This window comes from Streptomyces sp. NPDC018045 (assembly GCF_044327445.1).
Lineage (GTDB): Bacteria > Actinomycetota > Actinomycetes > Streptomycetales > Streptomycetaceae > Streptomyces.
Genome location: NZ_JBIRFL010000004.1, coordinates 336,816 through 393,580 on the forward strand (window position 1 = coordinate 336,816; position 56,765 = coordinate 393,580).

Below are 56,765 nucleotides of genomic sequence, written 5' to 3' on the forward strand. Positions count from 1 at the left end.
GCCGAGGTACCGGTGAGGGCGGGGGCGGACAGCACGTGGGGGCGCTGCTGCTCGTCGGAGCGCCACAGGGCGGTGGCCCGTTCCACGAATCCGGAGAGCGGCGTGTCCGGGGCGCGGCGCACTCCCGGCCGGCTCAGTCCGATGTCGTCGAGCCCCACGGCCCGGTGCAGCCGCTCGCTGAGGACTTCACAGATCAGGTCGGGTACCTGGCCCCGTGGCCGCTGCCCCTTCAACCACCGGGCCACGGCCGTGTGTTCGTAGCGCAGCGCGAGTCCGCGCTGCCGGCCGAGCTGGTTGACGTGGAGCGCCAGCCCGGCGTGCGAGATGCCTGCCTCGTCGAGAATCGCGTCGAGCAGGCTGTTGGGCTCCATGGTGCCCTCCTGACGGGGCCGTCCCGCCCCCGGCCGGGACGGCCACTCGTAGACTTGTCGACTCAACAACCCCTTGAGATCAGCGTAATGAAGCGGCCTTCACACGGGGTGTGAACCGGCCGCGCCCTCCTTCACTCCGCCCGGCCCGCCCGGACACGCCCGCGCGCCAGGGCCGCCGCGTCCGCCTGGGCGGGTACCCGCAGGCGGTCGTTGCACAGCACCAGCAGCGCCACGTCGTCGGACAGCCGTCCGCCGGAGTGCCGCAGCAGCGCGGCCCGTACACCTTCCACGACCGCGGAGGGGCGGCAGTCCCGGACCGACCGGACACTGTCGTCGAGCGCCCGCGGCAGCGGGAAGAACGTCCCGTCGGCGTCCCGCGCGTCCGTCGCCCCGTCCGTGTGCAGGAAGATGGCCTGGCCGGGCAGCAGCGGCGGGCAGTCCGTCACCGGCAGTTCGGCGGGCAGCGGGAAGAGGCCGAGCGGCGGCATCGGTTCACCGGGCGCGTCCGGCAGCGCGCCGCTGCGGCTGAGGCGGTACGGCCAGGGGTGCCCGCAGTTGAGGGTCCGTACGGCACCGTCCCGGTCGATCTCCACCAGCAGCAGCGTCACGAACTCCTCGGACAGCGGGCTCTCCGGCTCCCCGCCGCCCGCCGACGGGTGCTCCGCGCGCGCCCGCTCCCGCAGGTGCCGATGCAGGGCGCGCTCCAGCTTGCGGAGCACCCCGCCCAGCTCCGGCTCGTCGTGGACCGCCTCACGGAAGCTGCCGAGGACGGCGGCGACCGTGCCCATGGCGCCGAGGCCGTGGCCGCGCACATCGCCGATGACGACCCGTACGCCGTGCCGCGTCGCCACGACGTCGTACAGATCACCGCCGACCGTCGCCGCCTCGTCCGCCGCGAGATGGTCGGCGGCGACCACGATGCCGTCCACCCGCGCGGGCGGCGGGCGCAGCAGCACCCGCTGCGCGGCGGTGGCCACTTCCCTCGTACGCTCCAGCTCCCGCAGCAGGCGCAGCCGCCGGCCCGCGGTGAGGTAACTGGCGGCGACGACGACCAGGACGGCACAGCACGTGCCGACGCGGGTGAGGGCGTGGACACCCGGGCCCACCGGCAGCAGCGCGAGCAACGCGCACAGGCCGCCGAGCACCACACACTGCCGCCGGCCGGTGCCGGCGCAGGCTATGGCGGGGGCCGCGGCGAGGAGCTGGAGGAACTGACCGTCCGCGGTGCTGAACAGCTCCCAGATCACCACGGCGAGCACCCACAGACCGGGCAGTACCAAGAAGAAGGCGCGTCGGGCTCGCACGGCCCGCGGTCGGCGCGCTCCGCCCCGCCGCGCCCAGGTTCGGATCATGCCGATGCTCCCCCAGCAACCATCGAGGCGGTCGGCCCGGCTTCCTTGCCCCGCGGCAGACCCTCTGTCTGAGCACGCCGCATCGTCCGATGACGATTCTTGCGACCGCGTGTGGTCAAGCGGACACTTTGCGCTCTGATCTCACTCGAACGGGTGAAGGCGGGAGAACGCACCGGGGCCCGGCGACGAACCGAGGTTCATCACCGGGCCCCGCTGGGTCACCCATGGCGTACGGCGGCCGACGGCGCGTGGATCACGCGCCGCGCAGCACCGCGCCCGTCTTCTCGACCGCGGCCGCGACCGCCGTGTCACGGGCGGCGGAGGCCTCGTCGGCGGTCAGCGTGCGGTCGGGCGCCCGGAAGCGCAGCGCGTAGGCCAGGGACTTCTTGCCCTCGCCCACCTGCTCGCCGGTGAACACGTCGAACAGCCGCAGCGATTCGAGGAGGTCGCCCGCGCCGGAGCGCAGCGCCGCCGCCACGTCCGCCGCCGGGACCGACGCGTCCACGATCAGCGCGACGTCCTGGGTGGCCACCGGGAAGGTGGAGATGCGCGGTGCCTGGACGACACCCTGGCCGGCCCGCTCCAGGCGGTCCAGGTCGATCTCCATCGCGCCGGTGCGCTCCGGCAGGCCGAGCGCCTTGGTGACGCGCGGGTGCAGCTCACCGGCGTTGCCGACGAGCACCTCCTCGCCGTCGATCACGGCCAGCAGCGCCGCGCAGCGGCCCGGGTGGAACGGCGCGTGCTGGTCCTGGCGCACGATCAGCTCCACACCCGCCTCGCGTGCCACGGTGCGGCCCGCCTCGACGGCGTCCGCCCAGGTGGCCGGGCGGCCCTTGCCCCACCAGCCGTCCTGCTCGCGGGCGCCGGCGAACACCACCGCGACCCGGCGCGGCTGCTCGGGCAGCGCGGCGTCGAGCGCGGCGATCTCCTCGTCGCTCGGGCGGCGGTCGACGGGCAGCCGCACGGACGGCTTCTCGTCGCCGGTCGGCCGGAAGACCAGGCCGGTCTCGAAGAGCGCGAGGTCGTGCGAGCCGCGGCCGTCGTTGCGGCGCAGCGCGGTGAGCAGGCCCGGGATCAGCGTCGTACGGAGCAGCGGCTCCTGATCCGAGAGCGGGTTGACCAGCCGCACGGTCCGGCGGCGGGGGTCGTCGTCCTCGATGCCGAGCTGATCGAGCACCGCCTCGCCGATGAACGGGTAGTTCAGCGCCTCGACGTAACCGGCGCCGGCCAGCGCGCGGCCGACCCGGCGGTGCAGCCGCTGACGCTCGGTCAGGCCCCGCCCGGCGGGCGGCTTCGGCAGCGTGGCGGGCAGGTTCTCGTAGCCCTCCAGGCGGATGACCTCTTCGGCCAGGTCGTTCGGGTCGGTCAGGTCGGGCCGCCAGGACGGCACCGTCACGACCAGCTCGTCCTGGCCGTACACATCGCAGCCCACCTGCTGAAGACGGCGGACGACGGTCTCGCGGCCGTACGCGACGCCCGCGACGCGGTCCGGGTGGTCCGCGCGCACGGTGATCGTGCGCGGCCCGCTCGGCGAGACGACCTCGGTGACGCCGGCCTCGGCGGTGCCGCCCGCGAGCAGCACCAGCAGGTCGACGGTGCGCTGCGCCGCGGCGGACGCGGCCTGCGGGTCCACGCCGCGCTCGAAGCGCTTGGACGCCTCGGAGGTCAGCCGGTGACGGCGGGCCGTACGGGCGATGGAGACCGCGTCGAAGTGCGCGGCCTCGATCACGACCTCGGTGGTGCCGTTGACCACGCCGGTCTCCGGGTCGATGGGGGCACCTCCCACGCCTGAAGCAGTGGGGGACGCGTCGGCGATCTCGGTGTTGGCGCCGCCCATGACGCCCGCGAGGCCGATGGGGCCGCGGTTGTCGGTGATGACGAGGTCGCCGGCGTCCAGGACGCGCTCGACGCCGTCCAGGGTCGTCAGCTTCTCGCCGGGCTCCGCGCGGCGCACGCCGATGGTGCCGTCCACGCGGGTGCGGTCGTAGGCGTGCAGCGGCTGGCCGAGCTCCAGCATCACGTAGTTGGTGACGTCCACGGCGAGCGAGATCGGGCGCATGCCGGCCTTCTGCAGACGGCGCTGGAGCCAGATCGGGGAGCGCGCCTCCGGGTCGAGGCCGACGACCGTACGGGCCGTGAAGCGGTCGCAGCCCATCGGGTCGGCGACCTTGACCGGGTAGCCGTAGGAGTTCGGCGGCGGCACGTCCAGCAGCGCGGGGTCTCGCAGCGGCAGGCCGTAGGCGATGGCGGCCTCGCGGGCGATGCCGCGCAGGGACAGGCAGTCACCGCGGTTGGCGGTGACGGCGATGTCCAGGACCTCGTCGACGAGCTGGAGCAGCTCGATGGCGTCGGTGCCGGGCTCGTACTCCGGCGGCAGCACGATGATGCCGCCGCTCCCGTCATCACCCATGCCCAGCTCGTCGCCCGAGCAGATCATGCCGTGCGAGACCTTGCCGTACGTCTTGCGTGCGGCGATCTTGAAGTCGCCGGGCAGGGTGGCGCCGGGGAGCACCACGACGACCTTGTCGCCGACCGCGAAGTTACGGGCGCCGCAGACGATCTCCTGCGGCTCGCCGGTACCGTTGGCCTGGCCGACGTCGACCGTGCAGAAGCGGATCGGCTTCTTGAAGCCCTCCAGCTCCTCGATGGTCAGGACCTTGCCGACGACCAAGGGGCCCTTGAGGCCGGCGCCGAGCTGCTCGACGGTCTCGACCTCAAGACCGGTGGCGACGAGTTTGGCCTGTACGTCACGGCCGGACTCACCGGCCGGCAGGTCGACGTATTCCCGCAGCCAAGAAAGCGGGACCCGCATCAGATCTCCATCCCGAAAGGCCGGGTGAACCGGACGTCACCCTCGACCATGTCTCGCATGTCCTCGACGTTGTGGCGGAACATCAGCATCCGTTCGATGCCGAACCCGAAGGCGAATCCGCTGTACTTCTCCGGGTCGACGCCGCAGGCCACCAGCACCCGCGGGTTGACCATGCCGCAGCCGCCCAGCTCGATCCAGCCCTCGCTGGAGCAGGTGCGGCACGGGCGCTCCGGGTCGCCGACGGAGGCCCCGCGGCAGACGTAGCACACCATGTCCATCTCGGCGGACGGCTCGGTGAACGGGAAGTAGTTCGGCCGCAGCCGGGTCTGCATCCCCTCGCCGAAGAGCGCCACGACCATGTGGTCCAGGGTGCCCTTGAGGTCCGCCATGGTCAGGCCCTCATCGATGGCGAGCAGCTCGACCTGCGAGAACACCGGGGTGTGAGTGGCGTCCAGCTCGTCGGTGCGGTAGACGCGGCCGGGGCAGACCACATAGAGCGGCGGCTCCCGGTCGAGCATCGACCGGATCTGCACGGGCGAGGTGTGGGTGCGCAGCACCACACCGGTCTGGTCGGTCCCCGTCGCGGTGTTCTCGACGAAGAACGTGTCGTGGGTCGTGCGGGCCGGGTGGTCCGGCGAGAGGTTCAGGGCGTCGAAGTTCAGCCACTCCGACTCGACCTCGGGGCCCTCGGCGACCTCGTAGCCCATGGCCACGAAGACGTCCTCGATCCGCTCGGACAGGGTGGTGAGCGGGTGCCGGGCGCCCGGCCGGCCGCGGTCGTACGGCAGCGTGACGTCCACCGCCTCCTCGACCAGCACCCGGGCGTCGCGCTCCGCCTCCAGCTCCTCCTGGCGCTTCTTGAGCGCCTGGCCGACCTGGCCGCGGGCCTGGCCGACGCGCTTGCCGGCCTCGGCCTTGGCCTGCGGCGGCAGCGCGCCGATCTCGCGGTTGGCCAGCGCCAGCGGCGAGGTGCCGCCGGTCTGCGCGACCTTCACCTCGTGCAGCTCCTGGAGGTCACCGGCGGCGGCGATGGCGGCGAGCGCCTCGTCCCGCATGCGGGCGATCTCTTCCGGTTTCAGGGCCTCGACCTCGACAGGGTCGTACGACTTATTGGGTGCGGACATCTCTTCCCGTGCTTCCGATGGGCTTGGCGCGCGGCTTGCCCCCGACGTGTGCAGTGCCAAAGGTGCCAAAGGTGCAGTCTACGGGGCAGGGCGGCCGCGCCTCATCCGAGCCCCGGCGGGGGTGGGCCCGCCGGACGCCGCTCAGGCCATGAAGGCCGGGGCCCCGACGGGCAGGGTAAATCGGAACAGGGCGCCGCCGGCGGGCGCGCGGCCGACCGTGATCGTGCCGCCGTGGGCCTCGACGATGCCCTTGACGATGTAGAGGCCCAGGCCGGTGCCGCCGCGCTTGCTGCCCCGCCAGAAGCGGGTGAAGACGCGGCTCATCGACTCCTCGGGGATACCGGGGCCCTCGTCGCTCACGGTGACGCTCGTCCCTTCCGCTCCAAAGCCGCCCGGTGCCGGCCCCACCTCGATGGTGACGGTTCCCTCACCGTGGCGCACCGCGTTTTCCAGCAGGTTGCCCAGCACCTGGTCGACCTTGTCCGGGTCCGCCCACAGATCGGGCAGCGGCCCGACCATCCTGATCAGGAAGCGGTCGGGGAGCTGCCCCGCCGTGGTCTGCGCCTGGACGTGCCGACGGACGGCGGAGACCATGTCCACCCGCTGGCGGCGCACCTCCAGGCGGCCCGAGTCGATGCGGGAGATGTCCAGCAGCTCGGCGATGAGCCGGGTGACGCGGTTGGCGTCCGCGTCCACGGTCTCCAGCATCAGGCGCTTCTGGTCGTCGGTGAAGCGCTCCCACTTCTGCAGCAGGGTGGCGGTGAAGCCCTTCACCGAGGTGAGCGGCGAGCGCAGCTCGTGGGCGACGGTGGCGATCAGCTCGGCGTGGCTCAGCTCGGTGCGGCGCCGGGCCTCCGTGCCGCGCAGCGCGACGACCAGCCGCCGGACGGGGCCGGTGGGGTGGCTGCGTACGTACCGCGCGGAGACCAGTACCTCGCGGCCGCCGAGCAGCAGGTTGCGCTCCGGCTGGCCGCTGCGGATCGCCAGGCCCCCGTACGGGTCGGTGAGCTGCCACCAGCGGCGGCCCTCGATGTCCTGGAGCGGCAGCGCCTTCTCCAGCGGGCGGCCCAGCGCGTCGTGCGGGTCGATGGCGGTGATCCGGGCCGCGGCGGCGTTGAAGCAGACGACCCGGCCCGTCTCGTCGGCGACGACCAGACCGTCGGGCAGATCGTCCGGTTCGAGCCCGGCCCCGAGGAGGCCGGGGGCCATCGGGCCGCGCGCGGAACCGGCGTCCGGACAGGTGTCGGCGGCGACAGTCGTACCGGTTGCCCTCGTACTCATCCCCGCAACCCCCTTCCCGGTCCCCCGGGCACGCAACCCTACTAGCCGCGGGAGCCGGAGCGGCACCCTCCGGTGGTGCGCTGGGCGCGGGCCGAGGCGTAGAGGCAGACGGCGGCGGCGGTGGCCAGGTTGAGGCTCTCGGCCTTGCCGTGGATGGGGACGCGCACCACGGCGTCCGCCAGGGCGCGGGTCTCCTCCGGCAGGCCCCACGCCTCGTTGCCGAACACCCAGGCCGTCGGGCCGCTCATGGTGCCCGCGTCCAGCTCGGCGTCGAGGTCGTCGGCGCCCGCGCCGTCGGCCGCCACGATGCGTACGCCGGCCTCCCGCAGCCCGCCGACGACCTGGTCGACCGGTACGCCCACGGCCACCGGGAGGTGGAAGAGCGAACCGACCGAGGCGCGTACCGACTTGGGGTTGTACAGGTCCACGGAGGCGTCGGTCAGCACGACCGCGTCGGCACCCGCGGCGTCCGCGCAGCGCAGCACCGTACCGGCGTTGCCGGGGTCGCGGACGTTGGCGAGCACCGCGACCAGCTTCGGCCGGGCGGCCAGGATCTCCTCGAAGGGCGAGTCCAGGAACCGGCAGACGCCGATCAGGCCCTGCGGGGTGACCGTCTGGGAGAGTTCGGCGATGGTCGCGTCGTCGGTGAGGCGGACCGGCACGTCGGCAGCCCGTACCGCGGCGACGATGTCCGCGTGCCGCTCGGCGGCCTCCGGGGTGGCGAACAGCTCGACGAGCGTGCGCTCGCCGCCGGAGCGGTGCTCGACGGCTTCGCGTACGGCCTGCGGGCCCTCGGCGATGAACCGGCGCTCCTTGCCGCGGAAGTTGCGGCGGGCCAGCCGCCGGGCGGCGGCGACGCGTGCGGAACGCGGGGAGATCAACTCGGGGGTGCCCATGGGCGGCGGCTCACTTCTTCGGATGGGTGGGGCGTGCGGAAGAGCGACGGACCCGCAGGCCGGGGCCTGCGGGTCCGTGACAAACGTGCCTCAGGCCGTGGTTCAGGCGGCCTTCGGGGCGTTGACGTCGCTCGGCAGCGCCTTCTGGGCCACCTCGACCAGCGCGGCGAACGCGTTGGAGTCGTTGACCGCGAGCTCGGCCAGCATCTTGCGGTCCACCTCGATGTTGGCGGCCTTCAGACCCTGGATGAGGCGGTTGTACGTCATGCCGTTGGCGCGGGCAGCGGCGTTGATGCGCTGGATCCAGAGCTGCCGGAAGTCGCCCTTGCGCTTCTTGCGGTCGTTGTAGTTGTAGACGAGGGAGTGGGTGACCTGCTCCTTCGCCTTGCGGTAGAGGCGGGAACGCTGGCCGCGGTAGCCGCTGGCCTGCTCGAGGATCGCCCGGCGCTTCTTGTGGGCGTTGACTGCCCGCTTGACGCGTGCCACTTGTTAACTCCTTGTAGCGGGGCCGTGGTTGTCGTCACACGGCCCGAATCGATTGGGTCCCGGTCCAGGTCCTGTGCCGCGCCGTACGGCGGGCGGGCAGGACTTACTTGCCGAGAAGCTTCTTGATCTTCGCGGCGTCGCCCGGGGCCATCTCGGCGTTGCCAGTGAGGCGACGCGTCACGCGGGACGACTTGTGCTCGAGCAGGTGGCGCTTGCCGGCGCGCTCCCGCATCACCTTGCCGGAGCCGGTGATCTTGAAGCGCTTGCTGGCACCGCTGTGCGTCTTGTTCTTCGGCATGCGCCGTTCTCTCCTCTTGGATGGCGCCCCCACCGGTCCGGGGACCGGCGCCCGGGGGCGTCAGATGTATCGGTTGCTGTCCGGGGCGACCCCCGGCGCAATCCGGGGCTCGCGCCCTGGATCACGCCTCGGCGGGCTCCTCGACGTCCTGCTCCGGGGCAGGACCCTGGCGCTCCGCCTTGCGGGCGGCCTGCGCCTCGCGGGCCTCGGCCATCGCCTCGGTCTTCTTCTTGTGCGGACCGAGGACCATGATCATGTTTCGGCCGTCCTGCTTGGGGTTCGACTCGATGAACCCGAGGTCCTGGACGTCCTCCGCGAGCCGCTGGAGCAGTCGGAAGCCCAGCTCGGGGCGGGACTGCTCGCGACCACGGAACATGATCGTGATCTTGACCTTGTCACCCTGCTTGAGGAACCGGACGACGTGACCCTTTTTGGTGTCGTAGTCGTGCGGGTCGATCTTCGGCCGGAGCTTCATCTCCTTGATGACCGTGTGCGCCTGGTTCTTGCGCGCCTCACGGGCCTTCATGGCCGACTCGTACTTGAACTTTCCGTAGTCCATGAGCTTGCAGACCGGCGGACGGGCGTTCGCCGCCACCTCGACCAGGTCGAGGTCGTACTCCTGCGCAAGCTCCAGGGCCTTGGCAAGCGGCACAATGCCGACCTGCTCGCCACTGGGACCGACGAGTCGCACCTCAGGGACGCGAATCCGGTCGTTGATGCGGGGCTCGGCGCTGATGGATCCTCCTCGGTAGCACCACGCGACGGCCTGGCGGACTGCCGCGTAACGTCTGTTTCGATGTGACCAACCGCGCCGGAACACGAAAAACGCCCCGGACGGGACACAGGCGGGGCTCCTCAATGGATCGGGAGCACCGCCGCGATGTCATCGCGGGGCGCAGCCAGACCGTTGACCCGCCGACCGTGAGGTCGGTTCGGGTGGGAGATCGGAGCCTCCACTTGTGGGTCGGGTACATGAGTACTCGACCGGTCGGACTCCCAGAGTACACGAGCCGAGGGGCGGGCCCCACCCGTGGGCGGGGCGGCCATAAGGTTGAGCCGACCCCTGAGCAGGAAGTGAAGCACGCAACCATGAGTGACCAGACCCCGCAGCAGCCCGGACCGGCGGACCCGGCCGCCCCCGCCGCCCCCGCGAACCCGGACTTCGACGCCATGACCCGCGACATCGCGGACGTACCGGCGGTCGAGGTGATCACCACGGTCGCCGTGCACCTGATGTCCTCGGCGGCGGTCAACCTCGGGCTCGCCGAGGAAGGCGCCCAGCACAAGGACCTGGACGAGGCGCGCAAGCTCATCCAGGCGCTGGCCGGGCTGGTCACGGCCAGCGCGACCGAGATCGGCTCGTACCACGCCGCGCCGCTGCGGGACGGGCTGAAGTCCCTCCAGCTCGCCTTCCGCGAGGCGTCGCTGGTGCCGGACGAGCCGGGGCAGGGGCCCGGGGAGAAGTTCACGGGGCCGGTGTACGGGTAGCCCGTACCCCGCCCGGCGGACCACGGTGACCGTGGCCGGCCGGGCGGGTGCGCCCACGGCGCGCGCGAGGGGCCGCTCCCGGCTGGTGTGCCGGGAGCGGCCCCCTCTGTACGCAGGGCCGGGTGTACCAGGGGCCGGGCGGCGCCGTCACGCGGCGGAGCGCTCGTCCGCGACCAGCGTGGGTTCGTTCGGCGGGTGGGTGACCTGGTGGACCAGCGCGGCCAGCGCACCGCCGATCAGCGGCGCCACGATGAACAGCCACAGTTGTGACAGCGCGCCGCCACCCGCGAACAGGGCCGGGCCGATGCTGCGGGCCGGGTTCACCGACGTACCGGTCAGCGGGATGCCGATCAGATGCACGGTCGCCAGCGCCAGGCCGATCGGCAGGCCGTCGAAGCCGACCACCGCCACCCGGTGCGTGACGGCGAGCACCACGAACACCAGCAGGAACGTCAGCACGATCTCGGCCACGAAGGCGCCGCCGAGGTTGATGTGCACGGCCGAGCGGTCGCCCCACCCGTTGGACCCGAAGGCCTCGTCGGTCTTCAGCCCCGGCACCTGTTTGGCGACCAGCAACAGCAGCGCCGCGCCGATGATGCCGCCCAGGAGCTGGGCGATCCAGTACTCGATCGCCGTACGGGGGGTGATGCGGCGGGCCAGCAACATGCCGAGGGTCACCGCGGGGTTGACGTGACTGCCCGAGATCGGGCCGATCGCGTACGCCAGGGCCAACAGGGTGAAGCCGAATGCCAGGGCGATGCCGAAGGTTCCGATGTACTCGCCGGCCAGCACCGCGGAGCCGACGGCGAAGAACACCAGGAGCAGCGTCCCGAGGAACTCGGATACGACCGTGCGGGTCTCCGTTGTCGTCTCCATGGGGCCTCCTCGTGCGGATCTTGCTCTCTCCTTCGCATTGTGAGGCCCGTCACGGGGATCCGCCTGTTGACGGGGGCGGGCGCGTGGTGGCGCGCGCGGGGGTGGCCCGTTTACGGGCCGAGGGGCGGGGCCGGTCGCGGGCCCAGGGGGCGGCGGCCGGTCGCGGGCGTCGGATCGGCGGGGCCGGTGGCCCCGGGCCGGAGCCGTCAGCGGGTGAAGAAGGCGCCCGCGGTGTCCCCGCCCGGCGGCAGCAGGGCCAGGTCGAGGCCACGTACGAGCCGGGAGCGCAGGGTCTCGTCGGCGGCCAGCGCCTCGGCCAGGCGCCGCGCGACGGCGGCGGGCGCGGCCTCCGGGGCGAGCCCGAGGGCCAGGGTCGCGTCGGCCTCCGCCGAGGGGTCCAGCCGGGCGGTCAGGACGTCCGGCTCGGCGGTCAGCAGGGCGCGCAGCGCGTCGGTGACGGCCGGGTCGTCGCGCGGGTCGCCGCTCTCCCGGCCCTCCGCGAGGGCGCGCAGCGCGGCGCCGGTGAGCTGGTACGTCGCCGGGCCCGCCAGGTCGATGACGATCGTGTCCGCCTTCTCGTGCGCGGCGGCGAGCAGGGCCTGCCGCATCGGCACGGCCACCGGGCGGGCGTCCGGTCGCCAGCGGTGCAGCGTCTCCAGGGACGTGAAGGCGGGCAGCGCGCGACGGCCGTCGGGGGCCTGCAACGTCGGCACCGCCATGTCGCTGGTCTTCTCCCGCTTCAGACCGTCCGGGCCGGTCTCCACCTCGCCGAGCACGGCGACGACCGGAACGAGGAGCCGTGCCCGGCTCAGCAGCGGCAGGAGACGGGCCCCGGCCTCGCGGCGGGCGGCGTAGGCCGCCAGGGCGGCCGACAGTTCCGGGTCGGCGGTGCCGTCGTCGTCGGAGAATTCCGAGGTGGGGATGTTCTTGAGCACGCTCCTGAGCCTAGCGGTGGGCCCTTCGGGCCCGGGGAGCGGGCCGGTCGGCACCGGTCGCTTTCGGGTGCCGGGATGCGCCTGCGAGGGGCCCGGCCGGAGTGTCGGTGCTGGCTGCGTGGCCGGGTGCGGCGGCGAGGCGCCTGCGGCGGGCCCCGCTGCATTGTCGGGGCCGGGCCGTTCCCAGGTGCGGCTGCGCGGCGCCTGCGGCCCCGCCGGATCGTCGGTCCGGGCCGTACCCGGGTGCGGCGCCATCGTGCCTGCGGCGGGTGGGGGCCGCTGCGCGGGGCGGTCGGGTTCGGGGACGGGCCTGCGCGGCAGGCCGCTCCGGCCCGCCCCCTTCCGTGGGAGGGGGATGAAGAAGTTCGTGGTGCGGGCGGTGGGTGGCCCGGTGCGGCGGCATGGGGGCCGGGACCGGTTCGGTCAGGGGTGGCGTTTGCGCCAGAGGATGGCCGAGGTGGTGATGAGGGTCAGGCCGGCGAGCGTGGCGGTCCAGGGGAGCCACGCGGTGTCGGCGGTGGCCGTGCCGGCGGTCGGGCCGGGGCCGAAGTACCGCTTGGCGTAGGCGGCCGCTTCGGGCCGCTGCGGGGCCGGCTTGAGGGCGTCGCCCTTTTCGATGGCCGCGGCCGGGTCGACCATGCCGGCGCCCAGCTCGTCGTTGCGGCCGCCTTCCGGGGCGTTCTGGGCGGTGTCGGTGAGCAGCTTCTTGATCTGGGCGGGGCTGAGGTCCGGGTGCGCGGCGCGGATGAGCGCCACCGCGCCGGAGACGAAGGCGGACGCGGCGCTGGTGCCCCAGCCCTCGTAGTACTTGCGGTCCGGGTTGGCGATGACGACGCCGACGCCGGGCGCGCAGACCGTGGCGTACCAGCGGCGGGTGGAGAAGGCGGCGCGGGAGCCCCACTGGTCGACGGCGGCCACCGCGATCACGCCGGGGTAGGCGGCGGGGTAGGAGACGTGGTCGCCGTCCTTGCCGCCGTTGCCGGCCGAGGCGATGACGGGGACGCCCTTGCTCAGGGCGTACTGGATGGCGGCGTCCTCGCGGGGTTCGGGGTGCGCGGAGCGGCTGTCGTCGCCGAGGGACAGGTTGATCACGTCGGCGCCGTGGTCGGTGGCCCAGCGGATGCCGTCGGCGAGCGCGCCGGCCCGTTCGGCGCGGGCCCGCTGCCGCTGCGGGTCGCTGTCCTCCAGGATCACGCGGACCGGCAGGATCTTGGCTTCGGGGGCGACGCCGATGACGCCGTCCTCCCGGTCGGCGCCGTGACCGTGGCCCGCGATGATGCCGGACATGGCGGTGCCGTGCTCGGCCCAGGAGCTGTCGCCGGGACGCGCCCCGAAGCCGACCAGGTCGTTGGCGGGCAGGACCTGGCCCTGGAGGTCCGGGTGGTCCGCGTCGACGCCGGTGTCCAGGACGGCGACGGTGATGCCGTCACCCTTGGTGGTCTCCCAGGCCCGCTCGGCGTGCAGGGCGTTCAGGGCCCATTCCTGGGCGCGTATGCCGTCGGCGTGGGCGGGCAGGGCGGGCAGCACCGTCAGCGCGGCGGCGGACAGCGCGACGCCCGCGGCGCGCAGCAGCGGCCTGGTCATGGCGACTCCGTGGTGGCCCGGGTGGCCTGCTTGCGGAAGGTCTGCTCGATCCGCTCGGTGACGGCCTTGGCGTCGTGGCCCAGCCCGGCTTCGGCGGGGGCGGTGGTGGCGCCCTTACGGGTGGCCTCGGCGGCGGGCTGCGGGGCGTCGACGGTGCGGCCGTCGGCGAAGCCGGAGACGGCGTAGACGACGACGGGCAGGTCGTCGAGGACGCGGAGGGTCCAGCTCGCGCGCTGTTCCGGTCCGAAGCCCGCCGCGGGGGTGCCCTTGGCCGCGTACGGGCGGGGCATCAGGTCCGTACGGGTGTCCAGGAGCTCCGTGGCGAAGCGCCGGCGCAGGTCCTTCATCGCGGTGCGGTCGGCCTTGGTGGAGACGGCGCCGACGGTGACGAGGTTGGTGTGGGTGGCGTCGACGTAGGTGGCGCGCACGAGGCGGCCGCAGCCCACCGGCGCGAGCGCCTTGGCCAGCAGCGGGTCGAACGCGCCCGCGCAGCCGCTGTCGGGGGCGACGGCGGCGCGGACCCAGGTGCGGTCGGCGCCGCCGGGGCCGGTGCTCAGGCCGTTCAGGGTGCGGGGGAAGAGCGTGTCGACGGGAGCGCTGTGCCAGGCCTCGCGGCCGTGCGCGAAGACCGCTTCGGCGGCGGGGCTGCCGTCCGGGTCGTCGGCGAGCCAGGTGCCGGTGGTCGCGCCCACGACGAGGCCGAGGCCGAGCACGAGTCCGGCGGCCGCGAGCGCGGTGCGCCGGGAGGTCTTGGCGGCGTACGGCGGGGCCGTGGGGGCCGGTGGCACGGGCGGGCCGGAAAGCGGGTGCCCGGTGGGGGGCGGCGCGCTCTCGGCCCGTGGCTGGGCGGGGCGCGGCGGAGCGGCCGGGACCTGCGGGCGCGCCTCTGCGCCGCCGGGGGCGTTCCAGAACGCCTCGCTGTTGGCGAGGTGGAAGGCGGCGGTGTCGCGGGGGGCTGCGGCGGCGTCGCGGGGGGCGGCGGAACGGTCCGCCGGGGCCTGCGGGGGGACGGACACGGGCACGGCGCCCGCAGGGGGCGGGACCGGAGCCTGGGCGGGGCGCGGCGGGACGTCCGTGCACGCCGGAACCTGGTCGGATACGGGCGCGGCGCCCGCAGGGGGCAGGACCGGAGCAGGAATCGGCACGGCGCCCGCACGAGGCGGGGCCGGGGCCTGGGCGGGGCGCGGCGGGATGTGGTCCGGGGGCGGGCCGGCTGCCGCGGCGGGCGGCGCCGCCGGGCCGGCGGGCCGGGGCGGCGTCGCGGCGGTGGGGGCGGCGGGCGGCATCGGGCCGGGGCCGGTGGTGGCGGGCCGTTCCGGCGGTGCGGGGCGCGGGACGGCGGTCCGCGGATCCTCGGCGGGGGGCGCCGGCGTGGCCCGGGGCGGGGTGCGGGGAAGCCGATGCGCGTCGGCGAAGTCGGCTTCGGTGCTCACCCGCGCTCCCCCTCGCGCCTGTGTTCCCCGGCCCGGCCAGCAATCGGGGCAGGATGGTTCGTATCCGGACATCACACCGCTGACCTGCTGGTTGCGGCGTCCGCCACTCTACGGGCTGGCGCCGCCGGTGCTCCAACTCGTCCCCCGTGCCCGGGCGTCGGTGCCCGGTCTGTCGTGTTCTCTCCCCCTACCCACCCGTAGTCCGTTCTGGCAGGCTGCGGCCATGTCCCGGTACTCGTGCGACGCAGTTGGTGACAGGGCCCGCCTCGACCGGGCCACCGCCCATCTCGACGCGCCGCTGGCCGTCGTGGACCTCGCCGCCTTCGACGCGAACGCGGCCGATCTGGTGCGGCGGGCGCAGGGCAAGCCGGTGCGGGTAGCGAGCAAGTCGGTGCGCTGCCGCGCCCTGCTGGAGCGGGCGCTGGCGCGGGACGGCTTCGCGGGGATCATGAGCTTCACGCTGGCCGAGTCGCTGTGGCTGGCCCGGTCGGGCTTCGACGACGTGCTGCTGGCGTATCCGTCGGCGGACCGGGCGGGTTTCGCGGAGCTGACCGCCGACCCGAAGCCGGCGGCAGCGGTGACCGTGCTGGTCGATGACGTGGCGCAGTTGGAGCTGATCGACGCCGCCCGGCCCGCGGGAGGCGGCGCGGAGGTCCGGGTGTGTCTGGAGTGGGACACCGCCTTCCGGCCGCTGGGCGGCCGGGCGCGGATCGGTGCGCGGCGGTCGCCGCTGAGCCGGCCGGAGCAGGTGGCCGCGCTCGCCCGTCTGGTGACGCGCCGTCCGGGGTTCCGGGTGGTGGGCCTGATGGCGTACGAGGGGCATGTGGCCGGTGTGGGCGACGCGGTCGCCGGGCGTCCGGTGCGCTCGCGGGCCGTGCGGGCGATGCAGGCGGCGGCGCGCCGGGATCTCGCGCGGCGGCGCTGGGAGGTGGTGCGCGCGGTGCGGGCCGAGGCGCCGGACCTGGAGTTCGTCAACGGCGGCGGTACGGGCAGTGTGCAGTACACGGTCGCGGAGGCGGCGGTGACGGAGGTGGCGGCGGGGTCGGGACTGTACGTCCCGCGGCTGTTCGACAACTACCGTTCGTTCACGGGCCGTCCGGCGGCGGTGTTCGCGCAGCCGGTGGTGCGGCGGCCGGGTGCGGGGGTGGTGACGGTGCTGGGCGGGGGATATCCGGCGTCCGGGGTGGCGGGGCGGGACCGTTCGCCGGTGCCGTATCTGCCCGGGGGGCTGCGCTACGACCCGCGGGAGGAGGCCGGGGAGGTGCAGACGCCGCTGCTGGGGCCGGCCGCGGACGGGCTGCGGCTCGGCGACAAGGTGTGGTTCCGGCACGCGAAGGCCGGTGAGCTGTGCGAGCGGTTCGCGGCCCTGCACCTGGTCGAGGGGGACCGGGTGGTGGAGACGGTGCCGACGTACCGCGGGGAGGGCCGCACCTTCCTGTAGGCGCGGCCCTCGGTCCGGGTCAGGCGTGGAGGCGGTCCCGCTGGTCGGGGACGACCGTGCCGTCGGGCCGGCGGACGGGGCCGGGGCCGCCGTCGGTGTTGGTGTAGCCCGTGGTCGCGCAGGGGTACGTGCCGGACTTGCGGGGCAGCGGCTCGATGAACATGGGGTTGACCACCCAGCGGCCGTCGGCGTTGTCGTAGCCGCGGCACATCAGTTCCGGCTGGTTGCGGTTGATGGCCAGGTGAATGCCGGTGGCGTCGTTGACGAAGGTGACGTCGGTGTTGGCGTCGCCGCCGCCGAGCGCGATGCGGTGCGCGGGGTCCTGGAACCGCCACGCCTCGGCGCCCTTGATCTTGAAGATCTCCTGGTTGATCAGGCAGCGCTTGCCGTCCATGTACGGCAGCACCTCACCGTGGCCGTCCTTGACGTCGCCGCAGCCACGGATGCCGGTGGTGAACCTGCCGCCCTCGGTGAGGCTGCGCACGCCGATGGTGTGCGCGCGGTCGACGCCGACGCCGCCGGACCACGCCTCGGCGATGGTCTCCGAGGACGCGGAGACGATGTAGACCCGGAAGCCGGCCGCCTTGAGGGTGCGGATCAGGTCCTTCTGCTGGTCGTAGTAGCGGATGTAGCCGGCCAGCTCGTGGGTGCCGACGGTCTGCTTGGTGCCGATGGGCGCGGCGAGGTTCTCGGCGCGGGCCTGCTTGGCGTACGAGGTGACCTGGGCCGGGGTCAGGCCGGCGAAGAGCTGCGGGATCCAGGCGTACTCGGGCTTGGTGCGGCGGTGGTTCCACTCGCCCGCGAAGGCGGCCTTGCCGTTCATGGTGCGGGCCTTGCCGCGGATCTCCATGATCTCGTCGGCGCAGGCGGTGTTCTTCGAGGTGCGCAGCGGGCGGCCGACGGGTACGGCGGTGCCGCACGCCTTGGTCAGGGCGCGGTCGGCGGTCGTGGTCATCCAGGGGCTGGTGGCCCGCCAGCTCTTGGGCCGCAGGATCTTGTCGTGCCGCAGGGCCCAGGCGAGGGTGGCGTCGGAGATGTCGTTCTTGACGACGGTGTTGTCCCAGTCGAAGGCGGCGACGGGGCGGCCTCCGGGGCCGGGCTCCGGGTGCGAGCAGATGCCGCGCTCGTCGATCATGCGCTGGATCTTGGCGCGGTTGTTCCCGTACCACTTGATGTTCTTGGAGAGCTGCGGGCAGCTCGTACGCTCCGGGGCCTTCGCGGGGTGCGCGGGCGTCGCGGCGACCGCGGGCCCGGTGGCCGCGAGAGTGGTGACGGTCGCGGCGGCGGCGAGCCCCAGGGCGAGGGCGTGTCTGGTGCGCATGGTTCTCCGGTGCTAGGGGCGGAAGGTCGGCAGTGACGTTCCTGCGGGCAGCGATGCCACCGGGACCGGCGCGCCGGGGCGCCGGTCCCGGTGGTGATCTTCGGACTGTATCCGCGAAGCAGCCCGCGGCCTATACGGGTGTGACGTACGCCCCTGCGATTCCGCCGTCCACCAGGAACTCCGCGGCGTTCACGAAGGACGCGTCGTCGCTGGCGAGGAAGGCGACCGCGGCCGCGATCTCCTCCGGCTCGGCGAACCGGCCGACGGGGACGTGCACCAGGCGGCGCGCGGCCCGCTCCGGGTCCTTGGCGAACAGTTCCTTCAGCAGCGGCGTGTTCACCGGCCCCGGGCACAGCGCGTTCACCCGGATGCCCTCGCGGGCGAACTGCACGCCCAGCTCGCGGGACATCGACAGCACGCCGCCCTTGGACGCGGTGTAGCTGATCTGCGAGGTGGCGGCCCCCATGACGGCCACGAAGGACGCGGTGTTGATGATGGAGCCCCTGCCCTGGCGCTGCATGTAGGGCAGCGCGTGCTTGCAGCACAGGTAGACGGAGGTGAGGTTGACCTCCTGGACGCGCTTCCAGGCGTCCAGCCCGGTGGTGAGGATCGAGTCGTCGTCGGCGGGCGAGATGCCGGCGTTGTTGAACGCCACGTCCACCGAGCCGTACGTGTCGTACGCGGTCTTGAACAGCGCCTCGACCTGGTCGGAGTCGGTCACGTCGACCTGGACGAAGGTGCCGCCGACCGCCTCGGCGGCGGCCTTTCCGGCCGTCTCGTCGATGTCGGCGCAGACCACGTTCGCGCCTTCGGAGGCCAGGCGGCGGGCGGTGGCCAGGCCGATGCCGCTGCCGGCGCCGGTGATGACGGCGGTGCGGCCGACGAGCCGGCGGCACACGGGGGTCGCGCCGCCTTCGGTGGCCGCGGTGGTCTGGTCGGTCACTGCTGCTCCTCGGTGCTGATGAAGATGTTCTTGGTCTCGGTGAAGGCGGCGAGCGCGCCGGGGCCCAGCTCCCGGCCGAGGCCGGACTGCTTGTAGCCGCCGAACGGGGTCCAGTAGCGGACGCTGCTGTGCGAGTTGACGGAGAGGTTGCCGGCCGCGACCGCGCCGGACACCCGCAGCGCGCGGCCCACGTCGCGGGTCCAGATGGAGCCGGACAGGCCGTAGTCGGTGGCGTTGGCGAGCCGGATCGCGTCGGCCTCGTCCTCGAAGGGGAGGACGACGGCGACCGGGCCGAAGATCTCCTCGACGGCGGTGCGGTCGTCCGGCCTGCCCTCCAGGACGGTCGCCGGGTACCAGAAGCCCTTGCCCTGGGGCACCTCGCCGCGGATGGCCGCCGGGGCGTCCTCGGGGACGTAGGACCGTACGCGGGCGAGCTGGGCGGCCGAGATCAGCGGGCCCATCTGCGTCGCCGGGTCGGTGGGGTCGCCCGCGACGAAGGACTTCACGGCGGGCTCCAGCAGCTCCATGAAGCGGTCGTGGACCGAGCGCTGCACGAGGATGCGGCTGCGGGCGCAGCAGTCCTGGCCGGTGACGTCGAGGAAGGAGCCGGGCGCCGCGGCCGCCGCCCGCTCGATGTCGGCGTCGGCGAAGACGATGTTGGGACTCTTGCCGCCGAGTTCGAGGGTGAGCCGCTTGGTCCGCGCGGCGCACTTGGCGGCGATGTGCCGGCCGGTGGCGGTGGAGCCGGTGAAGACGATTTTGGCGACGCCGGGGTGTTCGACGAGGGCGTCGCCGGTCACCGCGCCCTCGCCCGGCAGGACCTGGAACAGGCCCTCGGGCACGCCCGCCTCCCGCGCGTGCTCGGCCAGCCGCAGCGCGGTGAGCGGGGTGGTCTCGGCGGGCTTGAGGAGGACGGCGTTGCCGGCCGCGAGCGCGGGAGCCATGCCCCAGGCGGCGGTCGGCATCGGGAAGTTCCACGGCGCGATGACGGCGACGACGCCGAGCGGCTCCTGGACGGTGATGTTCAGGCCGCCGGCGACCGGGATCTGGGAGCCGGTCAGCCGCTCCACTCCCCCGGCGGCGTAGTTCAGCAGGTCGACGACGTTGTTCGCCTCCCACCGGGCGTTGCCCATGGGGTGGCCGGTCTCGGTCAGCTCCAGCCGGGCCAGCGACTCGGTGTCCCGGCCGACGACCGTGGCGAACCGCCGCAGCACGCGGGCGCGGTCGCCGGGCGGCAGCGCGGCCCACTTCTCCTGCGCCGCGGCGGCCCGCCGGACCGCGGCGTCCACCTCCGCGGGGGTCGTGACGGGGACGACCTGTACCAGTTCCTCGGTCGCCGGGTTGATGATGCGCAGCTCTTGCAACACGTCGCAGCTTTCCTTACATGCGCTCGAAGGAGCGGAAGCGCTCCCAGTCCGTGACGGCGGCGTCGTACGCGTCCTGTTCGACGCGGGCCATGTGGAGGTAGTGCTCGACGACCTCGTCGCCGAAGGCCGCGCGGGCGATGGGGCTGGCCTCCCACAGGGCGGCGGCCTCGCGCAGGGTGGCGGGCACGTGGTCGGCGCCGCCGGTGTAGGCGTTGCCGGTACACGCCTCGGGCAGCTCCAGCTCGTGCTCGATGCCGTACAGGCCCGCGGCGACCATGGCGGCGACCGCGAGATACGGGTTCACGTCGCCGCCGGGCAGGCGGTTCTCCAGGCGGTGGCCGGGGCCGTGGCCGATGACGCGCAGGGCGCAGGTGCGGTTGTCCGGGCCCCAGGCGACGGCGGTGGGGGCGAAGGAGCCGGGGCGAAAGCGCTTGTAGGAGTTGATGTTGGGGGCGTAGAAGAGCGTGAAGTCGCGGAGCGCGGCGAGCTGTCCGGCCAGAAAGTGCCGCATGACGCGCGACATGCCGTACGGGCCGGAGTCGTCGGCCAGGACGGGCTGCCCGGCCTCGTCGCGCAGCGAGAGGTGGATGTGGCAGGAGTTGCCCTCGCGCTCGTCGTACTTGGCCATGAAGGTGAGCGCCATGCCCTCCTGGGCGGCGATCTCCTTGGCGCCGGTCTTGTAGACGGAGTGCTGGTCGCAGGTGGTCAGCGCCTCGTCGTAGCGGAAGGCGATCTCGTGCTGGCCGAGGTTGCACTCGCCCTTGGCGGACTCCACGGTCATCCCGGCGGCACCCATCTCGTTGCGGATGCGGCGCAGCAGGGGCTCGACGCGTCCGGTGCCGAGGACGGAGTAGTCGGTGTTGTACTGGTTGGCGGGGGTCATGCCGCGGTAGCCGCGGCTCCAGGCGTCCTCGTAGGTGTCCCGGAAGACGATGAACTCCAGCTCGGTGCCCGCGTAGGCGCTCCAGCCGCGCTCGGCGAGCCGGTCGAGCTGGCGGCGCAGGATCTGCCGCGGGGAGGCGACGACCGGCGAGCCGTCGTGCCAGGCGAGGTCGGCGGTGAGCAGGGCGGTGCCGGGGTGCCACGGGGTGCGGCGCAGGGTGGCGGCGTCGCCGTGCATGGCGAAGTCGCCGTAGCCGCGCTCCCAGGAGGACATCGCGTAGCCCTGCACGGTGTTGACGTCGACGTCCACGGCCAGGAGGTAGTTGCAGCCCTCGGTGCCGTGCTCCAGCACCTCGTCGAGGAAGTGACGGGCGGCGAACCGCTTGCCGGTCAGTCTGCCCTGCATGTCGGTGAAGGCCAGGACGACCGTGTCGATCTCCCCGGTGTCGACGAGCCGTCTCAGCTCCTCGACGGAGAGCGGGGGCGTGCGGTCTGCCACGGTGGGGCCTCCTGTCGCTGCGTCCGGAGGTCATAAGGTAGGCCTGCGAACCATTGGTTGGGAAGGGGTTCCGGTGGATGGTGCGGGCAACGGCGCGGCACACGGCCCGGGCGGGCGCCCGGCGGACCGGCTGGCGCCGGTGCTGCGTCCCGTGCGGGCGGGCAACGGCTTCGAGGAGGCGCTGGAGCAGATACTCCAGATCGTCCGGCTGGGCCTGGTGCCCGGCGGCGGCCGCCTGCCCGCGGAGCGGGAGTTGGCGCAACGGCTCCGGATCAGCCGGGTGACGCTGCGCGAGGTGCTCAAGGTCCTCCAGGACGAAGGCCTGGTGGAGAGCCGGCGCGGCCGTTACGGCGGTACGTTCGTCCGGCCGCGCCGGGAGACCGCGGGCGAGGACGAGCTGCGGCGCCGCGTCGAGAAGGTGGACGTCGAGGACACGCTGCGGTTCCGGGAGGTGCTGGAGGTGGGCGCCGCCGGACTGTGCGCCGCGCACGGTCTGGACGGCGTGCGGGCGCGGCGGCTGCGGGAGGCGCTGGCGGCCACCCACGACGCGCCGCTGGCGGACTACCGGCGGCGCGACACGCTGCTGCACCTGACGCTGGCCGAGCTGGCCGGTTCGCCGTCACTGGCGGCCCGGTACGCCGCGGTGCGGGCGGACGTGAACGAGCTGCTGGACTGCATCCCGCTGCTGGTACGCAATCTGGAGCACTCCCAGGCGCAGCACACCGCCCTGGTCGAGGCCGTGCTGGAGGGGGACGCGGACGGGGCGCGGGAAGTGATGCGCGAGCACTGTGCAGGCACGGCGGCGCTGCTGCGGGGGTTCTTGACGGGGCCGTCGTCGTAACCAGTCTTTTACGCAGGGGCCTTGCGCTCGGCCGCACCGTGAAGCAAAGGTGTACGGCTATACCTTTGGCGTACTTCCCCCTCACGCACCCCCTCGGCGAGGCAGGAGCGGCTCATGGCCGACAGCACGGACCCCCGTACCGCACCGCACCCCGCCACCGCGGCCGGCGACCCGGCACCGCAGGACGCCTACCTCCGGAAGCGCACCCTGCGGCGCGGCAGCGCGGGCCCGGTCCTGCTCACCGGGCTGGGTGTCGCCTACGTCGTCTCCGGGGACTTCTCCGGCTGGAACAACGGCCTGGCGCAGGGCGGCTTCGGCGGCCTGGCCATCGCCGCGGTCCTGATGGGCACCATGTACACCTGCCTGGTCTTCGCGCTGGCCGAACTGGCCTCCATCCTGCCGACGGCGGGCGGCGGCTACGGCTTCGCGCGGCGCGCGCTGGGCACCTGGGGCGGCTTCCTGACCGGCACGGCCATCCTCATCGAGTACGTGCTCGCGCCCGCCGCGATCTCCATCTTCATCGGCGACTACGTCGAATCGCTCGGCCTGTTCGGCCTGACCTCCAGTTGGCCCGTCCACCTGGCCTGCTTCGTCGTCTTCATCGGCATCCACCTGTGGGGCGTGGGTGAGGCGCTGCGCTTCAGCCTGGCCGTCACCGCCGTCGCGGTCGCCGCCATCGTCGTCTTCGCGTGCGGCGCGCTCAGCGACTTCCACGTCAGCGCCCTGGACGACATCCCCGTCGACGCCGGCGCCTTCGGCGCCAACTCCTGGCTCCCTTTCGGGATCCTCGGCATCTGGGCCGCGTTCCCGTTCGCCATGTGGTTCTTCCTCGGCGTCGAGGGCGTACCACTGGCCGCCGAGGAGACCAGGGACCCGGTCCGTACGCTGCCGAAGGCGATGGCCGCCGCGATGGGCATCCTGCTGCTGCTCGCGCTGGTCACCTTCGTCGCCGCGACCGGCGCCCGGGGCTCCGCGGCCATCCAGTCGGCGGGCGACCCGCTGGTGCGGGCGCTCCAGCCGCACGGTACGCCCACCACCGTCTCCCGCATCGTCAACTACGCGGGCCTGGCGGGCCTGGTGGCCTCCTTCTTCTCCCTGATCTTCGCCGGGTCGCGGCAGCTCTTCGCGCTCTCCCGGGCCGGCTACCTGCCCCGCTTCCTGTCCCTCACCAGCCGCCGCAAGGCCCCCTACCTGGCGCTGCTGGTGCCCGGCGCGCTGGGCTTCGCGCTGGCCGCCGCGACCGGCGACGGCGCCCGGATGCTCAACATCGCCGTCTTCGGGGCCACCATCTCCTACGCCCTGATGTCGCTCTCGCACATCGTGCTGCGCCGCCGCGAGCCGCGGCTGCCCCGCCCGTACCGCACCCCCGGCGGCATCCTCACCTCGTCCACCGCCTTCGTCCTGGCCTGCGCCGCGCTGGTGGCGACCTTCCTCGTCGACCAGCAGGCCGCCCTCATGGCCCTCGGCTTCTACGGCGTCGCCCTGGCGTACTTCGCCCTCTACTCCCGGCACCGGCTGGTCGCGGCGGCCCCCGAGGAGGAGTTCGCGGCGCTCGCGGCGGCCGAGGCCGAGCTGGAACGCGACTGACCCGACGCCCCACGCGCACCCTTCGGAGGCCCCGTGTCCCCCTCACCACCCCTCATCGGTGTCACCACCTACGTCGCCGACGACGCCCGCTGGGGCGTCTGGGCCCTGCCCGCCGCCCTGCTCCCGGCCGGCTACCACCGTCTCGTCCAGCGCTGCGGCGGCCTCGCCGCGCTGCTGCCGCCCGGCGACCCGGGCACCGCGGCCGCGGCCGTCTCCCGGCTGGACGGCCTGGTGATCGCGGGCGGCCCGGACGTCGAACCCGTACGCTACGGAGCCGACCCCGAGCCGCGCACCGGCCCCCCGGCGCGCGACCGGGACACCTGGGAGCTGGCGCTGATCGACGCGGCCCTGGACGCGCGGGTCCCCCTGCTCGGCGTCTGCCGGGGCATGCAACTGCTGAACGTCGCCCTCGGCGGCACCCTCGTCCAGCACCTCGACGGCCACGCGGGCCCGGCCGGCGTCTTCGACCGGCACGAGGTCAAGCCGGAGCCGGGCACCCTGCTCGGCGCGATCCTGCCCGAGGCGGTGTCCGTACCGACCTACCACCACCAGGCCGTGGACCGGCTCGGCAGCGGCCTGCGCCCCTCCGCCCACGCGGCGGACGGCACGGTCGAGGCCCTGGAACTGCCCGGCGCCGACCACTTCGTGCTGTCCGTGCAGTGGCATCCGGAGGCCGGGGACGACACCCGCGTGATGGACGCCCTGATGCGGGCGGCGGGCGGTGCGTGAGGGAGTGACAGGCGGTGCGTGAGGGGATGGCCGCCCCTGGATGACCGCTGCCGCGCGCACTGCGGTGTCACGGCCGGGCCCTGGTCAGGCCCAGCAGGTGGCGCGCCGGGCCCGCCGGGCGTTGGCCGGAGGGCCAGACGGCGCGCAGGTCACGGCCGAAGCGGGTGGCGTGTACGGGGATCTCGACCAGCCGTCGCGCCGCCAGCTCCTCCCCCACGGCCAGTTCGCTCAGCACCGACGGGCCGGCGCCGCTCACCGCGGCGGCCTTGACCGCCGTCGTGGACGCCAGCTCCAGCAGGGGCGCCGCGAGTCCGCCGTGCCCGGCCAGCGCCGCGTCCAGGACCTGCCGGGTGCCGGAGCCGCGTTCGCGCAGGATCAGCGGGGTGGCGGCCAGTTCGGCGACGGTCAGCTCCGTACGGCGCCGGGCCCACGGGTGCGCGGGCGCGGCGACCACCATCAGCCGGTCGTGGCCGATGACCGCGCCGTCCAGCCCGGCGGGCACGTCCAGCCCTTCCACGAACCCGAGGTCGGCCTCGCCCGCGAGGAGCCGCTCGGCGACGGCGGCGGAGTTCCCGGCCAGCAGGGACACCGCGGTGTCCGGGCGCTGCGCGCGCAGCGCGATGAGCCAGCCGGGCAGCAGGTACTCGGCGATGGTCATGCTGGCGGCCACCCGCAGCCGCGAGTCCCGGCGCCCCCGCAGCGCCTGCGCGCCCGCGTCGAACGCCTCGGCGGCCTCCACCACCCGCCGCGCCCAGTCCGTGACCAGCGCCCCCGCGTCCGTCAGGCGCGAGCCGCGCGGCGAGCGTTCGACGAGGGCGACGCCGAGCTGCTGTTCCATCGAGCGGATGCGGCTGCTGGCGGCGGGCTGGCTGATGCCCCGTTCGCGGGCCGCCCGCCCGAGGCTGCCGAGCCGGGCGACGGCGAGCAGCAGTTCCAGTGCGCCGAGGTCCGGTACGCGGTGCGAGAGCGGGACCACGGGCCCCGTCCCCGGCTGCTCTTCCTTCACACTGGTCATAACCCCACCTTATGCCCTCATAGACGCGAGGTCCCTGGTGGGAGAGGGTGCGCGGGCCGACCCTGGAAGCATGGCAACCCTGACGCACCCCTCCGCGCGCACCGGCCCCCGTACTCCCGCCCGCTCCCCCGGCACGCTGCCGGCCCTGCGTCATCTCGGCCCCAACTGGTACGCCGCCGTCATGGGCACCGCCATCGTCGCCAACGCCGGCGCGGCCCTGTCGCCGCCCCTCCCCGGCCCGCGCGGCGCGTACGTCGTGGTGTGGGCGCTCTCCGCCGTACTGCTGCTGGTCCTGCTCGCCGCCCGGAGCGTGCACTGGCTGCGCCACACCGACCAGGCCCGGCGCCATCTGCTCGACCCGGCGGTGGCGCCGTTCTACGGCTGTCTGGCGATGGCCCTGCTGGCGGTCGGTGGCGGGACGCTCGCCGTCGGCCCGGACGTGCTCGGTGAACGGACCGCCGTCGCCGCCGACGCGGTCCTGTGGTGCGCCGGTACGGCGACCGGGCTCGCGGCGGCCGCGGCGGTGCCGTACCTGATGGTGGCCCGGCACCGCATCGAGACCGGGACCGCCTCCCCGGTGTGGATCCTGCCGCTGGTCGCGCCGATGGTCTCGGCCGCGCTCGGCCCGGGCCTGGTGCCGCACCTGCCCGCCGGGCAGTGGCGGGCGGCGATGCTGCTCGCCTGTCACGCGATGTTCGGGATGTCGCTGCTGGCCACCCTGCTGGTGCTGCCGCTGGTCCTGGCCCGGCTGATCCACCACGGGCCGCTGCCGCTCGCCCTGACCCCGACGCTCTTCCTCGTCCTGGGACCGCTCGGCCAGTCCGCGACGGCGGTCAACAACCTCGCCGACGCCGCGCCCGGCACGGTCGGCGCCGGGTACGCGCAGGCGATGAGCGGCTTCGCGCTGCTGTACGGCGTGCCGGTCATGGGCTTCGCGCTGCTGTGGCTGGCGTTGGCGACGGCGCTGGTCGTCCGCGCCTTCCGCGCCGGGATGACGTTCTCGATGACCTGGTGGGCGTTCACCTTCCCGGTCGGTACGTGTGTGACGGGCGCGGCGGGCCTGGCGCGGCACACGGGGCTCACGGCCTTCACCTGGCTCGCGGTGGGGCTGTTCGCCGTGCTGGTGGCGGCCTGGCTGGTGGCCGGCGCCCGTACCGCGCTGGGGCTGGCACGCGGTCAGCTCCTCGTCCCGCCGGCCCGGCCCGCGGCTCCGACGGTGCCGGCGCAGCCGGTCAGCGCGCCTGCTCCAGCGCGGCCCTGAGCACCGCCGGCGCCTCCGCCAACGACGGCCCGTACCAGGTGAGATGACGCCCGCTGACCAGCGCGGCGGGCAGCCCGGGGAACGCCTCGGGGCCGTCGTCGGGCGTGAAGCGGTACGGCTCGTCCGGGAGCACCACCAGGTCGGCGCCGCGCGCGGTCAACTCCCCGACGGGGACGCGCGGATACCGTTCGGGGTGGTCCGCGTACAGGTTCACCACGCCCAGCCGGGCGAGCAGGTCGCCCGCGAAGGTGTCCCGGCCCAGGACCATCCAGGGCCGCCGCCAGACGGGCACCACGGCACCGCGCGCGTCCACCGCGCCGGCCCGCAGATCCCGCCAGGCGTCCGCCGCGTCGTCCAGCCAGCCGGGCCGGGGCAGCCGGCAGCCGCGCACCAGAACCCGTTCCAGTTCGCGCAGCGCCTGGTCCAGGTCGCGGACCTCGGTGACCAGGACGTCCAGTCCGGCGGCGCGCAGCGCGCCGAGGTCCGGTGCCCGGTTCTCCTCCTCGTTGGCCAGTACGAGGTCCGGTGCGAGGGCGGCGATCCGGGCGGTGTCCGGGTTCTTGGTGCCGCCGACCCGCGGCACGTCCAGATCGGCGGGGTGGCTGCACCAGTCGGTGGCACCGACGAGCAGTTCGGGCGCGGTGGCGGCCACGGCCTCGGTGAGCGAGGGCACGAGGGAGACCACGCGCGGGGTGCGGCGGCGACCGGTCGTCATGGCCCCACCGTACGCGGACGGGGCCCGGCCCGAAGCACAACGGCCCCGCCCCCGGTGGTACGGCCGGGGGCGGGGCGCGCGCGGCGCGTTCAGCGCCTCACTTGACCGGCGCCATCTTGTCGACGATGCCCGGGTGGGCGTCGATCCACTTCTCGACGCCGTCGTTCTCGTGGCCCTTGCCGGCGTCCTGGATCTCCTTCTCCAGGCTGCCCAGCTCCTCGGGCGACATCTTCCAGTTCTTCAGCCAGCCGTTGAACTCCGGGAACTTCTCCGGGAAGCTCTTGTGGCCGAGCGTCTTGATCTGGTTGTTGTCGCCCCAGGTGTGCTTCGGGTCCGCAAGCTTGGTCAGGTCGTACTTGCTGTACGCCCAGTGCGGCGACCAGAGCACGACCGCGATCGGCTCCTTCTTGGCGTAGGCGCGGTCCAGCTCGGCGAGCATGGAGCTGGTGCCGGCCTCGGTGACCTGGAAGTCCTCCAGGCCGTACGCGGGGGCGACGGTGTCCTTCAGGCGCTTCATCTCACCGGTGCCCGGCTCGATGCCGATGATCTTGCCCTGGAACTCGTCCCGGTGCTCGCGCAGGTCGTCCAGCGTCTTGACGTCCTTGACGTAGGACGGGACGGCGATCTCCAGTGACGTCTTGTCGTACCAGGCGCCGACGTCGACGAGATCGTTCTTGTACTGGTCCCAGTACTGTTTCTGCGCGACCGGAAGCCAGGCGTCGAACTCCACGTCGATCTGCCCGCTGGACAGTCCGGTCCACATCGGGCCGACGTCCAGGTTGCGGATATTCGGCTGGTAGCCCCGCTTCTCCAAGACGTTCTTCCACAGGTACGTGGTGGCGATGCCCTCGTCCCACGCCGGGTAGCCGATGTTCGGCGCGGCGCCGGCGTCCCTGCCCTTGGCGTACGTGGTGTTCGCCGACGGGGCGATCTTGTCCACCAGGCCCGGGTTCTTCTTCAGCCAGGTGCGCACACCGTCCTGCTCGTGGCCCTCGCCGGCGCCCTTGACCTCGTTCTCCAGGCTGGTGAGCTGCTGCTCGTCCAGGTGGAAGTTCTTCATCCACTTGGTGACCTCGGGCTCGTCCTGGGCGAAGCCCTTGCGGCCGAGCAGGTGCAGGCTGTCACCGGAGCCGAAGGAGCCCTTGGGGTCCGCCAGCTTGGTCAGGTCGTACTTGTCGTACGCCCAGTGCGGCGACCACAGCGTGACGGCGATCGGCTTCTTCGCCGCGTAGGCGCGGTCCAGCTCGGTGAGCATGGACGCGGTGCTGGACTCGGCGACCTTGTACTCGTCCTGAAGGCCGTAGTCCTTGAGGACCTTGTCCTTGAGGATCTTCATCTCGCCGGCGCCCGGCTCGATGCCGGTGATCTTGCCGCCGAACTCGCCCGCCTTCCCCTTGAGGTCGTCGAGGGACTTGACGTCCTTCATGTACGACGGGACCGCGATCTCCAGCGAGGTCTTGTCGTACCAGGCACCGAGGTCTTCGAGCTTGTCCCGGTACTTCTTGTAGTACTCGGCGTGCGTGGTGGGCAGCCAGGCGTTGGTCTGCACGTCGATGTCGCCGCGCGCCTGCCCGGTGAACAGCGCGCCGGCTTCCAGCGCCTGCGCCTTCGGCTTGAAGCCGCGCTGTTCGAGGATCTCCTTCCACAGGTACGTGGTGGCCTTGCCCTCGTCCCAGTTGACGTACCCGAGCGTGATCGGCCGGCCGCCGCCGTCGCTCTTCGCGCCTTCCTTGCCGAAGACGTTCAGACCGCCCGCGACCAGCGCGAGGACGACCACGCCGACCATCGCGACGGAGGTGGCGGGCTTCCAGTACAGGAACTTCGCGCCGCCCAGCGCGGCCTGCGCCTTGGCCAGCGCGCGGCGGCCCAGCGGTGAGACCCGCTCGTTGAGGGCGCCGGTCATCCGGTCCAGGTACATGGCGAGGATGACGACGGCGAGGCCCGCCTCGAAGCCGAGGGCCACGTTCACGGAGCTGACCGCGTTGTAGACCGACGAGCCCAGGCCCTCCGCGCCGACCATGCCGGCGATGACGACCATGGACAGCGCCAGCATGATGACCTGGTTGATGCCGGCCATGATGGTGGGCAGTGCCAGCGGGAGCTGCACCCGGAAGAGGGTGCGGCGCGGGTGGGTACCGAACGCCTCCGCCGCCTCGACGAGTTCACCGTCGACCTGGCGGATGCCCAGCTCGGTCATCCGGACGGCGGGCGGCATCGAGAAGATGATGGTCGCGACCATGCCGGGCATCACGCCGATGCCGAAGAAGAGGATGCCGGGGATCAGGTAGACCATCGCGGGCATCGTCTGCATCAGGTCCAGGACCGGGCGCAGCGCGCCGCCGACGACGCGGTTGCGGGCCGCCCAGATACCGAGCGGAACCGCCACGACGATGGTGATGATGCAGGCCACCAGCACCAGCGCCAGGGACTGCATGGTGGCGTCCCACTGCTCGATCGAGTCGATGAGCGCGAACCCGGCGAAGGTGAGCACCGCGGCCGGCAGGCCGCGCAGCCACCAGGCGAGCACCGCGAAGATGCCCATCAGCAGGAACGGCTGCGGGGCGGAGAGGACCGCCTCGATGCCGTTGTACATGTCCGTCAGGACGCGTGAGACGAAGTCGAAGAGCCACGTGAGGTGGTGGCGCAGCCATTCGACACAGGTGTTGGCCCAGGAGCCGACGTCGATCCTAGGCACGGGCGGTCACCTTGCCCCCGGGCTTGCCGCCCGTCATGCCGTCGGGCTGGACGGCGGCCTTGCCGTCGCGCCCGGTGGGCTTGCCGTCGGACCCGGTGGTCCGGCCGGCGGCGGGGGCGGCGCCCTCGGGGGCCTTGGCGGCCGGGGCCTGCGGGCCCTTCCCGGCGGGTTCGTCCTGCTGTCCGCCCTCGCCGAGCGCGGCCAGCAGCCGCCGCATCGGCACCGCGCCGACCAGCTCGCCGTCCGCGTCGACGACGGCGACCGGTACGTTCCCGGCCGCGCAGGGGCCGAACAGCTCGGCGACCGGCGTGTCCCGGTGGACCCTGGCGGGCGCGGCGGCGAGGAAGTCCGCGACCGTACGGATCTCCGCGCCGTCCTCCGCGGTGGAGCCCAGCACCTCGTCGGCACCGACCATGACGGCTCCGGCGGTGAGCACCCGGGAGCGGTCGACGTCCTGGATGAAGGACGCGACGTAGTCGTTGGCGGGGGTGAGGAGGATGTCCTCGGCGCTGCCGGTCTGCACGATGCGGCCGTCGCGCATGACGGCGATCCGGTCGCCGAGGCGCATGGCCTCGTTCAGGTCGTGGGTGATGAAGACGATGGTCTTCTTCAGCGTCTTCTGGAGCTCCAGGAGCTGGTCCTGCATGTCGCGGCGGATCAGCGGGTCCAGCGCGCTGAAGGACTCGTCCATCAGCAGCAGGTCGGCGTCGGTGGCCAGCGCGCGGGCCAGGCCCACTCGCTGCTGCATGCCGCCGGACAGCTCGTCCGGCCAGGACTTCTCCCAGCCCTTGAGGCCGGCGAGGTGCAGTGCCTCGGTGGCGCGCCGGTCGCGCTCGGCACGCGGTACGCCCTGGACCTCCAGCCCGTACGCGGCGTTCTCCAGCACACTGCGGTGCGGGAAGAGCGCGAAGTGCTGGAAGACCATGGAGATCTTCTCGGAGCGGACCTTGCGCAGTTCCCTGGCGCTGAGCGAGGTCAGGTCCTGACCGTCGAACCGGACGCTTCCGGCGGTCGGCTCCAGCAGCCCGTTGAGAGTCCGCAGAAGGGTGGACTTACCGGATCCGGACAGACCCATGACGACGAAGATCTGGCCCTCGTCCACGGAGAACGACGCGTCGATCACCGCGGCGGTCGTGCCGTCGGCCCGCAGCTCCTCGCGGCTCGCACCGTCTTCGAGCCGTCGTACGGCGTCCTCGGGTCGTCTCCCGAACACTTTGTACACGTGCTCGGCTTGCAGCCTGGCCACATACACCTCTCGAATTAGCTGAGAACGGCCCGCCTCCCCCGTGAGCAGGTCGTGGCGCGGCACGGGTCGGGCCCGTCTTAACCGGTGGAAATGTTGAAAATCCACCGGCTCCGCTCCGGCCGCGCGCCTGCCCCCTTTCGAAAATGACAAACACATTAGTGACCTAGTTCACAGCCGATCGCTTTCCGCCACCCGCATCACACCCGCCGCCGCCCCGCGCAGCGCACGGGGCAAGCCGCCGGGACACGACGGGGGTACGGCATCATGCGGGGTGTGACTCGACGCCTGATGCTCCTCGACACCGCCTCCCTCTACTTCCGGGCCTATTTCGGCGTACCGGAGTCGGTCCGGGCCCCGGACGGCACCCCGGTCAACGCGGTGCGCGGGCTGCTGGACTTCATCGCCCGGCTCGTCCAGGACCACCAGCCCGACGACCTGGTGGCCTGCATGGACTTCGACTGGCGGCCCCAGTGGCGGGTCGACCTCATCCCCTCGTACAAGGCGCACCGCGTCGCCGAGGAGGCACCGGCCGACTCCCCGGAGCCGGACGCCGAGGAGATTCCGGACACCCTCTCCCCGCAGGTCCCGGTGATCGAGGAGGTGCTCGACGCGCTCGGCATCGCCCGGGCGGGCGCCGCGGGGTACGAGGCGGACGACGTCATCGGCACCCTGACCGCCCGTGCCACCGGGCCGGTCGACATCGTCACCGGCGACCGCGACCTGTTCCAGCTCGCCGACGACGGGCGCGGCATCCGCATCCTGTATCCGCTCAAGGGGGTCGGCACCCTCCAGATGACCGACGAGGCACTGCTGCGCGAGAAGTACGGCGTGGACGGCCGGGGTTACGCCGACCTGGCGCTGCTGCGCGGCGACCCCAGCGACGGCCTGCCCGGCGTGCCGGGCATCGGCGAGAAGACCGCCGCCAAACTGCTGGCCGCGTACGGGGACCTGGCGGGGATCATGGCCGCGGTCGACGACCCGGCGTCCGGGCTCACCCCTTCACAGCGCAAGCGGCTGTCCGAGTCCCGTCCGTACGTCGCGGTCGCGCCGAAGGTCGTACGGGTGGCCACCGATGCGCCGGTGCCGGAGTTCGACGCCGCGCTGCCCGCCGAACCGGCCGACCCGGAACGGCTGGAATCGCTCGCCGGGCAGTGGGGCCTGGGCGGCTCCCTGCAGAGGCTCCTCGCGACGCTACGCCCCTGAACTGTTAGGTTAGGTATACCTAATAAAACCGTGGCAGGGGAGATCGTCGTGGCAGCAGAGCGTCCGGCCCGCAAGAAGCCCAAGCTCATTCACGCGCAGGTGCTGCGCACCGAGCAGCTCACGCCGCACATGGTGCGGGTGGTGCTGGGCGGTGCCGGCCTGGCGGAGTTCTCGGCGGGCGAGTACACCGACCACTACGTCAAGCTGGTCTTCCCGATTCCCGGCGTGGCCTACCCGCAGCCGCTGGACATCGCGGAGATCCGCGCCTCCTTCCCCCGCCACCAGTGGCCCAAGACGCGGACGTACACCGTGCGCACCTGGGACCCGGACGCCCGGGAGCTGGCCGTCGACTTCGTGGTGCACGGCGATGCGGGCCTCGCGGGGCCGTGGGCGGCACACGCCCGCCCGGGTGACGAGGCGCTCCTCCTCGGCCCCGGCGGCGCGTACGCCCCCGACGCCGACGCCGACTGGCACCTGCTCGCCGGTGACGAGAGCGCCCTGCCGGCCATCGCCGCCTCCCTGGCCCGGATGCCGGAGGACGTTCCCGTGCACGCCTTCATCGAGGTCGCCGGGCCCGAGGAGGAGCAGAAGCTCGAAGCACCGGTCGGCGCGCGGATCACCTGGCTGCACCGCGGCGGCGCGCCGGTCGGCGAGCGCCTGGTCGAGGCAGTCCGCGCGCTGGACTTCCCGGCGGGCCGGGTGCACGCGTTCGTGCACGGCGAGGCCGGCTTCGTGAAGGAGCTGCGCAAGTTGCTGCGGGTCGAGCGGGAGGTGCCGCGCGAGGCCCTGTCGATCTCCGGCTACTGGCGCAACGGCCACGACGAGGACGGCTGGCAGGCGTCCAAGCAGGTGTGGAACCAGCAGGTCGAGGCCGAGCAGGAGACCAGCCTCCCGACCGCTTCCTGACCGCTTCCTGACCGCTTCCTGACCGCCGCGCACGCTGCGGGAGTTCGGCGGCCGGGTGGCACGGGTAGACGAACTGCGGGCGTCGGCCGAGAGGTTGGCGTGCGCCGCCGGACGTCGGCCGAGAGGTTGGCGTGCGCCGCGGGCGGACCGTGCTGACCGGTCCGCTCCGCCGACACCCGCGCCACGCCGAAGCCGCCGTCGACGAAGGGGTTGCGACACGCCGTCACCGCCGACACCCGGTGGTGCACCCACAGCGCCGCGCTCGGGCCCCACGTCCCCGCCGACCGTGGCCTGGACCGTGCAGGTGATGACGAGGCGGCGCGCCTCCTTGTGGAACGGTGGCCTCCGCCCCGTACGGCCTGGCATTCCCAGAGCGGAAGAGGGTCACTGAGAGCGCCCGGCTGCCGGGCGCCCACCCGGCCCGGCAGTGCTCCGCCACGTCGTCGCTGCATGGCCACCACGGAACGGAAACACAGACGGCGTGTCGGACGGGTGTACGCACCGCGTGCGACACGCCGCACGGGCCCGGCGCACCGGCCGCAGACGGACGCGCCCCGCCCGGACGTACGGCTCTTCGCACCCGCGCGGGCACCGCGCACGCACGCTGGCACACAGGGCGGCACGCTCCCGAGCACGATGCTCCGGGGGCGGCCGGCACCTCGTCCGGCAGTACGACACCTCGTCCGGTCCGGTCGAGACGCCATGGCCACAGAGCGCCCTCCGCGCCGAAGGCGTTCGCGCCGGGCCCTACGGTGAACATCGCGCCCGGCAACGGCCCTTCGGCCGGACACGCGGGCGCCGGTGCCGTCGCCGGGACGGGCGGGGCGACGACGGCCGTGCCGCCCCGGCGCTACGCCCTCACCCCACCGAGGAGTACGCCACCACGCCCCGCAGCACCGCGTCCACGGCCTTGCGGGCGTTGCGTGCCACCTCCGGGGGCGCGGCCGCCGCGAGCTGGCCGAGGATGTCGATGAGCTGCTTGCACCAGCGCACGAAGTCACCGGCGGGCATCTCCGCCTCGCGCAGCACCTCGTCCAGGCCGAACCCGGATGCCCACCGATAGGCCGCCCAGGCGAAGCCGAGGTCCGGCTCGCGCTGGCCGACGCCCTCCGCCTGGTTGATCTTGTGGTCCTCCTCCAGGGCGTCCAGCCGGCCCCAGATCCGCACCATCTCGCCGAGCGCGTCCTGCGCCTTGCCCGACGGCAGCTTCGGCGCCATCGCGTCGTCCGCCTGCCGGGCCTCGTAGACCAGCGCCGAGGCGCAGGCGGCCAGTTCGGCGGGGCCCAGCCCGGTCCAGACGCCGGCCCGCAGGCACTCGCTCGCCAGCAGGTCCAGCTCGCCGTAGAGGCGCGCCAGCCGTCGGCCCTCGTCGGTGACCGTGTCACCTTCCAGGTAGTCGAGCTCGGTCAGCAGACCGCAGATCCGGTCGAAGGTGCGCGCGATCGTGTTCGTACGGCCCTCGATGCGGCGCTCCAACTGCCGGGTGTCCCGCAGCAGCCGGTGGTACCGCTCGGCCCACCGCGCGTGGTCCTCGCGCTCGTCGCAGCCGTGGCAGGGATGCGCCCGCAGCTCCGTGCGCAGCCGCGCGATCTCCCGGTCGTCGACCGCCGCCGACCGCTGCTTGCGGTGCCGGTCCGGCACGATGTGACCGGCCTTCGTGCGCAGCGCGGACGCCAGGTCGCGGCGCGACTGCGGGCTGCGCGCGTTGAAGGACTTCGGGATGCGCATCCGCTCCAGCGGCGCCACCGGCACCGGGAAGTCCATCGAGGCCAGCCGCTTGACCTGCCGCTCGGCGGTCAGCACCAGCGGCCGGGGGCCGTCGTACGTGTCATGACCGCGATGGCCGTTGGTCCGCCCCGACGGCATGCCCGGATCCAGCACCAGCGCCAGCCCCGCGTACTTGCCCGTCGGCACGTGGATCACGTCGCCCGGCCGGAGCTTCTCCAGCGCCGCGGCGGCCGCGGCCCGGCGCTGCGCCGCGCCCTGCTTGGCCAGCTCCGTCTCCCGGTCCTTCAGCTCCCGGCGCAGCCGGGAGTACTCCTCGAAGTCGCCGAGGTGGCAGGTCATGGACTCCTTGTAGCCGTCCAGGCCCTCCTCGTTCTTCTGCACCTGCCGCGAGATGCCGACCACCGACTTGTCCGCCTGGAACTGCGCGAACGACATCTCCAGCAGCTCCCGCGAACGGTGCCGCCCGAACTGCGAGACCAGGTTGACCGCCATGTTGTACGACGGCTTGAAGGACGAGCGCAGCGGATACGTACGCGTCCCGGCCAGGCCCGCCAGGGCGCCCGGGTCCATGCCGCGCTGCCAGAGCACCACCGCATGGCCCTCGACGTCGATACCGCGGCGCCCGGCACGGCCGGTGAGCTGGGTGTACTCGCCGGGGGTGATGTCGGCGTGCTGCTCGCCGTTCCACTTGACCAGCTTCTCCAGGACGACGGAACGGGCCGGCATGTTGATGCCCAGCGCCAGCGTCTCCGTCGCGAAGACCGCCTTGACCAGCCCCTTGAGGAACAGCTCCTCCACGACCTCCTTGAAGGTCGGCAGCATGCCGGCGTGGTGCGCGGCGATGCCCCGCTCCAGGCCCTCCAGCCATTCGTAGTAGCCGAGGACGTGCAGATCCTCGTCCGGGATGCCGGCCGTGCGCTCCTCCACGATGGCGCGGACCTCGGCCCGCCCTTCCTGGTCGTTCAGCCGTAGCCCCGAATACAGGCACTGCTGCACGGCGGACTCGCAGCCGGCCCGGCTGAAGATGAACGTGATCGCCGGCAACAGGCCCTCGTTGTCCAGCCGGTCGATCACCTCGGCACGGCCGGGCGTCCAGATCCGGCTGCGCTGGCGCCGCTCGCGCTCGCGGTCCGCCTCCCGCTGGTTGCGGCCGCGGCGCTTGTCCCGGCCGAACGTCGGGCGGCTGTTCTCCATCCGCGCCAGCCGCTCCAGGTCCGGGTTGACCTCCCGGCGCCCGGCCTTGCCCTTGCCCTCGCGCTCCTCGAAGAGGTCGTACATCCGGCGCCCGGCGAGCACGTGCTGCCACAGTGGCACCGGGCGGTGCTCGGAGACGATCACTTCCGTGTCACCGCGCACCGTGTCCAGCCAGGCGCCGAACTCCTCCGCGTTGGAGACCGTCGCGGACAGCGAGATCAGTGTGACGGACTCCGGCAGGTGGATGATCACCTCTTCCCAGACGGCGCCACGGAAGCGGTCGGAGAGGTAGTGCACCTCGTCCATCACCACATAGCCGAGGCCGGACAGCGACTGGGAGCCCGCGTACAGCATGTTCCGCAGCACCTCGGTGGTCATCACGACCACCGGTGCCTCGGAGTTGACGCTGTTGTCACCGGTCAGCAGGCCGACCTTGTCCGCGCCGTAGCGCCGCACCAGGTCCTGGTACTTCTGGTTCGACAGTGCCTTGATCGGCGTGGTGTAAAAGCATTTGCGGCCCTGCTCCAGGGCCAGGTGGACGGCGAACTCGCCCACGATCGTCTTGCCGGATCCGGTCGGGGCCGCGACCAGCACGCCCTTCCCGGCCTCCAGGGCCTGGCACGCCTCGATCTGGAACGGGTCCAGCGCGAAGTCGTACATCTCACGGAAAGGGGCGAGTGCGGTGGCCTGCTCGGCCGCCCGCAGCTTGGCGGCGGCATAGCGCTCAGCAGGGGACATGTCCTCGGTCATCGTGCTTACGAGCCTACCGGCCACCTCTGACAACGAGCCGATCATTATGGACGCCCTTTACCGGCCCTCCCCCGCACCCACCACTCCCCCACGCACATCGGGTGGGGGCTCGGGGGTGGAGAGGGGTTGAGCGGGGGCGCGCCGGGCGAGGAGCGAGGCGCCCTGGCGGGGGGCACCCGGCGGGGGGGGGGGACGCCCGGCGGGCCGGGCCGGGGGGGGCCGGGCCGGGGGGGCGCCCGGCGAGGTTCCCGTCCGCCGTCCCCGGGTATTCCCCCGCCGGGGGGACGATCACGTTCGATTCGCCCCGTAGGGCCGCCACCCGGCCCAGCCGCACTGCCGCACCCACCGCACCCACCGAGGAAACCCGGGCCAGGCACACCGGATTCGGGAAGCCCCGGGCAAGGCAGCAGCGGACCGAACAGGCCCGAGCAAGGCCGAGGGGCGGCGTACGCTCACGCGCCACCGCCCCCGTTACGCCGCGTCGCAACCCCCGCTACGTCACGTCGTCGTGCCTCGTCCCCGTCACGTAGCGTCGTCGTACCCGTTGCGCCGCGGCAGACGGTCACCCTCGGTGCCGCCTGCCGCCTGTTCCGGGAGCATCCGGTGGCCGGCGATCGGTTCGGCCTCGCCGATGTCCTCGGGCGTCAGGTCCAGCGTGGACGCCTCGTCGTCGGCGGGCCCCGCCGCCAGCCGGCGCTGCCTGCGGGTGTCGTTCATGGTGGCGATCAGCACGGCGGTGAAGTAAAGGAGGCTGATCGGCGCGGCCAGCGCGATCATCGTCAGCGGGTCGGTGCTCGGGGTGGCGATGGCCGAGAAGACCGTGATGCCCATCACCATGCCGCGCCACCAGCCACGCATGCGGGCGGCGGAGAGGACGCCGCCGAGGTTGAGCATGACCAGCACCAGCGGCAGCTCGAAGGAGAGCCCGAAGACCACGAACATGCGGGTGACCAGGTCGAGCAGTTTGTCCAGCGGCAGCAGGTTGTCCACACCGACCGGCGTGAATTCCAGCAGCACCTTCGCGGTGGTCGGCAGCACCGAGTAGGCGAAGTACGCGCCGACGAGGAAGAGCGGGAAGCCGGTGGCGACGAAGCTGAGCGAGTACTTCTTCTCGTGGCGGTGCAGGCCGGGCGCGAGGAAGGCCCAGAGCTGGTACAGCCAGACCGGGCTGGCCAGGATCACGCCACTCATCAGGGAGACCTTCAGGGCCAGCGCGAACGGCCCGAGCAGGTCCAGCATGACGATGCGGGCACAGGTGCCCTTCTGCTGCTTGGCGAGATCGGTGAACAGCGCATCACAGCCGACGGTCTGCAGGACCGGCTTGGTGATGAAGTTGATGATCTCGCCGTAGAAGAACGCACAGATGATCGTGGCGACCAGGATGGCCACGACCGACTTGGCGAGCCGGTTACGCAGCTCGCGCAGATGTTCCACGAGCGGCATGCGCCCCTCGGGATCCTTCTCTTTGCGGTCCTTCTGAAGGGCGGACTTGAGCACCCCACGTCCTCATCTCGTGCGAGAGGCAGTGGCCGACACCCCTGCCCCGTCCGGACCCTCGGTCAGCGCTTGGTGGTCGTGTCGGACGGCTGGGCGACCGGCCGTCCGCTGTTGACGTCGCCGGGAGCGGCCTGGATCGTCCGGGGGGCTTCGTGCTGACCGTTCGGGTTCGGCGGGTCGGACGGCGCCGACTGCGAGTCCGTGCCCTCCGACTTCATGGCCTTGGCCTCGCTCTTGAGGATGCGTGCGGACTTGCCGAGCGAACGCGCCATGTCGGGGAGCTTCTTCGCGCCGAACAGCAGGAGCACGACGACGAGGATGAGGAGGATCTCGGGAACGCCGATCTTTCCACCGAACATAACTGTGTACCTTCTCACCGAGGCGGCTGGGGGTTGGGGCTGCTCGACAGATCGGACATATGTCCATCCGCCGCGCCAGCAGCGATCGTAACGCGCGGCGGCGAACGCTGGACAATCTCCGCGCATACTCCCGGTTGCGAGCCGGTGCCTCGCTCTTCGGCCCGCTTCAGCAGCGTACCGGTCGCGCGTGCGACTGAGCAGAGCGCGTCATCCCTTTGCTCTTCCGCCCCGGGCGGCCAGCGGCGCCGCCGCGCGCTCCAGGTCCTCGGCGGCCCGCTGGATGCGCTCGGAGGTCTGCCCGACCTGGCGGGCCAGCCGCCGTACCTCCACGAAGACGCGGACGGCGAGGACGCCGAGCACGGCGAGGCCGAGGAAGCCGAGGGCGACAGCGATCATGGGCCAGAGCATGGGACGAGCCTATCGGGACGGGTGCGGCGCACGCGGCGGGTGGGGTACGGACCGGGGCGCGCGTCAGCCCGTGTGCAGCCGCAGGGTGCGGACCCCGCCGCCGGTGAGCAGCTCGATGATCCGCTCCCCCGCCGGCTTGCGGACCGCGTTGCCGCAGTCCGGGCAGGTGAAGGAGTAGAAGGTGGTACGGCTGCTGGCGCCGATGGCCAGGCGCAGCGCGTCCGACGCCAGCTCGAAGCGGCCGCGGCAGTCGGGGCAGGCCGCCTTGAACAGCACCGGGCCGGTCAGGGCCGAGGTCATCGCGCCCGCAGTGGTCGTCGTCATCGTTGCCGCCCGCCCTTTCGCGCGCTACCCGCCGTACGCGGCGAGGGCCTGCTGGGACGCCAGCCGCGCGCTGTCGGCGAGCGCCTGCGGCGAGACGATCCGGCCGTCCCGGCCCAGGCGCAGCGCCAGCCGCCGCAGCGAGGCGGGCTCGGGGGTGCGCAGGGTGATGCGCAGTCCGCCGTCCGGCAGCTCCTCGGCGCTGTCGTGCGGGTAGTACTCGGCCACCCAGCGCCCGCCGGGCGCCACCTCGATGACCACCTCGGGGTCCTCGGCGGCGGGCTGCACCAGCCCCTCGGACAGGTCGCGCAGTTCGATGGGCGGCGGGTCGGCGGGGGCGTCCAGCAGTTTGATCTCGGCGACCCGGTCGAGCCGGAAAGTACGGCGGGCCTCCGAGAGCCGGCACCAGGCCTCGACGTAGGTGTGGCCGACCGCGAACAGCCGGATCGGGTCCACCTCGCGCTCGGTCAGCTCGTCGCGCGCGGGCGAGTAGTAGCGCAGCCACAGCCGACGCCGTTCGGCGATCGCCCGGTCGACGTCGGCGAAGACGCCGCCCTCCGACTCGAAGGTGACCGACACCCGGGAGCTGGCGCCGGCCGCCTCGCCCGCCGCGGCCTCCAGCTTGGCGGTGGCGCGCAGCAGCGCCTGCCGGTCGCCTTCGCGCAGGCCGGGCAGGGTGGCCACGGCGCGGGCCGCGACCAGCAGGGCGGTCGCCTCGTCGGCGGCCAGCCGCAGCGGCTCGGCGACGTCGTCGGGGTTGTGCCACCAGATGCGGTCGCCGTCGGTGTCGATGTCGAGCAGGTCGCCGCCGCGGAAGCTCGTCCCGCACATCGGCAGGACGTCGAGGTCGGCGATCAGCTCGTCCTCGGAGATGCCGAAGGCGCGGGCGACGTCGGAGACCCGGGCGCCGGGGCGCTCGCGCAGGTAGGTGACCAGCGACAGCATCCGCCGGGTCTGGTCGATGGCGTTGGTGGCCATGGAGTGTGTGTTCCGTCCCTCTCAGCCCTTGGCCACGGCGCGCAGCCGGTCCACGACATCGGCCCGCAGGTCGGCGGGTTCCAGTACGACCACGTCGGGGCCGAACTCGACCAGCCAGGCGTCGAGTCCGTGCCCGTACGGGATCTCCAGCTCGTCCCAGCCGTCGCCCAGCTCACGGATGCTCAGCGCGCGGGCGCGCAGCGGGTAGCCGTGGTCGGTGCGCAGTCTGATGCGGGCGGTGCCGGTGGCGGTCTCGCCCGCCCAGCTCTCCACCGTCTCGCGGACCGTGACGTGGTCGGGCACCTCGGCGGTGAACTTCCCCTGCCGGGAGCGGACCTTGCCGGTGATGCGGGAGAGCCGGAAGACCCGTTCGGCCTGCCGCTCGCGGTCCCAGCCGGCGAGGTACCAGTGACCGCGCCAGCACTCCAGTATCCACGGTTCCACCTGCCGCTGCTCGGGGCGGGCGGCGTTGGACTTGCGGTAGTCGAAGACGACGGGCCGGCGGTCGCGGCAGGCGAGCATCAGCGGCTCGAAGGCGGCTTCGTGGGCGGGGATGCGGGGTTCGAGGGCGCTGTGCGGCTGCTGCGCCTCGAAGGAGTCGTCGTCCTGGAAGGGCACACCGGCCGCACGCAGTTTCTGCAGGGCGCCGCTGGCGGCGCCGGCCAGCCGGGCCTGCTGCCAGATCTTGGCGGCCAGGCCCAGGGCGGCGGCCTCGGCGGCGTCCAGGGTGATCGGGGGGAGGCGGTTGCTGTCCCGGCGTGCGAGGTAGCCGGTCTCGCCGTCCAGTCCTTCGACGGTCTCGATGACCAGGCCCAGTTCGCGCAGGTCGTCCTTGTCGCGCTCGAACATCCGGTTGAAGGAGTCGTCGCTGCCCGGGCCGGCGTCCCCGGTGCCGAACGTCTCCACGTACGCCTCGATGGAGGACCGCAGTTCACGTTTGGTCAGCGGGCGACGGGTACCCAGCAGGCACAGCGCCAGATTCATCAGCCGCTCGGCCTTGGCAATGGCCATCGACGCCCTTTCTTGTCGGACTCCCGACCGATGACCGTACCGCTCCGGGGACCTGCGGCAAAGCCGAGGGTCCGGACCGCGACGGGCGGGTGCCCGGGCGGCGGGGCCGCGGGCGCCGGGCGGAGAAGGGCGAGGGCCCGCGCCACCCGGCGCGGGCCCTCGGTGCGCGCCGGCCGCCGCTGTGCCGCGGCCGGCTGCCGTCGTCGTCAGACGGAGATCAGGTCACAGACGAAGATCAGCGTCTCGCCCGGCGCGATACGGCCGCCACCGGCGCCCTGGTCGCCGTACGCCAGGTGCGGGGGGATGGTCAGCCGGCGGCGGCCGCCGACCTTCATGCCCTGTACGCCCCGGTCCCAGCCGGGGATGACCTGGCCGGCACCGAGCTGGAACTCCAGCGGCTTGCCGCGGTTCCAGCTCGCGTCGAACTCCTCGCCGGAGCTGTAGGCGACCCCGACATAGTGGACCTTGACGAAGTCCCCGGCCTTGGCGACCGGCCCGTCTCCCTCCCACAGGTCCACGATCTCCAGATCGGCGGGGACCGGGCCCTCGGGGAAGTCGATCTCGGGCTTGTCGATGTTCACGAGAGTGCTCCTACGAAAGAATCTGTACTGCTACGTGCACAGTCTGGCAGATCATGCTCAGACGGTGCCGACGATGTCGACGCTGAACACGAGGGTGTTCTTCGCCAGCTCGCTCTGCGGGTTCGCGCCGTAGCCCAGCTTCGGCGGGATCACGATCTCCACCCGGTCACCGACGTTCTTGCCGACCAGTGCCTGGTCCCAGCCCTTGACGACGGCACCGGTGCCGATCTGGAAGGCGGTGGCCCCGCCGTGGTCCCAGGAGGAGTCGAACTTCTTGCCGTCCTCCCACTTCACGCCCGTGTACTGCGCGACCAGCCCGTCACCGGCCTTGACCTTCGGGCCCTTGCCCTTGATCAGCACCTGCTCCTTGAGGTCGGTGGGCGCCTTCTCCCCCTTGGGGATGGTGATCGACGCGGCCTTCTCGCCCTCCGCCTTCACCTCGGGCATGCCGTCCTCCGGCGCCGCCTGCTCGCCCTCGGACTTGCCCTTCTTGTCCGCCTTGCCCGCTCCGACCACGTCCACGACCCACACCAGGCCGTCCTCCGGCTTGACGCCGGACCGCGGGTTGAGGTTGTCGCCGATGAGCTGCTTGGCGGTGCCGTCGACCTCGAAGCGGCTGCCGACCTTCTGGCCCGCCACCGCCTCCATCACCTTCTGCGGCAACTGCTGCTGGGTCGGCTGGTCGCTGACCTCGCCGACGACCTGCAGCCGCGGCGCCTTCGCGTCCGCGCCGGGCTGCTTGGTCCAGGTGCTGCCGAGATTCTGGCCGGTCTTCATGGTCTGCGCCGCGAAGTCCAGGCGGACGTAGTCGCCCTTCTTGACCGTCGCGCCCTTGCCCTCGGTCAGCGTCGTGGTGACCATCTCGCCGGGCGCCTTGGCGTCCTTCGGTACGGTGATCTTGGGCTGCTCCCCGGGCTTCCCCTCCACCTTGGCGACCGCGGCGGCCGACGAACCCTTGCCGTCATCGGACCCACAGGCGGCGGTGAACAGCAGGAGAGGCACGGTCAGCGCCGCGGCGGCGGCGCGGCGGGTGTTCTTCGTGAGGTTCATGAAGTCCAACTCGGGGTCGTGGGGTGGGTGGGCAGTGCCGCCACTCTACGACCTGAACCCGACTGAATTTCCATGAGCAACGCAACGCCGAATACAGCGAAGTGCCGGGAGCGGGGGCGCTCCCGGCACTGCCACGTCCGGCCGTCACCGAATCCGGTGACCCACCGGAAACGGTGACGAACCGGACTCACATCCCGGCGATCAGCTTTTCCACCCGGTCGTCCACGGACCGGAACGGGTCCTTGCACAGCACGGTGCGCTGCGCCTGGTCGTTGAGCTTCAGGTGCACCCAGTCGACGGTGAAATCGCGGCGCTGCTCCTGCGCCCGGCGGATGAAGTCACCGCGCAGCCGCGCCCGGGTGGTCTGCGGCGGCACCGACTTACCCTCGAAGATCTTCAGGTCGTTGCAGATACGGGCCGCCTGCCCCTTGCGCTCCAGGAGGTAGTAAAGCCCCCGGCGGCGGTGGATGTCGTGATACGCGAGGTCTATCTGCGCCACCCGCGGATGCGACATGGTGATGTTGTTCTTGGCCCGGTAGCGCTCGATGAGCTTGTACTTCATCACCCAGTCGATCTCGGTGTCGATCCGGTCGAGATCCTGTTCACGTACGGCTTCGAGCGTACGGCCCCACAATTCCAGGACCCGCTCGACCATGCCCGTGCGGATACCGCGCCGCTCGCAGAAGTCCACCGCCTTCTCGTAGTACTCCTGCTGGACCTCCAGGGCCGACGCCTCCCGGCCGCTGGCCAGCCGCACCTTGCGCTGGCCGGTGATGTCGTGGCTGACTTCGCGGATGGCCCGGATCGGGTTCTCCAGCGTCAGGTCGCGCATGACCGTGCCGGCCTCGATCATGCGCAGTACGAGATCGGTGGCGCCGACCTTCAGCAGCATGGTCGTCTCGGACATGTTGGAGTCGCCGACGATGACGTGGAGCCGGCGGTAGCGCTCCGCGTCGGCGTGCGGCTCGTCACGGGTGTTGATGATCGGGCGGGAGCGGGTCGTCGCCGAGGAGACGCCCTCCCAGATGTGCTCGGCGCGCTGGCTCACGCAGTAGACGGCCCCGCGCGGGGTCTGCAGGACCTTGCCCGCGCCGCACAGGAGCTGACGGGTCACCAGGAACGGAATGAGAATGTCCGCGAGCCGGGAGAACTCCCCGTGCCGGGCCACGAGATAGTTTTCGTGGCAACCATAGGAGTTTCCGGCGGAATCGGTGTTGTTCTTGAAGAGATAGACGTCGCCCGCGATTCCCTCCTCGTGCAGGCGGCGCTCGGCGTCGACCAGCAGACCTTCGAGAATGCGCTCACCGGCCTTGTCGTGGGTGACCAGTTCGGTCACGTTGTCGCACTCGGGGGTTGCGTATTCCGGGTGCGATCCCACGTCCAGGTACAGGCGGGCGCCGTTCCGCAGGAAGACATTGCTGCTGCGGCCCCATGACACGACACGGCGGAAGAGGTACCGCGCCACCTCGTCAGGAGACAGTCGGCGCTGTCCCCTGAACGTGCACGTGACGCCGTACTCGTTCTCCAGCCCGAAAATGCGGCGGTCCATGACTGAACATTACGCCTGATGGCCTGCTCTGAAACCGGGTTGGGCGGCCTCGTTTCGATCATTTTCCGCCGTGGCCCGCACAGCACCGCACACGGCATCGCGCCCACCAGGGGAAAGAAAGCGCTTTGTCGACACCAATACGAGCAGCGCGGCCACCCCGCCCGCACCGGCCACGGCGAACCCGGCGGCCGGACCGCCCCGCTCCACCGCGGGCCCGACCACCGTCATCCCCAGCGCGGACCCGACCCCGAACGTCGTCACCAGCCAGGAGAACGCCTCGGTGACCGTCCCCCTGGGCGCGTGCCCGTCCACGACCACGAACGCGCACGCCAGCGAGGGTGCCAGGAACACCCCGGCCACGCCCGTCAGTACAGTCATCCCCACCACACCCGGCGTCAGCACCAGCGGCAGGTACCCCAGCGCGAGCAGCGCCACCAGCAGCCGCAGCCGGTTCTCCGGGTGCCCCGGCCACTGCCGCGCCCCGTACACCACCCCGCCCAGGAGCGCGCCGACCCCGAGGGCGGACAGCAGGTAACTGGAGACCATGCCGCCGCCGTGCTCGTCGGCGTACGCGACCGCCGCCACCGCGATCGAGCCCAGCGCCAGCCCGACGAAGAAGAACGCGGCGATCAGCACCAGCATCCCGGACGACCGCAGGGCCCCGAGCCAGTGCGCCTCGCGCGGCGCGCTGCGCCACCGGCGCGAGGGCGGGGAGGCGACCACGGAGAGCGCGCCGAGCACGCCGAGCACGTTGATCACCAGCAGCGCCCACCGCTCCGACCAGAGCGCCACACACGTCGTCACCAGCAACGGGCCCACCGCGAACAGCACTTCCTGCGCCACCGCGTCCAGCGCGTACGCGGCGTGCACCCGGTCCGCGCGCTTGAGCACCCCCGGCCACAGCGCCCGCAGCCCGCCCTCCAGCGGCGGTGTGAAGAATCCGGCGATCACCATGGCCGCGTACGCCACGGGCAGCGGGTCGAGGCCGACGACCGCCAGCAGCGCCATGCCCAGGGCGGAGACCACGGCCGAGGGCAGCATCACGCGCGGCTGCCCGTACACGTCCACCGCCCGCCCCAGGAGCGGCTGGCCGATCGCGTTGCACACGCCGTACACGGCGGAGAGCGCGCCCGCGAGGACGTAGCCGCCGCCCTCGGCGCGGGTGAAGAGCACGACGGCGAGCGGTCCGGTCGCGTTCGGCAACCGGCCGACCAGCGTTCCGGCCAGCAGCCGGGCCGCGTGGCGCGTCCCCAGCAGCTCCGCGTATCCAGCGGCCATGCCCGCCCCTTTTCCCCTGGCTCGACCAGGAAGTGTTACGTATAACGTAGGGCGTCATACGTACCATGGGCACAACCCGCGGGTCCATACCGCGACGTACGACGCGAGGAGCCCGGCCCCGGTGACCGCCCACGAGCACCCGACAGCAGCACGCCCCGGCACGGCCGCCGCACCCCGCGTCACCAGCCGCGACGTCGCCCGCGCCGCCGGGGTCTCGCAGGCCGCCGTCTCCCTGGTCCTCGGAGACAAGTGGCGCGGCCGTGTCTCACCGCACAAGGCCGACGCGGTACGCACCGCCGCCCGCGACCTCGGCTACCGCCCCAACCTCGCCGCACGCAGCCTGCGGACGGGCCACACCCGTACCGCCCTGCTCGTCGTTCCCGCCCTGACCAGCGAGTACTTCGCCCGCGTCTACACCGGCGCGGCCCGCGTCGCCGCCGACCACGGCTTCGGGGTCGTGCTGTACCCCTCGCCCGAGGGGATCGGCCCGGCCCGCGACCCCTTCGGCTCGGCGCGCGCGGCGCTGGACGGCGTCATCGCCTCCTCCATGGCCACCGACGCCCTGACCGCCATGCGCGGCGAGGAGCTGCCGCTGGTCATGCTCGACAGCGACCCGGACGACGCCCAGGCCACCGCGACGGTCAATCCCGACATCGCCGACGGGGTCCGGCGGCTCGCCGCGCACCTGCTCGCCCTGGGCCACCGCCGCATCACCCACCTCGCCGCGGCCATCGACTCCTGGACCTTTCACGTACGGTCCGACGCGCTCGCCGAGACGCTGCGCGGCGTCCCGGACATCGACGTGCGCACCGAGCCCGCCGCGCTCAGCGTGGAAGCCGGTCTGCACGCGGCCCACGCCGCCCTGACCCGGCCGGGCTCCCGCCCGACCGCCCTCCTGTGCGACGACGACCTCCTGGCGGCCGGCGCCTGCAAGGCCGCGCGCCGGCTGGGGCTGCGGGTGCCCGAGGACGTCTCCGTCACCGGTATCGACGACCTGGCGCTGGCCAGGGCCGTGGAGCCGGAACTGACGACCGTACGGCTGCCTGCCGAGGAGGTCGGTGCGGCCGGCATGCGCGCCCTGATGGCGGCCCTGGACGGCCGGGTGCCGGCGCCCGTCACCCTGCCCGTCGACCTGCTCGTCCGCGGCTCGACGGCGCCGCCGCCGTAGCCGACCGCGGCCGCGCCGGACGCGCGGCCCGGAACGCGGCGCGCCCCGGCGGGTGAGTACCCACCGGGGCGCGTCGAGGCCCGTGTCCGCGCGGACCGGCGCGTCCGCCACGGGGGCGACTACGGCACCGCGTACGCCGCCCGCGTCGCGTCACGACGTGGCGGAACCGCCCTCGGGACCGGACGTGTCCTCGGAGTCCGACGCCTCGTCCGTGTCTCCCTCGGAGGCGGCGGCGCCGTTCTCCTCCAGCAGCCGGGAGAGTTGACGGCCCAGGATCCGCTTGAACTTCCGCTGCTGCGGACGCGTACGGTCCAGGGTCGCGACCTCCAACTGATCGGCGACCAGGGGGCGTTCACCGCCGTTGTTGTCGCGCGAGAGCGACTCGACGGCCAGCTTCAGCGCCTCGCCCAGCGTCATGCCGTCGCGGTGCCGCTGATCGAGGTAACTGCTGATCTGATCGGCGTTGCCGCCCACCGCGACCGATCCGTGCTCATCCACGATCGAACCGTCATGCGGCAGCCGGTAGATCTGGTCGTCCTCGGGGGCGTTGCCGACCTCCGCGACGATCAGCTCGACCTCGTAGGGCTTCTCGGCGGCGCTGGAGAAGATCGAGCCGAGCGTCTGGGCGTAAACATTGGCAAGGCCGCGCGCGGTCACGTCCGCGCGGTCGTAGGTATAGCCGCGCAGGTCGGCGTAGCGCACGCCGCCGATGCGCAGATTCTCGAACTCGTTGTACTTGCCGACCGCCGCGAAGGCGATGCGGTCATAGATCTCGCTGACCTTGTGCAGGGCCCGGGAGGGATTCTCGGCGACGAAGACCACGCCGTCGGCGTACTGCAGCACCACGACGCTGCGGCCGCGCGCGATGCCCTTGCGGGCGTACTCCGCCCGGTCGGCCATGGCCTGCTGGGGTGAGACATAGAACGGCGTCGACACCGGCTATCCGTCCCTTTCTGTCAATGACTCTCTCAGTGGCGCGTGCATGACGGACTCCCGTCCTCAGAGCAGCGCGGCGCGCGGGCCGTCGGGCTCGTCGAGCCGCCGCTCGTGAATGGCACGGGCGATCTCCGACACCTCGGCCTCGGTGTAGCGCTTGAAGCCCTCTTCGGTGATCACCGTGACGATCGGGTAGATCCGGCGGGCCATGTCGGGGCCGCCGGTCGCCGAGTCGTCGTCCGCGGCGTCGTACAGCGCCTGGACCACGGCCGTGGCGGCCTGGTTCTCCGTGAAGTCGTCGCGGTAGAGCTTCTTGAGGGCGCCGCGCGCGAAGACCGAGCCGGATCCCGTCGAGGCGAAGCCGTGCTCCTCCGAGCGCCCGCCGGTCACGTCGTACGAGAAGATGCGGCCCTTTTCGCGGTCCACGTCCCAGCCGGCGAACAGCGGCACCACGGCCAGGCCCTGCATGGCCATGCCGAGGTTGCCGCGGATCATCGTCGAGAGGCGGTTCGCCTTGCCCTCCAGGGAGAGTTGGGCGCCCTCGACCTTCTCGAAGTGCTCCAGCTCCAACTGGAAGAGCTTGACCATCTCGACCGCGAGACCGGCCGTGCCGGCGATGCCGACGGCCGAGTACTCGTCGGCCGGAAAGACCTTCTCGATGTCGCGCTGCGCGATGACGTTGCCCATCGTCGCGCGGCGGTCACCGGCGAGCACCGCGCCGCCGGGGAACGACGCCGCGACGATCGTCGTGCCGTGCGGCGCCTCGACGGCGCCCTGCACGGGCAGCGGCGGGCGACGGCCCGGCAGCAGCTCCGGCGCGTGGTCCCCGAGGAAGTCCATGAACGACGAGGACCCGGGCGTCAGGAAGGCAGCAGGTAGATGCCCGGCGTTACGAGTGTTGGCTTCCACACGTTTCCTTCCGGATATTCGGCCGTCCCAAGGCGTCCGGCCGATCCTTGAATTGGCCCAGCGCTGCGTTGCAGCTCAAGCACAGTACGTCCCGGACCTTACCTGTCCTGCGGTCATGATCCACATGCACGCGGGAACGGACGGGACGACGACTGCGGCGGCCTTCGCCCTCCGGCCCCCGCCATCGTGCGCCGACGCCCGGGACGGTCTGTCCGTACGCGCTCGACGAGCGCGTACCGGCGGCGCCGGGAGCGCGCGGCGGCCTGGGCGGCCGCACCCCCCGGAGCCGGAGCCGGACCCCGTCGCGCCGGACCGGGCGCACGGCGTGCGCGACGGTGCCCCGCCGCGCCCGCACGCCCCCCGGCTGCCGACGGGATCCGGCGCCCCGTTACTGTCCGCCCTTTTGCACGAACGACCGCACGAAATCCTCGGCGTTCTCTTCAAGCACGTCGTCGATCTCGTCCAGCACGGAGTCGACGTCGTCCGACAGCTTCTCCTGCCGCTCCTTGAGATCGTCCGCGGCCTGCGCGTCCTGCGACTGCTCCTCGACCTCCTCGGTCGAACGCGTCGCCTTCTGCTGTCCGCCGCCGGTGTCCTTGGTCGCCATGTCCCTCACCCCGCTCGGTTCGCCCCGCTCGATGTGACTGTCAAGATCAGACCCTACAAGCAAGGTCTGACATCGGCCCTGTTCTTCGTCGTCTTCGTACAACGTCCGGGAGTCACCCCGATGATTCCCGCCCGGAGAACATTTCAGCCCCGGATCGGGGGCCCGGATCGGGCGTCCGGTCACCCTCCGGACAGGACCCGCACCAGCTCCTCGGCCGTACGGCACCGGTCGAGCAGCTCTTTGACGTGATTGCGGGTGCCCCGCAGCGGTTCCAGCGTCGGTACCCGTTGCAGAGAGTCACGGCCCGGCAGATCGAAGATCACCGAGTCCCAGGAGGCCGCCGCCACGTCGTCCGCGTACTGCTCCAGGCACCGGCCGCGGAAGTACGCCCGGGTGTCCTCCGGCGGCGCCTGGGCCGCCCGCGCGACCTCGGCGTCGGTCAGCAGGCGCTTCATCTTGCCGCGGGCCGCCAGGCGGTTGTAGAGGCCCTTGTCGGCCCGTACGTCGGCGTACTGGAGGTCGACGAGGTGGAGCCGGGCCGCGTCCCACTCCACGCCGTCCCGGCGCCGGTAGCCCTCCATCAGCTCCCGCTTGGCCACCCAGTCCAGCTCACCGGACAGGCTCATCGGGTCGTGCTCCAGGCGCCCCAGTACGTCCTCCCAGCGGGCCAGGACATCCTTGGTCTGCTCGTCGGCGTCCGCGCCGAGCCGGTCCTCCACGTACTTGCGCGCCAGCTCGAAGTACTCCATCTGGAGTTGTACGGCAGTCAGGGTCCGGCCACTGCGCAGCGTGATCAGATGCCGCAGCGAGGGGTCGTGGGAGACCTGGTGGAGGGCGCGTACAGGCTGGTCGACGGCGAGGTCGACGGCGATGAAGCCGTCCTCGATCATGGACAGGACCAGCGCGGTCGTGCCCAGCTTGAGGTACGTGGAGACCTCGGAGAGGTTCGCGTCCCCGATGATCACATGCAGCCTGCGGTACTTCTCGGCGTCGGAGTGCGGCTCGTCGCGGGTGTTGATGATGGGCCGCTTGAGAGTGGTCTCCAGGCCGACCTCGACCTCGAAGTAGTCGGCGCGCTGGCTGATCTGGAAGCCGTGCTCGTGGCCGTCCTGTCCGATGCCGACGCGGCCGGCGCCGGCGTAGACCTGGCGGGAGACGAAGAAGGGCGTCAGATGGCGCACGATGTCGGAGAACGGGGTCTCCCGCTTCATCAGGTAGTTCTCGTGCGTGCCGTAGGAGGCGCCCTTGTTGTCGGTGTTGTTCTTGTAGAGGTGGATGGGCTGGGCGCCGGGGACCTGGGCCGCGCGCTCGGCGGCCTCGGCCATGATCCGCTCGCCGGCCTTGTCCCAGAGCACCGCGTCGCGCGGGTTGGTGACCTCCGGCGAGCTGTACTCCGGATGCGCGTGGTCGACGTACAGGCGTGCCCCGTTGGTGAGGATCACATTGGCCAGCCCGATGTCCTCGTCGGTGAGCTGGCTGGCGTCGGCGTTCTCGCGGGCGAGGTCGAAGCCTCGGGCGTCCCGCAGCGGGTTCTCCTCCTCGAAGTCCCAGCGGGCGCGTCGCGCCCGGTGCATCGCCGCCGCGTACGCGTTGACGACCTGGGACGAGGTGAGCATGGCATTGGCGTTCGGGTGGCCGGGGACGGAGATCCCGTACTCCGTCTCGATTCCCATTACTCGCCGTACGGTCATGCGGCCCTCCTTGCCCGGCGGCGCCCCCGGATGGGGTCGGCGCTCAAGTACCGCTGCGCTTCCGGTCCGTGTGCGGCCCCCGCTTCCGCAGTGCGTGACGCGGCGGTACCGAAGAGCCTAGAACGCCTTTGCGGCGCTGGGGAGATCATTACAGTCATTGCTCCAGTCCGGTTTTCACCTGCTCCGTCGCCGCCTTCCGGGGGATCACCCCCGTGACCCCGGAAATGCGTCCGGCTGCGGACGCCCCGTGCAGGACATCCGCAGCCGGTCGACGGTGTTACAGGTATTGGCCGGTATTCGCCACCGTGTCGATGGAGCGGCCGGTGTCCGCGCCCTGCTTGCCGGTGACCAGGGTGCGGATGTAAACGATCCGCTCACCCTTCTTGCCGGAGATGCGGGCCCAGTCGTCCGGGTTGGTGGTGTTGGGCAGGTCCTCGTTCTCCTTGAACTCGTCCACGCACGCCTGGAGCAGGTGGGAGACGCGAAGGCCCTTCTGGTTGTGTTCGAGGAATGCCTTGATGGCCATCTTCTTGGCGCGTCCGACGATGTTTTCGATCATCGCGCCGGAGTTGAAGTCCTTGAAGTACAGCACTTCCTTGTCACCATTGGCGTAGGTGACCTCCAGGAAGCGGTTCTCCTCGGATTCCGCGTACATCTGCTCGACGACCGACTGGATCATCGCGCTGACCGCGGCCTTGCGGGAGTCGCCGTGCTCGCCGAGGTCGTCGGCGTGCAGCGGCAGGCGCTCGGTGAGGTACTTCGAGAAGATGTCCTTGGCGGCCTCGGCGTCCGGACGCTCGATCTTGATCTTCACGTCCAGCCGGCCGGGGCGCAGGATCGCCGGGTCGATCATGTCCTCGCGGTTCGAGGCACCGATGACGATGACGTTCTCCAGGCCCTCCACGCCGTCGATCTCGGAGAGCAACTGGGGGACGATGGTGTTCTCCACGTCCGAGCTGACCCCGGACCCGCGGGTGCGGAAGAGGGAGTCCATCTCGTCGAAGAAGACGATGACGGGGGTGCCCTCGCTCGCCTTCTCCCGGGCCCGCTGGAAGACGAGGCGGATGTGCCGCTCCGTCTCACCGACGTACTTGTTCAGCAGCTCGGGGCCCTTGATGTTGAGGAAGAAGCTCTTGCCCGCCGGCTTGCCGGTCACCTCGGCGACCTTCTTGGCGAGCGAGTTGGCGACCGCCTTGGCGATGAGCGTCTTGCCGCAACCGGGGGGTCCATAGAGCAATACGCCCTTGGGCGGGCGCAGTTCGTGTTCCTTGAACAGGTCCGGGTAGAGGTACGGAAGCTCGACCGCGTCGCGGATCAGTTCGATCTGGCCGCCCAGACCGCCGATCTTCGTGTAGTCGATGTCCGGGACCTCTTCGAGGACCAGCTCCTCGACCTCGCTCTTGGGGATGACCTCGTAGACATAGCCGGAGCGCGGCTCCAGGAGCAGGGCGTCGCCGGGGCGGATGGTGATGTCCAGCAGCGGCTCGGCGAGCCTCACCACCCGCTCCTCGTCGGTGTGCCCGATCACCAGGGCGCGCTCGCCGTCCTCAAGGACCTCCTTGAGGGTGACGATGTCCCCGGCGTTCTCGTACTCCATGGCCTCGACCACGTTGAGCGCCTCGTTGAGCATGACCTCCTGGCCACGCCGCAGCTCATCCAGGTCTACGCTCGGGCTGACGTTCACCCGGAGTTTTCGGCCTCCGGTGAAGAGGTCTGCCGTGCCGTCCTCGTTCGCCTGCAGGAAGACACCGAAGCCGGCCGGCGGCTGCGCGAGCCGGTCGACTTCCTCCTTGAGTGCGACGATCTGGTCGCGGGCCTCACGGAGTGTATTGGCGAGCCGCTCGTTCTGAGCGGACACACCAGCCAGGTTGGTCTGCAGCTCGACGATCCGCTCTTCGAGAATCCTCGTGTGACGCGGAGAGTCGGCGAGCTTGCGTCGCAGGACGGCGATCTCCTGCTCGAGATAGGCAACCTGGCCGGCAGGGTCGTCAGACCCCCGCCCCGGCCGGATGCCGCGGTTGATGTCGTCGTCGTGGGCTGCCACGGTCCTCACCTCCTCCAAGGGGAGCTGGACGCTTCCTGACCCTACCTGGGCCGGTGCAGGTTGAAACCCCTAGATCGAAAAGACTGTCGGGGTGTGTCCGATCTTCACCCTTGCGCACGTCCTCACCTCAGGGGGATACCCACCCAACAACATCAGAAAGCGGACGGTTGTATCGTCGAGACGGTCAACACCCGTCAGGGTGGGCCCCATTTGATTCACGTACGCAGGAACGGCAGGCGAGATGACGGCGCAGGACGAAGCACTGGAGGTCTGGATCGACCAGGACCTCTGCACCGGCGACGGCATCTGTGCGCAGTACGCGCCGGAAGTCTTCGAACTCGACATCGACGGTCTGGCTTATGTGAAAAGCGCCGACGACGAGCTGCTCCAGGACAAGGGGGCCACCACCCCCGTCCCCCTGCCGCTGCTCAACGACGTACGGGACTCCGCCAAGGAGTGCCCGGGTGACTGCATTCACGTACGCCGCGTCGCGGACCGGGTGGAGGTCTACGGCCCGGACGCGGAGTAGACCCAGTGTGACGGATCACACACCCTCGGTGTCGGAAGAGGCGGGAAGTTCGCTCTGGACGAACTTCCCGCCTTTCCATTGCCACTTGGTCTGCTCGCGTACGTCCGGGCAGCAGCGCGGCACGCCGGTCGAGGAGTAGCCCAGGAGTGTCGCCGCGACCACACCGCCGCGTACGGCGATGCCGTCCACGCTGCGCCGCTGTGCGGGCGCGAGAAGGGTCGCGGCGACCCGCGGGGCGCCCTTGCCCGTCGTGGGGCGGGCGAGGACGTACACGCCGCTGGGCGGGGTGCCCGTCTCGGTGTGGCAGCGCACCACGGCGACGGTCTCGGGGCCGCCGTCGCCGTCCAGGTCACCGGTGGCGCTGTCGACGACGTCGAGGCGGTTCGGGCCGCAGTCCACCGGATAGGCGGCGGCGCGCGGATCGGGGGCCGGGCCGGCGGCCGCGCGGGCGCCGGGCGCGGCGTCGGTGGTGGCCGTGGCGTCAGGGGGCTGGACGAAGGACGCGCCCGCGACGACCGCCGCGAGGGCGGCGGCGGTGGCGAGCCAGTGCAGGGCGCGGGTGCGGGTGTGCGGGAGGTCCTGGCCTGCCGTGAGCTGCACGCGGGGTAACTCCTGTGAAGAGCTGTGGCGGTGGGAGTGCCCAGCATCGTTCCACAGGGTGGGCCGCCGGGGAACACTCGGGCAGGGTCTCCCCCGGGGGAACGAAGCGGCGCCGCCGACGGTTCCCGGCGGGCGGGAACTCGTCGGCGGCGCCGGACGATTCGAGGGGTGTGTGCGGGCGGGTCAGCCGCGCTCCGCGCCCCCGCTGGAGCTGCCGGGACCGGTGTAGTCGTCGCCGTACGCGCCCTTGGCCGGGCGGCGGCGGCGCAGCGGCGGCTCGACGCCGTCCGCCAGGCGGCGGGCGGTGAGCAGGAAGCCGGTGTGGCCGATCATGCGGTGGTCGGGGCGGACGGCGAGGCCCTCGACGTGCCAGGTGCGGACCATGGTTTCCCAGGCCGACGGCTCGTTGAAGGTGCCGTGCTCCCGGATGGCCTCGACGGTGCGGGCCAACTGCGTGGTGGTGGCGACGTACGCGCACAGGATGCCGCCCGGGACGAGCGCCTTGGAGACGGCCTCCAGGCACTCCCAGGGGGCGAGCATGTCCAGGATGACCCGGTCGACGTCGGTGTCGGAGAGGTTGTCCTGGAGGTCACCGACGGTGAGCGTCCACGCCGGGTGCGGACCGCCGAAGTAACGCTCGACGTTCTGCGTGGCGATCTCGGCGAAGTCGGCGCGCCGCTCGTAGCTGTGCAGCATGCCCTGGTCGCCGATGGCGCGCAGCAGGAAGCTGCTCAGCGAGCCGGAACCCACCCCCGCCTCGACGACGCGGGCGCCGGGGAAGATGTCGGCCATCGCCAGGATCTGCCCCGCGTCCTTGGGGTAGACCACGGCGGCACCGCGGGGCATGGACAGGACGTAGTCGGGGAGCAGCGGGCGCAGCGCTAGATAGGCGACGTTCCCGGTGGTACGGACAACACTGCCTTCGGGCGCGCCGATCAGCTCGTCGTGGGGGAAAGCTCCCTTGTGGGTGTGGAAGCTCTTGCCCTCTTCGAGCGTGAACGTGTAGTGGCGTCCCTTGGGATCGGTGAGCTGGACCTGGTCCCCGACCTTGAAGGGCCCGCGACGGCGGGCGGCACCGGTCGGTTCGGACATGTGACCAGCCTACCGGGCGCGGACGGTGCTCCGTACCAGGGCGGGGGCGGGGCGGGGCGGCGGGCTCGGGAGGGGGCCAGGCGGGGCGGCGGGATCGGGTGGGCGGGGCCGGCCGGGGCTCGGCCGGGTGGGGGCCGGCCGGGCCGGGGTGGGGCGGTGCGGGGTCAGCCGAGGCTCGGCCGGGGTGGGGGCCGTGGGGGTGGGCTCGCGGGGGTGTGGGCGTGCGGGGGTGGGGGTGGGCGGCCGGGGCGGCGGGGCCGTCGTCCGCCTTACGGGGCGAATCGAACGTGATCGTTCCCCCAGCGGGGGCTTACCCACGGGCGGCAGACGGGAAGCCCGCGGGGCCGGGCGAATGGGGGGGCGGGAACGGAGCCGGGGCGGGAACGGAGCCGGGGCGGGAACGGAGCCGGGGCGGGAACGGAGCCGGGGCGGGAACGGAGCCGGGGCGGGGCCGGGAGGGGGGCCGGGAGGGGCCCGGACGGCCGCCCTACGGGGCGAATCGAACGTGATCGTCCCCCCAGCGGGGGCTTACCCAGGAGTGGCCGGCGGGAAGCCTGCCGGGCCGGGTCAGGACGGGCGGGCCATGGCGGCCACGAAGGCGCGTTCGACGTCGGCGGTGGACAGGACGCCGTAGATCTCGCCGGTCTCCTCGACCACCAGGTATTCGGTGGCGGGGGTGGCGCGCAGGTAGTCCAGGAGGTCCTCGCCGGCCAGTTCGGCGGAGACCCGCATCCCGTCCTTGAGGTCCTGGGCGAGGCCGCTGACGGCCACCCAGGGGCGCCGGTGCTCGGGGACGCCGACGATGGCGGTCTCGCGGACGACGGCGGTGGGCCGGCCCACGCGGTCCACGACGACCAGTGCGCGGGCGCCCGCGTCGTTGGCGCGGCGCAGGGCCTCG

51 protein-coding genes (2 of these 51 cut by a window edge) are annotated in these 56,765 nt (G+C 72.4%); 10 read left to right on the forward strand and 41 right to left on the reverse strand.

Translation table 11 applies throughout. The features are described 5' to 3' along the window. The 9 genes from ACH4EB_RS12410 to infC all read right to left on the reverse strand — a co-directional run. Nucleotides 1-371, reverse strand: partial view of a transcriptional regulator gene (locus ACH4EB_RS12410; protein WP_398347369.1) — the 5' portion only. 967 nt of this gene lie to the left of the window's left edge; only the first 371 of its 1,338 coding nucleotides appear in the window; the start codon lies at nt 369-371; the stop codon falls past the left edge of the window. A gap of 131 nt (nt 372-502) precedes the next feature. Further along, a complete protein-coding gene (locus tag ACH4EB_RS12415; protein WP_398347370.1) occupies nt 503-1,723 on the reverse strand; it encodes a PP2C family protein-serine/threonine phosphatase in 1,221 nt (406 codons plus the stop codon). 253 nt (nt 1,724-1,976) lie between these two features. Next, on the reverse strand, nt 1,977-4,535 hold the full coding sequence (pheT, locus tag ACH4EB_RS12420) for a phenylalanine--tRNA ligase subunit beta (RefSeq protein WP_398347371.1): 2,559 nt from the start codon (nt 4,533-4,535) through the stop codon (nt 1,977-1,979). Then, nucleotides 4,535-5,659, reverse strand: coding sequence for a phenylalanine--tRNA ligase subunit alpha (pheS, locus tag ACH4EB_RS12425; RefSeq protein WP_398347373.1), 1,125 nt, complete (start codon nt 5,657-5,659; stop codon nt 4,535-4,537). The genes pheT and pheS overlap by 1 nt, the downstream gene beginning before the upstream one ends. Before the next feature lie 141 nt (nt 5,660-5,800). After that, nucleotides 5,801-6,940: an ATP-binding protein gene (locus ACH4EB_RS12430; RefSeq protein ID WP_398347374.1), complete on the reverse strand. Its 1,140-nt coding sequence runs from the start codon at nt 6,938-6,940 to the stop codon at nt 5,801-5,803. Between the two features lie 41 nt (nt 6,941-6,981). Then, the gene (locus ACH4EB_RS12435) at nt 6,982-7,836 is read right to left on the reverse strand and encodes a TrmH family RNA methyltransferase (RefSeq protein WP_398347375.1); all 855 of its coding nucleotides are present in this window, start codon (nt 7,834-7,836) and stop codon (nt 6,982-6,984) included. A gap of 102 nt (nt 7,837-7,938) precedes the next feature. Next, entirely contained in the window at nt 7,939-8,322 is a 384-nt protein-coding gene (gene rplT / locus ACH4EB_RS12440; protein ID WP_360135368.1) for a 50S ribosomal protein L20, read from the reverse strand. 103 nt (nt 8,323-8,425) lie between these two features. Beyond that, a complete protein-coding gene (gene rpmI / locus ACH4EB_RS12445; protein ID WP_361161105.1) occupies nt 8,426-8,620 on the reverse strand; it encodes a 50S ribosomal protein L35 in 195 nt (64 codons plus the stop codon). A gap of 121 nt (nt 8,621-8,741) precedes the next feature. Continuing rightward, on the reverse strand, nt 8,742-9,356 hold the full coding sequence (gene infC / locus ACH4EB_RS12450; protein ID WP_125049771.1) for a translation initiation factor IF-3: 615 nt from the start codon (nt 9,354-9,356) through the stop codon (nt 8,742-8,744). A gap of 353 nt (nt 9,357-9,709) precedes the next feature. Between infC and ACH4EB_RS12455 the strand changes: the two genes are divergently transcribed. Continuing rightward, nucleotides 9,710-10,108 (forward strand): DUF1844 domain-containing protein, encoded by a 399-nt coding sequence (locus tag ACH4EB_RS12455; RefSeq protein ID WP_398347376.1) that lies wholly within the window; start codon nt 9,710-9,712, stop codon nt 10,106-10,108. 147 nt (nt 10,109-10,255) lie between these two features. Here the strand turns inward: ACH4EB_RS12455 and ACH4EB_RS12460 are convergent, their stop codons facing one another. From ACH4EB_RS12460 to ACH4EB_RS12475, 4 genes are all read right to left on the reverse strand, one after another. Next, entirely contained in the window at nt 10,256-10,984 is a 729-nt protein-coding gene (locus tag ACH4EB_RS12460; RefSeq protein WP_398347378.1) for an MIP family channel protein, read from the reverse strand. 206 nt (nt 10,985-11,190) lie between these two features. Beyond that, on the reverse strand, nt 11,191-11,919 hold the full coding sequence (locus ACH4EB_RS12465; RefSeq protein ID WP_398347379.1) for an SseB family protein: 729 nt from the start codon (nt 11,917-11,919) through the stop codon (nt 11,191-11,193). Between the two features lie 423 nt (nt 11,920-12,342). Next, nucleotides 12,343-13,503: a type VII secretion-associated serine protease mycosin gene (mycP, locus tag ACH4EB_RS12470; protein WP_398347380.1), complete on the reverse strand. Its 1,161-nt coding sequence runs from the start codon at nt 13,501-13,503 to the stop codon at nt 12,343-12,345. Further along, a complete protein-coding gene (locus ACH4EB_RS12475; protein ID WP_398347381.1) occupies nt 13,500-14,936 on the reverse strand; it encodes a hypothetical protein in 1,437 nt (478 codons plus the stop codon). The genes mycP and ACH4EB_RS12475 overlap by 4 nt, the downstream gene beginning before the upstream one ends. Nucleotides 14,937-15,159: 223 nt before the next feature. On the opposite strand from ACH4EB_RS12475, the gene ACH4EB_RS12480 reads away from it, so the two are divergent. Beyond that, nucleotides 15,160-16,377, forward strand: coding sequence for an amino acid deaminase/aldolase (locus tag ACH4EB_RS12480; protein ID WP_398347382.1), 1,218 nt, complete (start codon nt 15,160-15,162; stop codon nt 16,375-16,377). Between the two features lie 19 nt (nt 16,378-16,396). Here ACH4EB_RS12480 and ACH4EB_RS12485 read toward each other — a convergent pair whose 3' ends face one another. The 4 genes from ACH4EB_RS12485 to ACH4EB_RS12500 all read right to left on the reverse strand — a co-directional run bounded on the left by ACH4EB_RS12485 (nt 16,397) and on the right by ACH4EB_RS12500 (nt 21,389). Continuing rightward, the gene (locus ACH4EB_RS12485) at nt 16,397-17,698 is read right to left on the reverse strand and encodes a haloacid dehalogenase-like hydrolase (RefSeq protein ID WP_398347383.1); all 1,302 of its coding nucleotides are present in this window, start codon (nt 17,696-17,698) and stop codon (nt 16,397-16,399) included. Between the two features lie 130 nt (nt 17,699-17,828). Then, nucleotides 17,829-18,641, reverse strand: coding sequence for a 3-oxoacyl-ACP reductase (locus ACH4EB_RS12490; protein ID WP_398347384.1), 813 nt, complete (start codon nt 18,639-18,641; stop codon nt 17,829-17,831). After that, nucleotides 18,638-20,008, reverse strand: coding sequence for an aldehyde dehydrogenase family protein (locus tag ACH4EB_RS12495; RefSeq protein ID WP_398347385.1), 1,371 nt, complete (start codon nt 20,006-20,008; stop codon nt 18,638-18,640). Before ACH4EB_RS12495 ends, ACH4EB_RS12490 begins: the two co-directional genes overlap by 4 nt. A 13-nt stretch (nt 20,009-20,021) precedes the next feature. After that, nucleotides 20,022-21,389, reverse strand: coding sequence for a glutamine synthetase family protein (locus tag ACH4EB_RS12500; protein ID WP_398347386.1), 1,368 nt, complete (start codon nt 21,387-21,389; stop codon nt 20,022-20,024). Between the two features lie 73 nt (nt 21,390-21,462). Between ACH4EB_RS12500 and ACH4EB_RS12505 the strand changes: the two genes are divergently transcribed. The 3 genes from ACH4EB_RS12505 (at nt 21,463) to ACH4EB_RS12515 (ending at nt 24,546) form a co-directional block, all read left to right on the forward strand. Next, nucleotides 21,463-22,230, forward strand: a complete 768-nt coding sequence (locus ACH4EB_RS12505; protein ID WP_398347387.1) for a FadR/GntR family transcriptional regulator — start codon at nt 21,463-21,465, stop codon at nt 22,228-22,230. Nucleotides 22,231-22,344: 114 nt separating this feature from the next. Beyond that, nucleotides 22,345-23,817: an ethanolamine permease gene (gene eat / locus ACH4EB_RS12510; RefSeq protein WP_398347388.1), complete on the forward strand. Its 1,473-nt coding sequence runs from the start codon at nt 22,345-22,347 to the stop codon at nt 23,815-23,817. A gap of 33 nt (nt 23,818-23,850) precedes the next feature. Further along, nucleotides 23,851-24,546 (forward strand): gamma-glutamyl-gamma-aminobutyrate hydrolase family protein, encoded by a 696-nt coding sequence (locus tag ACH4EB_RS12515; protein WP_398347389.1) that lies wholly within the window; start codon nt 23,851-23,853, stop codon nt 24,544-24,546. Between the two features lie 67 nt (nt 24,547-24,613). On the opposite strand, the gene ACH4EB_RS12520 is transcribed toward ACH4EB_RS12515, so the two are convergent. Continuing rightward, nucleotides 24,614-25,561: a LysR family transcriptional regulator gene (locus ACH4EB_RS12520; protein ID WP_398347390.1), complete on the reverse strand. Its 948-nt coding sequence runs from the start codon at nt 25,559-25,561 to the stop codon at nt 24,614-24,616. A gap of 70 nt (nt 25,562-25,631) precedes the next feature. Between ACH4EB_RS12520 and ACH4EB_RS12525 the strand changes: the two genes are divergently transcribed. After that, nucleotides 25,632-26,822 (forward strand): TDT family transporter, encoded by a 1,191-nt coding sequence (locus tag ACH4EB_RS12525; protein ID WP_398347391.1) that lies wholly within the window; start codon nt 25,632-25,634, stop codon nt 26,820-26,822. Here ACH4EB_RS12525 and ACH4EB_RS12530 read toward each other — a convergent pair. From ACH4EB_RS12530 to ACH4EB_RS12540, 3 genes are all read right to left on the reverse strand, one after another. Beyond that, nucleotides 26,794-27,537, reverse strand: coding sequence for a helical backbone metal receptor (locus ACH4EB_RS12530; RefSeq protein ID WP_398347392.1), 744 nt, complete (start codon nt 27,535-27,537; stop codon nt 26,794-26,796). The two genes, ACH4EB_RS12525 and ACH4EB_RS12530, sit on opposite strands and share 29 nt — an antisense overlap. A gap of 97 nt (nt 27,538-27,634) precedes the next feature. Beyond that, on the reverse strand, nt 27,635-30,232 hold the full coding sequence (locus tag ACH4EB_RS12535; protein ID WP_398347393.1) for an ABC transporter permease/substrate binding protein: 2,598 nt from the start codon (nt 30,230-30,232) through the stop codon (nt 27,635-27,637). Then, a complete protein-coding gene (locus ACH4EB_RS12540) occupies nt 30,225-31,478 on the reverse strand; it encodes a glycine betaine/L-proline ABC transporter ATP-binding protein (RefSeq protein ID WP_398347394.1) in 1,254 nt (417 codons plus the stop codon). Before ACH4EB_RS12540 ends, ACH4EB_RS12535 begins: the two co-directional genes overlap by 8 nt. 288 nt (nt 31,479-31,766) lie before the next feature. Between ACH4EB_RS12540 and ACH4EB_RS12545 the strand changes: the two genes are divergently transcribed. Further along, nucleotides 31,767-32,681: a 5'-3' exonuclease H3TH domain-containing protein gene (locus ACH4EB_RS12545; protein ID WP_398347618.1), complete on the forward strand. Its 915-nt coding sequence runs from the start codon at nt 31,767-31,769 to the stop codon at nt 32,679-32,681. A gap of 48 nt (nt 32,682-32,729) precedes the next feature. Then, on the forward strand, nt 32,730-33,587 hold the full coding sequence (locus ACH4EB_RS12550; RefSeq protein ID WP_398347395.1) for a siderophore-interacting protein: 858 nt from the start codon (nt 32,730-32,732) through the stop codon (nt 33,585-33,587). Between the two features lie 858 nt (nt 33,588-34,445). On the opposite strand, the gene ACH4EB_RS12555 is transcribed toward ACH4EB_RS12550, so the two are convergent. From ACH4EB_RS12555 to ACH4EB_RS12605, 11 genes are all read right to left on the reverse strand, one after another. Then, the gene (locus ACH4EB_RS12555) at nt 34,446-37,259 is read right to left on the reverse strand and encodes a DEAD/DEAH box helicase (protein WP_398347396.1); all 2,814 of its coding nucleotides are present in this window, start codon (nt 37,257-37,259) and stop codon (nt 34,446-34,448) included. A 522-nt stretch (nt 37,260-37,781) separates the two neighbouring features. Next, nucleotides 37,782-38,756: a twin-arginine translocase subunit TatC gene (gene tatC / locus ACH4EB_RS12560; protein WP_398347397.1), complete on the reverse strand. Its 975-nt coding sequence runs from the start codon at nt 38,754-38,756 to the stop codon at nt 37,782-37,784. Nucleotides 38,757-38,818: 62 nt separating this feature from the next. Continuing rightward, nucleotides 38,819-39,115 carry a Sec-independent protein translocase subunit TatA gene (gene tatA / locus ACH4EB_RS12565; RefSeq protein ID WP_398347398.1) on the reverse strand — a complete coding sequence of 99 codons (297 nt, stop codon included), beginning with the start codon at nt 39,113-39,115 and terminating at the stop codon, nt 38,819-38,821. A gap of 207 nt (nt 39,116-39,322) precedes the next feature. Then, nucleotides 39,323-39,523, reverse strand: coding sequence for a hypothetical protein (locus tag ACH4EB_RS12570; RefSeq protein ID WP_398347399.1), 201 nt, complete (start codon nt 39,521-39,523; stop codon nt 39,323-39,325). 63 nt (nt 39,524-39,586) lie between these two features. After that, nucleotides 39,587-39,847 carry a hypothetical protein gene (locus tag ACH4EB_RS12575; protein WP_398347400.1) on the reverse strand — a complete coding sequence of 87 codons (261 nt, stop codon included), beginning with the start codon at nt 39,845-39,847 and terminating at the stop codon, nt 39,587-39,589. A gap of 24 nt (nt 39,848-39,871) precedes the next feature. After that, the gene (locus ACH4EB_RS12580) at nt 39,872-40,822 is read right to left on the reverse strand and encodes a helix-turn-helix transcriptional regulator (protein ID WP_398347401.1); all 951 of its coding nucleotides are present in this window, start codon (nt 40,820-40,822) and stop codon (nt 39,872-39,874) included. 21 nt (nt 40,823-40,843) lie between these two features. Further along, complete coding sequence (locus ACH4EB_RS12585) at nt 40,844-41,833, reverse strand: helix-turn-helix transcriptional regulator (protein WP_398347402.1); 990 nt, start codon at nt 41,831-41,833, stop codon at nt 40,844-40,846. Between the two features lie 206 nt (nt 41,834-42,039). Next, the gene (locus ACH4EB_RS12590) at nt 42,040-42,414 is read right to left on the reverse strand and encodes an FKBP-type peptidyl-prolyl cis-trans isomerase (protein ID WP_398347403.1); all 375 of its coding nucleotides are present in this window, start codon (nt 42,412-42,414) and stop codon (nt 42,040-42,042) included. A gap of 57 nt (nt 42,415-42,471) precedes the next feature. Then, the gene (locus ACH4EB_RS12595; RefSeq protein ID WP_398347404.1) at nt 42,472-43,464 is read right to left on the reverse strand and encodes an FKBP-type peptidyl-prolyl cis-trans isomerase; all 993 of its coding nucleotides are present in this window, start codon (nt 43,462-43,464) and stop codon (nt 42,472-42,474) included. A 187-nt stretch (nt 43,465-43,651) separates the two neighbouring features. Further along, nucleotides 43,652-45,013: a Pup--protein ligase gene (gene pafA, locus ACH4EB_RS12600; RefSeq protein WP_030376106.1), complete on the reverse strand. Its 1,362-nt coding sequence runs from the start codon at nt 45,011-45,013 to the stop codon at nt 43,652-43,654. A 9-nt stretch (nt 45,014-45,022) separates the two neighbouring features. Then, on the reverse strand, nt 45,023-46,291 hold the full coding sequence (locus tag ACH4EB_RS12605) for an MFS transporter (protein ID WP_398347405.1): 1,269 nt from the start codon (nt 46,289-46,291) through the stop codon (nt 45,023-45,025). Between the two features lie 121 nt (nt 46,292-46,412). On the opposite strand from ACH4EB_RS12605, the gene ACH4EB_RS12610 reads away from it, so the two are divergent. Then, entirely contained in the window at nt 46,413-47,459 is a 1,047-nt protein-coding gene (locus ACH4EB_RS12610; RefSeq protein WP_398347406.1) for a LacI family DNA-binding transcriptional regulator, read from the forward strand. Between the two features lie 150 nt (nt 47,460-47,609). On the opposite strand, the gene prcA is transcribed toward ACH4EB_RS12610, so the two are convergent. The 6 genes from prcA to arc all read right to left on the reverse strand — a co-directional run bounded on the left by prcA (nt 47,610) and on the right by arc (nt 53,646). Further along, complete coding sequence (prcA, locus tag ACH4EB_RS12615) at nt 47,610-48,395, reverse strand: proteasome subunit alpha (RefSeq protein ID WP_398347407.1); 786 nt, start codon at nt 48,393-48,395, stop codon at nt 47,610-47,612. Between the two features lie 63 nt (nt 48,396-48,458). After that, entirely contained in the window at nt 48,459-49,304 is an 846-nt protein-coding gene (prcB, locus tag ACH4EB_RS12620; protein ID WP_398347408.1) for a proteasome subunit beta, read from the reverse strand. Then, nucleotides 49,285-49,659: an endonuclease domain-containing protein gene (locus ACH4EB_RS12625; RefSeq protein ID WP_398347409.1), complete on the reverse strand. Its 375-nt coding sequence runs from the start codon at nt 49,657-49,659 to the stop codon at nt 49,285-49,287. The genes prcB and ACH4EB_RS12625 overlap by 20 nt, the downstream gene beginning before the upstream one ends. A 33-nt stretch (nt 49,660-49,692) precedes the next feature. Further along, a complete protein-coding gene (locus ACH4EB_RS12630; protein ID WP_003981605.1) occupies nt 49,693-49,911 on the reverse strand; it encodes a ubiquitin-like protein Pup in 219 nt (72 codons plus the stop codon). Nucleotides 49,912-50,090: 179 nt separating this feature from the next. Beyond that, nucleotides 50,091-51,602, reverse strand: a complete 1,512-nt coding sequence (gene dop, locus ACH4EB_RS12635) for a depupylase/deamidase Dop (protein ID WP_398347410.1) — start codon at nt 51,600-51,602, stop codon at nt 50,091-50,093. Between the two features lie 277 nt (nt 51,603-51,879). After that, complete coding sequence (gene arc, locus ACH4EB_RS12640; RefSeq protein ID WP_398347411.1) at nt 51,880-53,646, reverse strand: proteasome ATPase; 1,767 nt, start codon at nt 53,644-53,646, stop codon at nt 51,880-51,882. Nucleotides 53,647-53,887: 241 nt separating this feature from the next. Here arc and ACH4EB_RS12645 point away from each other — a divergent pair, with 241 nt between their 5' ends. After that, complete coding sequence (locus tag ACH4EB_RS12645) at nt 53,888-54,175, forward strand: ferredoxin (protein WP_030017428.1); 288 nt, start codon at nt 53,888-53,890, stop codon at nt 54,173-54,175. A gap of 15 nt (nt 54,176-54,190) precedes the next feature. On the opposite strand, the gene ACH4EB_RS12650 is transcribed toward ACH4EB_RS12645, so the two are convergent. The 3 genes from ACH4EB_RS12650 to ACH4EB_RS12660 form a co-directional block, all read right to left on the reverse strand. Beyond that, nucleotides 54,191-54,775: a hypothetical protein gene (locus tag ACH4EB_RS12650; RefSeq protein ID WP_398347412.1), complete on the reverse strand. Its 585-nt coding sequence runs from the start codon at nt 54,773-54,775 to the stop codon at nt 54,191-54,193. Nucleotides 54,776-54,958: 183 nt separating this feature from the next. Continuing rightward, complete coding sequence (locus ACH4EB_RS12655) at nt 54,959-55,867, reverse strand: tRNA (adenine-N1)-methyltransferase (RefSeq protein ID WP_398347413.1); 909 nt, start codon at nt 55,865-55,867, stop codon at nt 54,959-54,961. A gap of 567 nt (nt 55,868-56,434) precedes the next feature. Next, nucleotides 56,435-56,765, reverse strand: partial view of a site-2 protease family protein gene (locus tag ACH4EB_RS12660; RefSeq protein WP_398347414.1) — the final stretch only. It continues 980 nt past the right edge of the window; 331 of the gene's 1,311 nt are visible here — the last part of the coding sequence; its start codon lies off the right edge, out of view; the stop codon is at nt 56,435-56,437.

Bases quoted from the DNA above. Each gene is read 5' to 3' on its own strand.
- ACH4EB_RS12460 (WP_398347378.1), bottom strand. From the start codon at position 10,984: ATGGAGACGACAACGGAGACCCGCACGGTCGTATCCGAGTTCCTCGGG.
- ACH4EB_RS12605 (WP_398347405.1), bottom strand. From the start codon at position 46,291: ATGGCCGCTGGATACGCGGAGCTGCTGGGGACGCGCCACGCGGCCCGG.
- ACH4EB_RS12525 (WP_398347391.1), top strand. From the start codon at position 25,632: ATGGCAACCCTGACGCACCCCTCCGCGCGCACCGGCCCCCGTACTCCC.
- rpmI (WP_361161105.1), bottom strand. From the start codon at position 8,620: ATGCCGAAGAACAAGACGCACAGCGGTGCCAGCAAGCGCTTCAAGATC.
- ACH4EB_RS12575 (WP_398347400.1), bottom strand. From the start codon at position 39,847: ATGACGACGACCACTGCGGGCGCGATGACCTCGGCCCTGACCGGCCCG.
- ACH4EB_RS12480 (WP_398347382.1), top strand. From the start codon at position 15,160: ATGTCCCGGTACTCGTGCGACGCAGTTGGTGACAGGGCCCGCCTCGAC.
- ACH4EB_RS12435 (WP_398347375.1), bottom strand. From the start codon at position 7,836: ATGGGCACCCCCGAGTTGATCTCCCCGCGTTCCGCACGCGTCGCCGCC.
- ACH4EB_RS12415 (WP_398347370.1), bottom strand. From the start codon at position 1,723: ATGATCCGAACCTGGGCGCGGCGGGGCGGAGCGCGCCGACCGCGGGCC.
- pheS (WP_398347373.1), bottom strand. From the start codon at position 5,659: ATGTCCGCACCCAATAAGTCGTACGACCCTGTCGAGGTCGAGGCCCTG.
- ACH4EB_RS12520 (WP_398347390.1), bottom strand. From the start codon at position 25,561: ATGACCAGTGTGAAGGAAGAGCAGCCGGGGACGGGGCCCGTGGTCCCG.
- eat (WP_398347388.1), top strand. From the start codon at position 22,345: ATGGCCGACAGCACGGACCCCCGTACCGCACCGCACCCCGCCACCGCG.
- ACH4EB_RS12595 (WP_398347404.1), bottom strand. From the start codon at position 43,464: ATGAACCTCACGAAGAACACCCGCCGCGCCGCCGCCGCGGCGCTGACC.
- ACH4EB_RS12455 (WP_398347376.1), top strand. From the start codon at position 9,710: ATGAGTGACCAGACCCCGCAGCAGCCCGGACCGGCGGACCCGGCCGCC.
- ACH4EB_RS12655 (WP_398347413.1), bottom strand. From the start codon at position 55,867: ATGTCCGAACCGACCGGTGCCGCCCGCCGTCGCGGGCCCTTCAAGGTC.
- ACH4EB_RS12630 (WP_003981605.1), bottom strand. From the start codon at position 49,911: ATGGCGACCAAGGACACCGGCGGCGGACAGCAGAAGGCGACGCGTTCG.
- pheT (WP_398347371.1), bottom strand. From the start codon at position 4,535: ATGCGGGTCCCGCTTTCTTGGCTGCGGGAATACGTCGACCTGCCGGCC.
- ACH4EB_RS12430 (WP_398347374.1), bottom strand. From the start codon at position 6,940: ATGAGTACGAGGGCAACCGGTACGACTGTCGCCGCCGACACCTGTCCG.
- ACH4EB_RS12555 (WP_398347396.1), bottom strand. From the start codon at position 37,259: ATGACCGAGGACATGTCCCCTGCTGAGCGCTATGCCGCCGCCAAGCTG.
- pafA (WP_030376106.1), bottom strand. From the start codon at position 45,013: ATGGACCGCCGCATTTTCGGGCTGGAGAACGAGTACGGCGTCACGTGC.
- ACH4EB_RS12485 (WP_398347383.1), bottom strand. From the start codon at position 17,698: ATGCGCACCAGACACGCCCTCGCCCTGGGGCTCGCCGCCGCCGCGACC.
- mycP (WP_398347380.1), bottom strand. From the start codon at position 13,503: ATGACCAGGCCGCTGCTGCGCGCCGCGGGCGTCGCGCTGTCCGCCGCC.
- ACH4EB_RS12585 (WP_398347402.1), bottom strand. From the start codon at position 41,833: ATGGCCATTGCCAAGGCCGAGCGGCTGATGAATCTGGCGCTGTGCCTG.
- ACH4EB_RS12530 (WP_398347392.1), bottom strand. From the start codon at position 27,537: ATGACGACCGGTCGCCGCCGCACCCCGCGCGTGGTCTCCCTCGTGCCC.
- ACH4EB_RS12545 (WP_398347618.1), top strand. From the start codon at position 31,767: ATGCTCCTCGACACCGCCTCCCTCTACTTCCGGGCCTATTTCGGCGTA.
- dop (WP_398347410.1), bottom strand. From the start codon at position 51,602: ATGACCGTACGGCGAGTAATGGGAATCGAGACGGAGTACGGGATCTCC.
- ACH4EB_RS12580 (WP_398347401.1), bottom strand. From the start codon at position 40,822: ATGGCCACCAACGCCATCGACCAGACCCGGCGGATGCTGTCGCTGGTC.
- tatA (WP_398347398.1), bottom strand. From the start codon at position 39,115: ATGTTCGGTGGAAAGATCGGCGTTCCCGAGATCCTCCTCATCCTCGTC.
- ACH4EB_RS12570 (WP_398347399.1), bottom strand. From the start codon at position 39,523: ATGCTCTGGCCCATGATCGCTGTCGCCCTCGGCTTCCTCGGCCTCGCC.
- ACH4EB_RS12645 (WP_030017428.1), top strand. From the start codon at position 53,888: ATGACGGCGCAGGACGAAGCACTGGAGGTCTGGATCGACCAGGACCTC.